Annotated in this window: 48 protein-coding genes and 3 pseudogenes; 31 read left to right on the top strand and 20 right to left on the bottom strand. The window is 73.3% G+C overall.

What is annotated here, in order from left to right:
• The 7 genes and pseudogenes from HN013_RS27425 to HN013_RS27395 form a co-directional block, all read left to right on the top strand.
• A pseudogene (locus HN013_RS27425) lies at positions 1–1,120 on the top strand (hypothetical protein); the annotation flags it as partial.
• A gap of 160 nt (positions 1,121–1,280) precedes the next feature.
• Complete coding sequence (locus tag HN013_RS27420; RefSeq protein ID WP_171170849.1) at positions 1,281–2,240, top strand: ABC transporter ATP-binding protein; 960 nt, start codon at positions 1,281–1,283, stop codon at positions 2,238–2,240.
• Positions 2,237–2,977 carry an ABC transporter permease gene (locus HN013_RS27415; RefSeq protein WP_171170847.1) on the top strand — a complete coding sequence of 247 codons (741 nt, stop codon included), beginning with the start codon at positions 2,237–2,239 and terminating at the stop codon, positions 2,975–2,977. The genes HN013_RS27420 and HN013_RS27415 overlap by 4 nt, the downstream gene beginning before the upstream one ends.
• A gap of 43 nt (positions 2,978–3,020) precedes the next feature.
• Positions 3,021–4,232: a sensor histidine kinase gene (locus HN013_RS27410; RefSeq protein WP_249375461.1), complete on the top strand. Its 1,212-nt coding sequence runs from the start codon at positions 3,021–3,023 to the stop codon at positions 4,230–4,232.
• Between the two features lie 83 nt (positions 4,233–4,315).
• On the top strand, positions 4,316–5,212 hold the full coding sequence (locus HN013_RS27405; protein ID WP_171170845.1) for an ATP-dependent Clp protease ATP-binding subunit: 897 nt from the start codon (positions 4,316–4,318) through the stop codon (positions 5,210–5,212).
• A gap of 127 nt (positions 5,213–5,339) precedes the next feature.
• Positions 5,340–6,659, top strand: coding sequence for a serine hydrolase (locus HN013_RS27400; protein ID WP_171170843.1), 1,320 nt, complete (start codon positions 5,340–5,342; stop codon positions 6,657–6,659).
• 242 nt (positions 6,660–6,901) lie between these two features.
• Entirely contained in the window at positions 6,902–7,540 is a 639-nt protein-coding gene (locus HN013_RS27395; RefSeq protein WP_171170841.1) for a response regulator transcription factor, read from the top strand.
• Positions 7,541–7,594: 54 nt separating this feature from the next.
• Here HN013_RS27395 and HN013_RS34240 read toward each other — a convergent pair.
• Both HN013_RS34240 and HN013_RS27385 read right to left on the bottom strand, forming a co-directional pair.
• Positions 7,595–8,576: pseudogene (locus HN013_RS34240) on the bottom strand (tetratricopeptide repeat protein).
• A 159-nt stretch (positions 8,577–8,735) separates the two neighbouring features.
• Positions 8,736–9,725: a GNAT family N-acetyltransferase gene (locus HN013_RS27385; RefSeq protein ID WP_171170837.1), complete on the bottom strand. Its 990-nt coding sequence runs from the start codon at positions 9,723–9,725 to the stop codon at positions 8,736–8,738.
• Positions 9,726–9,839: 114 nt separating this feature from the next.
• Between HN013_RS27385 and fdxA the strand changes: the two genes are divergently transcribed.
• A complete protein-coding gene (fdxA, locus tag HN013_RS27380) occupies positions 9,840–10,160 on the top strand; it encodes a ferredoxin (protein WP_030287193.1) in 321 nt (106 codons plus the stop codon).
• Positions 10,161–10,271: 111 nt separating this feature from the next.
• On the top strand, positions 10,272–11,369 hold the full coding sequence (dapC, locus tag HN013_RS27375) for a succinyldiaminopimelate transaminase (RefSeq protein ID WP_171170835.1): 1,098 nt from the start codon (positions 10,272–10,274) through the stop codon (positions 11,367–11,369).
• Positions 11,370–11,521: 152 nt separating this feature from the next.
• On the opposite strand, the gene HN013_RS27370 is transcribed toward dapC, so the two are convergent.
• Positions 11,522–11,974, bottom strand: a complete 453-nt coding sequence (locus tag HN013_RS27370) for an ATP-binding protein (RefSeq protein ID WP_171170833.1) — start codon at positions 11,972–11,974, stop codon at positions 11,522–11,524.
• Between the two features lie 350 nt (positions 11,975–12,324).
• Positions 12,325–13,242, bottom strand: a complete 918-nt coding sequence (locus HN013_RS27365; protein ID WP_171170831.1) for a hypothetical protein — start codon at positions 13,240–13,242, stop codon at positions 12,325–12,327.
• A gap of 110 nt (positions 13,243–13,352) precedes the next feature.
• On the opposite strand from HN013_RS27365, the gene dapE reads away from it, so the two are divergent.
• Together dapE and HN013_RS27355 are read left to right on the top strand one after the other, a co-directional pair.
• Positions 13,353–14,432, top strand: coding sequence for a succinyl-diaminopimelate desuccinylase (dapE, locus tag HN013_RS27360; protein ID WP_171170829.1), 1,080 nt, complete (start codon positions 13,353–13,355; stop codon positions 14,430–14,432).
• A 79-nt stretch (positions 14,433–14,511) separates the two neighbouring features.
• On the top strand, positions 14,512–15,261 hold the full coding sequence (locus HN013_RS27355; protein WP_171170828.1) for a TIGR00730 family Rossman fold protein: 750 nt from the start codon (positions 14,512–14,514) through the stop codon (positions 15,259–15,261).
• 57 nt (positions 15,262–15,318) lie between these two features.
• Here the strand turns inward: HN013_RS27355 and folP are convergent, their stop codons facing one another.
• Positions 15,319–16,179 (bottom strand): dihydropteroate synthase, encoded by an 861-nt coding sequence (gene folP, locus HN013_RS27350; protein WP_171170855.1) that lies wholly within the window; start codon positions 16,177–16,179, stop codon positions 15,319–15,321.
• 118 nt (positions 16,180–16,297) lie between these two features.
• Here folP and HN013_RS27345 point away from each other — a divergent pair, with 118 nt between their 5' ends.
• Both HN013_RS27345 and HN013_RS27340 read left to right on the top strand, forming a co-directional pair.
• Complete coding sequence (locus HN013_RS27345; RefSeq protein ID WP_312018727.1) at positions 16,298–16,678, top strand: DivIVA domain-containing protein; 381 nt, start codon at positions 16,298–16,300, stop codon at positions 16,676–16,678.
• Positions 16,671–17,258 carry a DNA-3-methyladenine glycosylase I gene (locus HN013_RS27340; RefSeq protein WP_171170826.1) on the top strand — a complete coding sequence of 196 codons (588 nt, stop codon included), beginning with the start codon at positions 16,671–16,673 and terminating at the stop codon, positions 17,256–17,258. Before HN013_RS27345 ends, HN013_RS27340 begins: the two co-directional genes overlap by 8 nt.
• A 206-nt stretch (positions 17,259–17,464) precedes the next feature.
• On the opposite strand, the gene HN013_RS27335 is transcribed toward HN013_RS27340, so the two are convergent.
• Positions 17,465–18,265: an enoyl-CoA hydratase-related protein gene (locus HN013_RS27335; protein WP_171170824.1), complete on the bottom strand. Its 801-nt coding sequence runs from the start codon at positions 18,263–18,265 to the stop codon at positions 17,465–17,467.
• 331 nt (positions 18,266–18,596) lie between these two features.
• Here HN013_RS27335 and HN013_RS27330 point away from each other — a divergent pair, with 331 nt between their 5' ends.
• Positions 18,597–18,764, top strand: coding sequence for a DUF3117 domain-containing protein (locus HN013_RS27330; protein WP_004950282.1), 168 nt, complete (start codon positions 18,597–18,599; stop codon positions 18,762–18,764).
• A 187-nt stretch (positions 18,765–18,951) separates the two neighbouring features.
• On the opposite strand, the gene HN013_RS27325 is transcribed toward HN013_RS27330, so the two are convergent.
• Positions 18,952–19,662: an O-methyltransferase gene (locus HN013_RS27325; protein ID WP_171170853.1), complete on the bottom strand. Its 711-nt coding sequence runs from the start codon at positions 19,660–19,662 to the stop codon at positions 18,952–18,954.
• 131 nt (positions 19,663–19,793) lie between these two features.
• On the opposite strand from HN013_RS27325, the gene sigE reads away from it, so the two are divergent.
• The 5 genes from sigE to HN013_RS27300 all read left to right on the top strand — a co-directional run bounded on the left by sigE (position 19,794) and on the right by HN013_RS27300 (position 25,714).
• Positions 19,794–20,567: an RNA polymerase sigma factor SigE gene (gene sigE, locus HN013_RS27320; RefSeq protein ID WP_171170820.1), complete on the top strand. Its 774-nt coding sequence runs from the start codon at positions 19,794–19,796 to the stop codon at positions 20,565–20,567.
• Entirely contained in the window at positions 20,564–21,361 is a 798-nt protein-coding gene (locus HN013_RS27315) for a zf-HC2 domain-containing protein (RefSeq protein ID WP_171170818.1), read from the top strand. Before sigE ends, HN013_RS27315 begins: the two co-directional genes overlap by 4 nt.
• A 952-nt stretch (positions 21,362–22,313) precedes the next feature.
• Entirely contained in the window at positions 22,314–24,281 is a 1,968-nt protein-coding gene (locus HN013_RS34025; RefSeq protein WP_171170851.1) for a trypsin-like peptidase domain-containing protein, read from the top strand.
• 106 nt (positions 24,282–24,387) lie between these two features.
• On the top strand, positions 24,388–24,831 hold the full coding sequence (locus HN013_RS27305; RefSeq protein WP_171170816.1) for a sec-independent translocase: 444 nt from the start codon (positions 24,388–24,390) through the stop codon (positions 24,829–24,831).
• A 115-nt stretch (positions 24,832–24,946) separates the two neighbouring features.
• A complete protein-coding gene (locus tag HN013_RS27300) occupies positions 24,947–25,714 on the top strand; it encodes a hypothetical protein (RefSeq protein ID WP_171170814.1) in 768 nt (255 codons plus the stop codon).
• 73 nt (positions 25,715–25,787) lie between these two features.
• On the opposite strand, the gene HN013_RS27295 is transcribed toward HN013_RS27300, so the two are convergent.
• The 3 genes from HN013_RS27295 to HN013_RS27285 are packed head-to-tail and all read right to left on the bottom strand — an operon-like array spanning position 25,788 to position 28,863.
• Positions 25,788–26,945: an Mrp/NBP35 family ATP-binding protein gene (locus HN013_RS27295; RefSeq protein WP_171170812.1), complete on the bottom strand. Its 1,158-nt coding sequence runs from the start codon at positions 26,943–26,945 to the stop codon at positions 25,788–25,790.
• Between the two features lie 42 nt (positions 26,946–26,987).
• Positions 26,988–27,563, bottom strand: coding sequence for a DUF1003 domain-containing protein (locus HN013_RS27290; protein ID WP_171170810.1), 576 nt, complete (start codon positions 27,561–27,563; stop codon positions 26,988–26,990).
• Positions 27,553–28,863: a magnesium transporter MgtE N-terminal domain-containing protein gene (locus HN013_RS27285; RefSeq protein WP_171170808.1), complete on the bottom strand. Its 1,311-nt coding sequence runs from the start codon at positions 28,861–28,863 to the stop codon at positions 27,553–27,555. The genes HN013_RS27290 and HN013_RS27285 overlap by 11 nt, the downstream gene beginning before the upstream one ends.
• 143 nt (positions 28,864–29,006) lie before the next feature.
• On the opposite strand from HN013_RS27285, the gene HN013_RS27280 reads away from it, so the two are divergent.
• Positions 29,007–29,798, top strand: a complete 792-nt coding sequence (locus HN013_RS27280; RefSeq protein ID WP_171170806.1) for a hypothetical protein — start codon at positions 29,007–29,009, stop codon at positions 29,796–29,798.
• 214 nt (positions 29,799–30,012) lie between these two features.
• Here the strand turns inward: HN013_RS27280 and HN013_RS27275 are convergent, their stop codons facing one another.
• The gene (locus HN013_RS27275) at positions 30,013–30,513 is read right to left on the bottom strand and encodes a hypothetical protein (protein WP_171170804.1); all 501 of its coding nucleotides are present in this window, start codon (positions 30,511–30,513) and stop codon (positions 30,013–30,015) included.
• Positions 30,514–30,685: 172 nt separating this feature from the next.
• On the opposite strand from HN013_RS27275, the gene HN013_RS27270 reads away from it, so the two are divergent.
• The gene (locus HN013_RS27270; RefSeq protein ID WP_312018728.1) at positions 30,686–31,573 is read left to right on the top strand and encodes a DMT family transporter; all 888 of its coding nucleotides are present in this window, start codon (positions 30,686–30,688) and stop codon (positions 31,571–31,573) included.
• Positions 31,574–31,588: 15 nt separating this feature from the next.
• On the opposite strand, the gene corA is transcribed toward HN013_RS27270, so the two are convergent.
• On the bottom strand, positions 31,589–32,695 hold the full coding sequence (gene corA / locus HN013_RS27265) for a magnesium/cobalt transporter CorA (RefSeq protein WP_171170800.1): 1,107 nt from the start codon (positions 32,693–32,695) through the stop codon (positions 31,589–31,591).
• 487 nt (positions 32,696–33,182) lie between these two features.
• On the opposite strand from corA, the gene HN013_RS27260 reads away from it, so the two are divergent.
• Both HN013_RS27260 and HN013_RS27255 read left to right on the top strand, forming a co-directional pair.
• Positions 33,183–33,800 (top strand): suppressor of fused domain protein, encoded by a 618-nt coding sequence (locus HN013_RS27260; protein ID WP_171170798.1) that lies wholly within the window; start codon positions 33,183–33,185, stop codon positions 33,798–33,800.
• Positions 33,801–33,916: 116 nt separating this feature from the next.
• The gene (locus HN013_RS27255) at positions 33,917–34,558 is read left to right on the top strand and encodes a DUF6758 family protein (RefSeq protein WP_171170796.1); all 642 of its coding nucleotides are present in this window, start codon (positions 33,917–33,919) and stop codon (positions 34,556–34,558) included.
• Between the two features lie 40 nt (positions 34,559–34,598).
• Here the strand turns inward: HN013_RS27255 and HN013_RS27250 are convergent, their stop codons facing one another.
• The gene (locus tag HN013_RS27250) at positions 34,599–34,934 is read right to left on the bottom strand and encodes a hypothetical protein (RefSeq protein ID WP_171170794.1); all 336 of its coding nucleotides are present in this window, start codon (positions 34,932–34,934) and stop codon (positions 34,599–34,601) included.
• Positions 34,935–35,485: 551 nt separating this feature from the next.
• Here HN013_RS27250 and HN013_RS27245 point away from each other — a divergent pair.
• Together HN013_RS27245 and HN013_RS27240 are read left to right on the top strand one after the other, a co-directional pair.
• On the top strand, positions 35,486–36,349 hold the full coding sequence (locus HN013_RS27245) for a PHP domain-containing protein (protein WP_171170792.1): 864 nt from the start codon (positions 35,486–35,488) through the stop codon (positions 36,347–36,349).
• A gap of 204 nt (positions 36,350–36,553) precedes the next feature.
• Positions 36,554–37,159 (top strand): MarC family protein, encoded by a 606-nt coding sequence (locus tag HN013_RS27240; RefSeq protein ID WP_171170790.1) that lies wholly within the window; start codon positions 36,554–36,556, stop codon positions 37,157–37,159.
• Positions 37,160–37,276: 117 nt separating this feature from the next.
• Here the strand turns inward: HN013_RS27240 and HN013_RS27235 are convergent, their stop codons facing one another.
• The gene (locus HN013_RS27235; RefSeq protein WP_171170788.1) at positions 37,277–37,429 is read right to left on the bottom strand and encodes a hypothetical protein; all 153 of its coding nucleotides are present in this window, start codon (positions 37,427–37,429) and stop codon (positions 37,277–37,279) included.
• 187 nt (positions 37,430–37,616) lie between these two features.
• Between HN013_RS27235 and HN013_RS27230 the strand changes: the two genes are divergently transcribed.
• Positions 37,617–38,561 carry an NYN domain-containing protein gene (locus HN013_RS27230; protein ID WP_171170787.1) on the top strand — a complete coding sequence of 315 codons (945 nt, stop codon included), beginning with the start codon at positions 37,617–37,619 and terminating at the stop codon, positions 38,559–38,561.
• 165 nt (positions 38,562–38,726) lie between these two features.
• Entirely contained in the window at positions 38,727–39,503 is a 777-nt protein-coding gene (locus HN013_RS27225; protein WP_171170785.1) for a VOC family protein, read from the top strand.
• A 21-nt stretch (positions 39,504–39,524) separates the two neighbouring features.
• On the opposite strand, the gene HN013_RS27220 is transcribed toward HN013_RS27225, so the two are convergent.
• On the bottom strand, positions 39,525–40,379 hold the full coding sequence (locus tag HN013_RS27220) for an alpha/beta fold hydrolase (protein WP_171170783.1): 855 nt from the start codon (positions 40,377–40,379) through the stop codon (positions 39,525–39,527).
• 68 nt (positions 40,380–40,447) lie between these two features.
• Here HN013_RS27220 and HN013_RS27215 point away from each other — a divergent pair, with 68 nt between their 5' ends.
• Positions 40,448–41,230 (top strand): SDR family oxidoreductase, encoded by a 783-nt coding sequence (locus tag HN013_RS27215; protein ID WP_171170782.1) that lies wholly within the window; start codon positions 40,448–40,450, stop codon positions 41,228–41,230.
• A 212-nt stretch (positions 41,231–41,442) separates the two neighbouring features.
• On the opposite strand, the gene HN013_RS27210 is transcribed toward HN013_RS27215, so the two are convergent.
• On the bottom strand, positions 41,443–44,175 hold the full coding sequence (locus HN013_RS27210; RefSeq protein WP_171170781.1) for a DEAD/DEAH box helicase: 2,733 nt from the start codon (positions 44,173–44,175) through the stop codon (positions 41,443–41,445).
• A gap of 557 nt (positions 44,176–44,732) precedes the next feature.
• Between HN013_RS27210 and HN013_RS27205 the strand changes: the two genes are divergently transcribed.
• The gene (locus HN013_RS27205; RefSeq protein ID WP_171170780.1) at positions 44,733–45,482 is read left to right on the top strand and encodes a ferritin-like fold-containing protein; all 750 of its coding nucleotides are present in this window, start codon (positions 44,733–44,735) and stop codon (positions 45,480–45,482) included.
• A gap of 72 nt (positions 45,483–45,554) precedes the next feature.
• Here the strand turns inward: HN013_RS27205 and HN013_RS27200 are convergent, their stop codons facing one another.
• The 4 genes from HN013_RS27200 to HN013_RS27185 form a co-directional block, all read right to left on the bottom strand.
• Positions 45,555–45,833, bottom strand: coding sequence for a hypothetical protein (locus tag HN013_RS27200; protein ID WP_171170779.1), 279 nt, complete (start codon positions 45,831–45,833; stop codon positions 45,555–45,557).
• A 230-nt stretch (positions 45,834–46,063) separates the two neighbouring features.
• Positions 46,064–46,291 carry a DUF3107 domain-containing protein gene (locus tag HN013_RS27195; RefSeq protein WP_171170778.1) on the bottom strand — a complete coding sequence of 76 codons (228 nt, stop codon included), beginning with the start codon at positions 46,289–46,291 and terminating at the stop codon, positions 46,064–46,066.
• 174 nt (positions 46,292–46,465) lie between these two features.
• Positions 46,466–47,101 (bottom strand): TetR/AcrR family transcriptional regulator, encoded by a 636-nt coding sequence (locus tag HN013_RS27190; RefSeq protein ID WP_171170777.1) that lies wholly within the window; start codon positions 47,099–47,101, stop codon positions 46,466–46,468.
• A gap of 175 nt (positions 47,102–47,276) precedes the next feature.
• Entirely contained in the window at positions 47,277–47,498 is a 222-nt protein-coding gene (locus HN013_RS27185) for a hypothetical protein (RefSeq protein ID WP_171170776.1), read from the bottom strand.
• 195 nt (positions 47,499–47,693) lie between these two features.
• Between HN013_RS27185 and HN013_RS27180 the strand changes: the two genes are divergently transcribed.
• Together HN013_RS27180 and HN013_RS32470 are read left to right on the top strand one after the other, a co-directional pair.
• Positions 47,694–48,692, top strand: coding sequence for an alpha/beta fold hydrolase (locus HN013_RS27180; protein WP_171170774.1), 999 nt, complete (start codon positions 47,694–47,696; stop codon positions 48,690–48,692).
• Positions 48,685–48,934 (top strand): annotated as a pseudogene (locus tag HN013_RS32470) (hypothetical protein); the annotation flags it as partial. The gene HN013_RS27180 and the pseudogene HN013_RS32470, both read left to right, overlap by 8 nt.

Below are 48,934 nucleotides of genomic sequence, written 5' to 3'. Positions count from 1 at the left end.
TGCCGCCGCGGCCCCGTCGGTGCCCAGGCCCGGCCCGGCGGGTGCCGCCGCGGGGCCGTCGGTCCCCAAGCCGGGCCCGGCCGTCCCCAAGCCGCCGGCCGCGGCGCAGAGCGCCCCGCCGAGCACCCCGAAGCCCCCGGCCAAGGGCGGAGCGAAGGGCGCGCCCAAGAAGAAGGGCCGCTCCAAGCTGGTCCTGCTGGCCGGCGGTGTGATCGCCCTCGCCGGTGTCGCCTACTGCACCGGGCTGGTCATGAACCACTCGGACGTGCCCCAGGGCACCACCGTGCTGGGCGTCGACATCGGCGGCAGCTCCAAGGAGCAGGCCGTGCAGAAGCTCGACGCCAAGGTCGGCAACCGGGCGACCGCGCCGCTGAAGGTGACCATCGGCGGCAAGACGGTCGACCTCAAGCCGTCCGTGGCCGGGCTGTCCATCGACACCCAGGAGACCGTGCGGTCGGTGTCGGGCCGGGACTACAACCCCGTCACCGTCGTCGGCTCGCTCGTCGGCAGTGGCCGCACGGCACAGCCGATGGTCAACGTGGACGAGGAGAAGGTCGCCGCCGCGCTCAGGACGCTGTCCGGCGAGGCCGGCGGCGCCAAGGACGGAACGATCCGTTTCACGCCGGGCAAGGCCGTTCCGGTGTACGGCAAGCCGTACCAGGGGCTCGACATCGACAAGGCCGTCGAGGCCGTCGAGACCGCGTACCGGCAGCGCGCCGAGACGGGCAAGGACGCGGCCGTGGCGCTGCCGAGCGCGAACCGGCAGCCCAAGGTGACCAACGCCGAGGTCGACCGGATGATGAAGGAGTTCGCCAATCCCGCCATGTCGGGCCTGGTGAAGATCCAGACGGATTCGGTCCACTTCGTCCAGTTCGGCCCGGCGCGCTCGCTGCCGAAGATCCTCTCCGTCAAGGAGGTGGGCGGCAAGCTGGTGGAGAGCTACAACCTCGAAGCGATCAAGACGCTGTACGGCAGGAGCTTCGACGGCGTGACGGTCATGCGCGGGAACGGCAGCAGGACGCCGGTGACCCCGCAGGACGTCGCGGGGGCGCTCGCCAAGGCACTGCGCGGCAAGACGCCGGCGGAGCGGGTGGTCGTCATCAAGACGAACGTCGCCTGACGCGGCTCGCCCAGGGGTCCCCGTGCCGGTACCGGCACGGGGACCCTTCCGTCTCCGCCCGGGGACCTTCCCGTCTCCGCCCGTGGGCATGACATCTGTCATGCCGAGCGCACGACGGCCGACACTGCCCCGCGCGGCGCCGTCCGGCGAGGATGGTCCCATGACCATCACCGCACGGACGTTCACGGGGGACAGCCGGCGCACGGGAGCCGCTCCCGCCGTCAGCTTCGCGAACGTCAACAAGAGCTTCGGCGCCGTGCGCGCCGTCGCCGATCTCAGCCTCCAGCTCCACCCGGGCGAGACCGTCGCCCTTCTCGGCCCCAACGGCGCCGGCAAGTCCACCACCCTCGACCTGCTCCTCGGCCTCAGCCGTCCGGACTCCGGCACGGTCGAGCTCTTCGGCACCACTCCGCAGCGCGCCATCGAGCAGGGCCGGGTCGGCGCCATGCTGCAGAGCGGCGGCCTGATGGAGGACGTCCGGGTCGAGGAACTGGTGCGGCTCGCCTGCGACCTGCACCCGAGGGCGTACCCGGCCGACCGGGTCATGGAGCAGGCGGGCATCACCGAGATCGCCGACCGGCTGGTCAACAAGCTCTCCGGCGGCCAGGAGCAGCGGGTGCGCTTCGCACTCGCGACGGCCGGCGCGAACGACCTGATCGTGCTCGACGAGCCGACCACGGGCATGGACGTGACCGCCCGCCAGGCCTTCTGGGGCGTGATGCGGCAGCAGGCCGACGAGGGCCGCTCCGTCCTCTTCGCCACCCACTACCTGGAGGAGGCCGACGCGATCGCCGACCGCGTCATCGTCCTCCACCGCGGCCGCGTGCTCGCCGACGGCTCCGCGGCCGAGATCAAGGCGAAGGCGGGCGCCCGCCGTATCGTCTTCGACCTCGACGGGGAGATCCCCGAGGCCGACCTGCGCGCCCTGCCGTACCTCGCCGCCCTGGAATTCTCCGGCCGCACCGTCCGCATCCAGTCGCACGACGCCGACGCCACCGTGTACGCCCTCTACGGTCTCGGGCTCTTCCCGCGCAACCTGGAGGTCGCGGGACTGGGCCTGGAGCAGGCGTTCCTCGCCATCACCGACGCCGCCACCGCCGGGGAGGCGGTCTCTTCATGAACACCCTGATCAGGCTGGAAATCTCGCGCACCCTGCGCAACAAGAAGTTCATGTTCTTCTCGATCCTCTACCCCTCCGCGCTCTTCCTGCTGATCGCGTCCGGGGCGAAGGGCGACGAGAAGCTCGGCGACAGCGGGCTGACCTTCCCGGTGCTGTACATGGTCTCCATGGCCACCTTCGGCGCCATCACCGCCGTCCTGATCGGCAACGCCGAGCGGATCGCCAAGGAGCGCGAGAAGGGCTGGGTGCGCCAGCTGCGGCTGACCGCGCTGCCGGGCCGCGCCTATGTGACGGCGAAGATCGCTTCGTCCGCCGTCGTCTCCCTGCCCTCCATCGTCATCGTCTTCGTCGTCGGCGCCGCGGCGAAGGGCATCCGCTTCGAAGCCTGGCAGTGGGCCTCGCTGACCGGTGCCATCTGGGCCGGCAGCTGCGTCTTCGCGGCACTCGGCGTGGCCATCGGCTACATGGCCACCGGCGACGCCGTCCGCCCCATCGTGATGATCGTCTACTTCGGCCTGGCCGCGCTCGGCGGCCTCTGGATGCCGTCGGCGACCTTCCCGGACTGGCTGCAGAAGATCGTCGAGTACGTGCCCACCCACGCCTACGCCGGACTCGGCCAGGCCATCGAGCGCGGTGAGGCACCGGGCATGAAGGACGTGCTCCTCCTCGTCGGCTACCTGGTGCTCTTCACCGGCGCCGCGGCCTGGCTCTACCGCAAGGACACGCACAAGGCCTGAGCCACCGGCCGCCCGCGGTGGCGGCGAAGGGAGACTCGTCGGTATGGACAGCAGCGGCAACACGACGGCGGACGGCGGCCACATGATGATCGGTGAGGCACCGCAGAACCGGCGCCAGACGCTGGCCAAGGCATGCCTGTCCGTCCTCTACCTGACCTACCTCGTCTTCGCCGTGCACGACCTCACCGGCGGCCGCCACTCGCCGGCCGCCACGGTCCTCGGCTGGTGCGGGCTCGCCGTCTTCGTGACGTTGTACCTGGTCATGCTGTTCGCCCCCCGGCCGCGTCCCGGGCCCGGCCGACGGCAGTTCGGTCTGCTGGCCGGGCTGTTCACGCTCTCCGTGATCATGGTGTTCACGCTCGGCGAGGCCTGGCTCACCCTGCTGGTGTACGTCTCCATCTCCAGCGCCGTGCTGCTGCCCATCCGGTGGGCATGGCGGGCCATTCCCGTGCTCGGCCTCCTCTCCCTCGGCCTCGGACTGCTCAAGGGAGCCGAGGGCAGCGGGCTGCTCCTCATCATCACCGCCACGCTGCTCGGCGGCGCGGCGATGGCGGCCGTCGTCCAGATGGGCCGCACCATGCACGAGCTGCGCGAGGCCCGGGCCACCGTCGCCCACCTCGCGGCCAACGAGGAACGACTGCGGCTCGCCCGGGACCTGCACGACCTGCTCGGCCACTCCCTCTCCCTCATCACCCTCAAGAGCGAGCTCGCCGGCCGGATGCTCCCGGACCACCCCGAGCAGGCCGCCCAGCAGGTCGCCGACATCGAACGCGTCGGCCGGCAGGCCCTCGTCGACGTCCGCGAGGCGGTCAGCGGCTTCCGCCGCCCCACCCTCGACGGTGAACTCGCCGGCGCCCGCACCGCCCTGGCCGCCGCCGGCGTCACCGCCGACCTCGGCCGCGCCTCCGGCCGCCACCCCGACCTCGCCCCCGACGCGGAGGGCGCCCTCGCCTGGGCCCTCCGCGAAGCCGTCACCAACGTCATCCGCCACAGCGGCGCCCGCCGCTGCGAGGTGACCCTCACCGAGTCCGGCGACCACCTCCGCCTCACCGTCACCGACGACGGCGAAGGCCCCCACCACCCCCACGGCAACGGCCTCACCGGCCTCTCCGAACGCCTCGCCCTCACCGACGGCCACCTCGAAACGGGCCGCGGCCCGAATGGGGGGGTCCGGCTGCGGGCGTACGTTCCGCTGGTCCGCCCGGCGGCGGAGCGAGGCCGGGCCGAGGCCGGGTACGCGCCGGAGACCGGCTGAGGCTTTATCTCCGCGCACTCGAAGCGCTGTTCGTCGACGACGCACCTCTAGGCAGCTAACCCCAATGGGGTTACCTTGGGGGCATGCCTAAGATCAACGTCTACTTGCCCGATGACCTGGCCGAGGCGGTCAAGGACGCCGGTGTGCCGGTGTCGGCTGTCTGCCAGCGGGCGCTGGAACAGGCCGTACGCCGGGTGATCGCCATCCGGGAGACGGTCCTGGCCGACCTCGGCGACGAACCGGCCGGAGCGCTCGCGCACTTCACCGCGAGGACGCGGGNCGCCGGTGTGCCGGTGTCGGCTGTCTGCCAGCGGGCGCTGGAACAGGCCGTACGCCGGGTGATCGCCATCCGGGAGACGGTCCTGGCCGACCTCGGCGACGAACCGGCCGGAGCGCTCGCGCACTTCACCGCGAGGACGCGGGGCGTGCTCACGCTGGCGGTGAAGCGCGCACGGGACGCGGGCGCGTCGAGCACAGGCACCGAGCACCTGCTGGGCGCCCTGCTGGACGAGGGCACCAACCTGGCGCTCCATGTGCTCCGCGCCATGGAGATCGAGCCGGACCACGTCGGACGCGACCTGACCCGCCGACAGCCCGGAGAGTCGGCGGCCCCCCAACCGGCCGGTGATCCGCGCCGACTCGACGGACCCGCGGCCACCGCCCTGGAACTGGCGGTGACCGAGGCATCCGCCCTCGGCCACAACTACGTCGGCTGCGAGCACCTGTTGTTCGGCCTGGCCGCCGAACCCGACGGCGTGGCCGGGCAGGTACTGCGGGCCCTGGGAGCCGATCCCAAGCTCGTCCGCCGCGCCGTCACCGCCGCACTGGCGGGCTACGTGCACTTGCGGGCCGAGAGCGGGCAGGGCCGGCCCGAGGCGCCGCGGCAGGAGCTTGTCGCGGCCATCCGTGCCGAACTGGAACCGTTGAGCCGGCGCATCGCACGGCTGGAGGAGCACCTTGGCCTGACCTCCGAAGGATGACCGCCATGGCCGGCCGCGGAAGCGGCAAGCGGCCCCCTGACGGGCGGTTCCGGAGCCTGGCCTGGCGGCGATTGCTCCTGCCGGCCGCCTTCGTCCTCATAGTGTTGGGAAGTCTGTGGTGAATCCTGTGAACCCTGCGCCGAACACCTTCAACGCCTCCCCCTCGAACCCCATCGGTGCCTTGGCCGCCGATCCGCAGACGGCGGCGGAGCGGTTGGCGGCGCTGCCGTCGGTGGCGGGCGTTCAGGTCGCCGGCGTCGTCGACGGCTCCCTGGCGGTCGGCGCGGCAGGCGTCACCGACACGGAGACCGGCGAGCCGGTGACCGCCGGTACCGGGTTCCGCGTCGGCTCGATCACCAAACTGCTCACCGCCCACCTGGTGATGCGCTGCGTCCTCGACGGCCGCCTCGGCCTGGACGACCCCCTGACCCGGTTCGTCCCCGGCCCCTGGGACGGCCTGCTCGTGCGTCACCTGCTCTCGCACTCCACCGGGTTGGACGCCGGCGACATCTTCGTCGACACCGGGAACGACGACGACGCCATCGCGCGCTACACCGCGATGCTGCAGGATGTGGGCTCACTGTTCCCGCCGGGCGCGACGTTCTCCTACTGCAACGGCGGCATCATCCTCGCCGGCCGACTCGTCGAGGTTGTGACGGGCCGGGCGTGGCGGGAGGCGCTGCGCGAGAAGGTGCTCGACGCGGTGGGCATGCGCGGGACGCGCTTCGTCACCGGTGTGGACGCCGAGCATGACCTCGGTACCGCCCGTGGTCACGTGGTCCGCGGCGGCGAACCGACCGCGCTGCCCCGGCGGATCGACAACCCGATGTGCACGCGCGGCCTCGACCCGGCCGGAGGCACCCTGGTGTCCACCGCTGCCGACCTCGGCCGCTTCACCCTGGCGCACCTGCGTACGCCCGGCACGGAGGTCATGCGAACGCTGCACGCTCCGGCCCCGGGAGGCGTGTCCACCATGCTCGGGGCCGGACTCGGCTGGATGATCTGGGCCAACGCCGCCCAGTCCAGTGTGCGCGTCGGCGGCGCCAACCCCGGCCAGTCCGGCCTGATCGCCGCCGACCCCACCACCCGGACCGCCGTCGTCGTGCTCACCAACTCCGATCAGGGGATCAACGCCGTCAACACACTGCTCGACGCGCCCGGCCCGACGCCCGGCCCCCAGCCCGAGCCCGCCCCGGCCGACCTGTCCCGCTACACCGGCCGGTACGTCTCCCACGCGGTCACCGCCGAGATCACCACAGCGGACGCCGGCCTGCTCGTCCGCGCCGAGGGATATCCCGACATCCCGCTCACCCCGCGCGACCGCCGGACCTTCGACTCGCCCGGCGGGCCGGTGGCGTTCCTCGACTTCGACGACCACGGCACGCCTGACAGGCTGCGCCTGCGGATGCGCGTCATGCGCAGGGACAGCACCGCGCAACCCCGGTGACGAATCCGTCTCGGGACGCAGGGGGCCGGGCCCAGCCACCCCGGCGTGCACAATCGGCACTCCCGGTCACCGATTCTGCCGGCGCCGTCGAGAAGGCCGGCTACGGGCAGCGGGCCGCGGAGTACCGCGATGCGTGGACCACGCACCGGAAGGTGGTTCTCCACAAGGAGGGGTAAGGGCCGCGAGGCCCCCGGCCACCCCGATGTGCGGAAGCGGAATGTGTGTCTGTCTACCCTGATCACATGAATGACGCCCCAGGTGAGCCGCCCGCAAGACGCACGAGAGTCCTCCTCGCGGAGGACCAGTCCATGGTCCGGGAGGCGCTGGCGGCGCTGCTGGGGCTTGAAGGGGACATGGAGGTTGTCGCGCAGGTGGCGCGGGGGGACGAGGTGGTGGAGGCGGCGCGGCGGGCGCGGCCGGATGTGGCGTTGCTGGATATTGAGATGCCGGGGCTGACGGGGCTGGACGCGGCGGGGCTGCTGGGGCGGGAGATGCCGAGGGTGAAGGTCGTGATTCTTACGACCTTCGGCCGGCCGGGGTACCTGCGGCGGGCGATGGAGGCGGGGGCGTCGGCGTTCCTGGTGAAGGACGCGCCGGCCGCCGTTCTGGCGGACGCGGTGCGCCGGGTGCTGCGGGGGGAGCGGGTCATCGATCCGACCCTCGCCGCGGCGGCGCTCGCGGAGGGGGCGAATCCGCTCACGGAGCGGGAGCGGTCGGTGCTGCGGGCGTCGGCGGACGGGTCGACCAACGCGGAGCTGGCGAAGGCGCTGCACCTGTCGCACGGGACGGTGCGCAACTACCTCTCGACGGCGATCCGGAAGACGGGGGCGAGGAACCGGGCCGAGGCGGTGCGGATCGCGCGGGACAAGGGGTGGCTCTGAGCCCGCGATGAACCCGCGACGAGCCCGCGATGAGCCCGCCGCACCGCCGGGCCGTCAGTTGAGCAGCGCCCGCGCCGCCAGCGCCTGGCGGCGGACGGTCTCCGCCGCCTCCGGCTCCAGCGGGGCGATGACCTCGGCGTACTCCTCCAGCTCCCGCGCCCCGCGGGCGAACTCGCCGCGTTCGACGAGGAGTTCGGCCCGCTCGTAGCGCAGCCGCGCCGGGTGGCTGGGGAGGAGGAGGGAGAGCTCGACGGCCCACAGCTGGACGCCGCTGCGCTCGGGACGGGCCGCGGCCCAGGCGCGGATGTTGTTGAGGACGCGGAGGACGATCTCCAGGGGCTCGGCGGGGGAGAATTCGGCGGCGGAGAGCGGGGCGCCCGTGGCCCCGGCCACCAGCAGGCCGGCCTCCTCCTCGGTGAGCGGCCGTCCGCTGTCGAAGGGGTCGGCGAGGGCGTGCGGCCCCTCGGGGGTGCCGAAGCCGACGATGAAGTGGCCGGGCAGGGCCACCCCGTAGACGGGCGCCCCGGCCCGTCGGGCCACCTCCAGCCACACCACGGACAGCAGGATCGGCAGACCCCGGCGCCGCTTGAGCACCTGGTCGAGGAGGGAGGACTCCAGCCGCCGGTAGTCGGCCGGGCCACCGCGGAAGTCGCAGCGTTCACCCAGCAGGTCGGCGAGGGCGGCGGCCCAGCGNCCACACCACGGACAGCAGGATCGGCAGACCCCGGCGCCGCTTGAGCACCTGGTCGAGGAGGGAGGACTCCAGCCGCCGGTAGTCGGCCGGGCCACCGCGGAAGTCGCAGCGTTCACCCAGCAGGTCGGCGAGGGCGGCGGCCCAGCGCTCCGGAGTGGCGTGCCGGCCGAGGGCGGGCAGCAGTCCGGCGAGGCGGTCGAGTTCCATCTGGGCGTCGTCGAAGTCCCGCTCGCCCAGCTCGGGGTCGGCCTCGGCGGAGATCAGCAGGCACAGCAGCGCCAGGTCGGGCCGCTCGTCGCGGGCGGCCTCGGCGAACCGTCGCCGGCCGGTGGTGTCGGTCATTCCGGCCTTCCGTGTGGCGGAAGCCTTCCGTGCGGCAGAAGTCTTCCGTGTGACCAGGGTCCCCCGTACGGGGAAAGCCTTCCATGTCCCATGGTGATCCCTCCGAGGCGGGGTCCGCACGCGCCCCCGGCACCCGCCCGGCGGTCAGCCGTTCAGCGCTCAGGCCCGCCCCGGCTCGCGACGGTAGTGGTACGCGTGGTGCGTCGTGAACCCGAGCCCGTCGTAGAGCGCCGCCGCCCCCGCGTTGTCCGTCTCGACCTGGAGGTACGCGGCCGAGGCGCCCTCGTCCAGCGCCTGCCGGGCCAGCCGCGCCATGACCAGCGTCGCGAGGCCGAGCCGCCGGTGGTCCGGGGCCACCTCCAGGGCGGCGAACCCCGCCCACCGGCCGTCGATCACACAGCGGCCTATGGCGGCGCCGGGGACGCTCGCGAACCACACGGACGGCCCCCCGGTCAGCACGGCCCGCGCCGCCCGGTCGTTCCCGGCGGTCCGGCCGTAGGCGTCGAGCCACGCCTCGTCCGGCTCCCGGCCCAGCAGCACCCGGCCGGTCTCCTCCACCGTGTCGGCCAGCGGCGCCAGCGCGGCCGTCCGCATCAGGGCGTGCCGCTCGGCGGTCCAGCCGCGCGCGGCCAGCTCCGCGTCCAGCCGCTCGTCCCCGGCCGGGTCCCCGGTGGTGACCTGGACGCGGGCGGGGAGTCCGCGCTCCGCGTACCAGGCGGTGACCCGGTCCAGCGTCTCGGGCAGCGGCAGCCCGGAACCGCCCAGGGGCAGCGCCGAGTTGGCGCGGGCGGTGAAGCCGCCGGCCGCGCGGAGGGTCCAGTCGCCCAGCCGCCCGGTCTCCGTCGCGGGCCAGCCGCGCGCCGCGGTCTCCTGGAGCTCGCGCGCGGACGCGGCGGGGCCGCGCCGCCGGGCGGGGGCGGCCGGGACGACCTTGCCGGCGACGAGCGCGTCCTCGGGGACCTCGACGGTCCGGCCGTCGCGGCGTGTGATCCGCAGCACACCGTCCGTCCAGGAATCGAGCGTTCCGACGGCGTCGGAGAACCGCTCGGGGGAGGTCCTCCGGTCGTTCAGTGCCCGTACCGACACCCTTTTTCCCACATCTTCGGAACTGATCCGGATTTCCAGCCGTCCGCCCGTGGTGAATTCCACAGCTCTCCCAGCCCCTCCTGTTCGTCATGTGCCCCGGAACGGAGATACTAGGTGTGGGCATCGACGACGCCGCGCTCCCGCGCGAGATGACCCCTACCGAGGAGGAACGACAGCGTGACCTACGTCATCGCGCAGCCTTGTGTCGACGTGAAGGACAAGGCGTGCATCGAGGAGTGCCCCGTCGACTGCATCTACGAGGGCTCCCGGTCCTTGTACATCCACCCGGACGAATGTGTCGACTGTGGCGCCTGTGAGCCGGTCTGCCCGGTGGAAGCGATCTTCTACGAGGACGACACCCCGGACGAGTGGAAGGACTACTACAAGGCGAACGTCGAGTTCTTCGACGAGCTCGGCTCGCCCGGTGGTGCTTCCAAGCTGGGGCTGATCGAGCGTGACCACGCGTTCATCGCCGCGCTGCCGCCGCAGAACCAGTGAGCTGCCCCTAGGCACCGCACCCCGGCCCCGTACAGCCCCGCCGCCGTACGGGGCCGCGGCATTCCCCGACCCCCCGGATCACCCGTAGCGCAAGAGAGCGAGCAGCCAAGCGTGAGCGCAGTCTCCTCCCGACTCCCCGTTTTCCCCTGGGACCGCCTGGAGCCCTACAAGGCCACGGCCGCCGCCCACCCCGACGGCATCGTGGACCTCTCGGTGGGTACCCCGGTCGACCCGGTACCCGCGGTGGTCCGGCAGGCGCTGGCCGACGCGGCCGACAGCCCCGGCTATCCGACGGTCTGGGGGACGGCCGCGCTGCGCGACGCGCTCACCGGCTGGGCGGAGCGCCGGCTGGGGGCCAAGGGTCTGGCGCACACCAATGTGCTGCCGGTCGTCGGCTCCAAGGAGCTGGTCGCCTGGCTGCCCACCCAGCTCGGCCTGGGGGCCGGCGACAAGGTCGCGTACCCGCGGCTCGCCTACCCGACGTACGAGGTCGGCGCACGGCTGGCGGGCGCCGAGCCGGTCGTCTACGACGACCCCACCGAGCTCGACCCGGCCGGCCTCAAGCTGCTCTGGCTGAACTCTCCCTCCAACCCCACCGGCCGCGTCCTGTCGGCGGAGGAGCTGCGGCGGACGGTCGCCTGGGCCCGCGAGCACGACGTCCTGCTGTTCAGCGACGAGTGCTACCTGGAGCTGGGCTGGGAGACCGAGCCGGTCTCGGTCCTGCACCCGGACGTCTGCGGCGGCTCGTACGAGGGGATCGTCGCCGTCCACTCGCTCTCCAAGCGCTCTAACCTGGCCGGCTACCGGGCCGCCTTCCTCGCCGGTGACGCGGCCGTCCTCGGCGAGCTGCTCCAGATCCGCAAGCACGGCGGCATGATGGTCGCCGCGCCCGTGCAGGCCGCCACCGTGGCCGCCCTCGGCGACACCGCGCACGTCACCGAGCAGCGCGCCCGCTACGCCCGCCGCCGGGCCGCCCTGCGGGCCGCCTTCGAGGGCGCCGGGTTCCGGATCGAGCACAGCGAGGCGTCGCTGTACCTGTGGGCCACGCGGGACGAGCCGTGCTGGGACACCGTCGGGGCGCTGTCCGAGCGGGGCATCCTCGTCGCGCCGGGGGACTTCTACGGCGCGGCGGGCGAGCGCTTCGTACGGATCGCGTTCACCGCCACCGACGAGCGGGTGGAGGCGGCCGTCCGCCGCCTGGCCGACTGACCGTACGCCCCGGCGGCGGGCACACGTACGCGCAGGGCCCGGGAGGGGATGTCCCGGGCCCTGCGCGTACCGCGTCCGCGGTCGGTGCGGTCGGCTGCCGTCCCGCGGTTCCGGCGGGTGCGGCAGGTCCGACGAGTTCGGCGTGTGCCGGTTCAGCCGCCCAGGGAGGGCAGGGTCTTGGTGACGTTGCCGCCGGCCAGACCGTCGGTGGGCAGGCCCTTGCCGGCCGCGCCACCCTTGGTCACGGTCTTCGCGGCGCCGCCGACCGCCGAACCGGCGGAGCCCGCCAGCTGGCCCGTGGTCCTCTGGCCGCTCTGGAGGGTGGACTTGCCGGTCGTGCCGGCGGTGCCGAGCGCCTTGCCGGCGGCGGGCAGGGCGGTGCGCACGACCTTGTTCCCGGCGTCCGTCGTCACCGCACCGGCCTGGCGGGAGACCGAGTCGACGTGGTTGCCCAGCTGCGCGCCGTCCACCGCGCTCAGCGTGCCCAGGTCGGGGGCCTTGAGGGCGTCCGCGCTCGCCGTGCCGGCCGCGCCGACGGCGGGGGCGGCGGCCGCCGCGACGAGCAGGGCGGCCTGGGCGATCCGACGCGTGAGGGGGAGGGACATGTTGCTCCTTCGACGGGTGTGACTTCGACGGGTGGAACTGCTGTCGTTCGCTGTCCGGCGTGCGGACGCAGTGACTACCGCCCGAGCCCTCCGAAGGTTGCGGTGGCCTTGAGTAAAGAGTTGGTAATGCGTCGCATAATCAGTTCTATGAACAATCGGGCAAACCAGTCGGTCCGCCGGGGTGTGTAAAAAGCCGACCATCCTTTGTTCACCAGCGGCGCGACCGGATTTCGCCGGATGCGGCCACCGCGTGTACCCCGGTGTCCGGCACGGCAACCTTCCGTTCCGGCGGATGCCCCCGGCGGGGGCACGGTCGTACTACTGAGCGGTCGTACTACTGAGAGGTCGTGCTACTGAGCGGTCGTGATGCGGACGGCGGCCGGGCCCTCGCCCGTCCGGCCCGTGTCGTGCCGCCAGCCCGCCCGGGACTCGTCCGCGGTCCACACCCGCCCGTCGAAGGACACCCGCGTGATGCGCAGCTCGGCCGCGTGCGCCACCGCCCAGGACGCCAGCTCCCAGCCGCGCCGCCGCGGCCCGTCGTCCACCGCCGTGGTCCGTACCGGCCGGGCCGGGACGGTCACCGTGCGGGGAGCGGCGGCCCCCTGCCGCCCGGCGGCCTCCGCGGCCGGCAGCGCCGACGCGCCGAAGTCCCGCCGCAGCTTCGCCCGGACCGCCGCCGGGTCGCCCGGCTTCCCGTCGCTCGGGCTGGTCGCACAGCTGAACGTGGCCGGGGTGCGGCCGGTCAGCGCCGCCGCGAGCAGCGACGCGCCCGGCTCGTGCTTCGCGTACGCCTGGGGGAAGCCGCTGCGCTGCACCCGCTGCGCCGCCACCGTCAGCGGCAGCCGCGAATAGCCCGGCACCTGGACCAGGTGCGTGTAGAACGCGTCCGCCGCGTAGACCGGATCGGTGATCTGCCGGGCCGTGCCCCAGCCCTGCGTCGGCCGCTGCTGGAAGAGGCCCTGCGAATCCCGGTCGCCGTGGTGGATGTTGCGCAGCCCCGACTCCTGCATCGCGGTGGCCAGGGCGATCGTCACGGCCCGCTCCGGCAGCCCGCGCGAGGTGCCCACGGCGGTGATGGCCGCGGCGTTCACCGCCTGCTCGGGGGCGAGCGAGTACGACTCCCCGTCCGCGCGCACGATGCAGCGCGGCGCGCCCGGACCGGCCGTCAGGTAGTGCGCCACCAGGTAGCCGGCCAGCGCCAGCAGCACTCCGCAGGCGGTCCCGGCGCGCAGCAGTCGTCCGCGTCGGACAGCGAAGATCGGGGGCATGCGGCCCACGTTACTTGACGGACCGTGCGACGAGCCGCTTCGTCCGGGGCGTGTGCCCGGGGCCGGTTCGGGCCGGTCCCCGGCGCCGGACACGGGTTAGAGTCGCCTGTATGGAGCATGCCGCACTCGACCTGTCCCTCGACGCCGCCGCCCTCACCGCGCGGCTCGTCGACTTCCCGTCGGTCAGCGGTGAGGAACGGCCGCTCGCCGACGCCATCGAGCACGCCCTGCGCGGAGTCCCGCACCTGACGGTCGACCGGCACGGCAACAACGTCGTCGCCCGCACCCGGCTCGGCAGGGCCGAGCGCGTGATCCTCGCCGGGCACATCGACACCGTGCCCATCGCCGACAACGTCCCCTCGCGCCTGGACGACGACGGCGTGCTGTGGGGCTGCGGCACCAGCGACATGAAGTCCGGCGTCGCCGTCCAGCTGCGCATCGCCGCGACCGTCCCCGCGCCCAACCGCGACCTGACCTTCGTCTTCTACGACAACGAGGAGGTCTCCGCCCACCTCAACGGCCTCGGGCACATCGCCGAGGCCCACCCCGACTGGCTGGCGGGCGACTTCGCGGTCCTCCTCGAACCCTCCGACGCCCAGGTCGAGGGCGGTTGCCAGGGCACGCTGCGGGTGATCCTGCGCACCGAGGGCGAGCGCGCCCACTCCGCGCGGAGCTGGATGGGCAGCAACGCCATCCACGCCGCCGCGCCGATCCTGGCCCGGCTGGCCTCCTACGAGCCCCGCCGGCCGGTCATCGACGGGCTGGAGTACCACGAGGGGCTGAACGCCGTACGCATCGGCGGCGGGGTGGCCAACAACGTGCTGCCCGACGAGTGCGCCGTGACGGTGAACTTCCGCTACGCGCCGGACCGCACGGAGGAGGAGGCGCTCGCGCATGTGCGCGAGGTGTTCGAGGGCTGCGGCGTCGCCGAGCTGATCGTCGACGACCATTCGGGCGGCGCCCTGCCCGGCCTCTCGCACCCGGCCGCGGCGGCCTTCATGGCGGCGGTCGGCGGCAGCGCGAAGCCCAAGTTCGGCTGGACGGACGTCTCCCGGTTCTCCGCCCTCGGGGTGCCCGCGGTGAACTACGGACCCGGCGACCCCCTGTACGCGCACAAGCGGGACGAGCACGTGGCCGTGGCACGCGTCCTGCACTGCGAGGAGCGGCTGCGGACCTGGCTGACGGCCTGAATCCCCCCGCCCGGGGACGTCGCTCCGCGCCCGGTGGGCCTACGCTGAACTGCACCAACCGCAGCGGAGGGAGCACGGAATGGTCAATTCCGACGGGGCGCGCACAGGACGGGAGCAGCGCCGGGGGCCGGTGCTGCGACGCCACGGCCAGATGCAGCAGGGCACCACGGACCAGCACCTGCTGGACACCCGGGGGACCGCGGACTGGGTGCACGAGGATCCGTTCCGGGTGCTGCGCATCCAGTCGGAGTTCGTCGAGGGCTTCGGTGCCCTGGCCGAACTCCCCCCGGCCATCAGCGTGTTCGGCTCCGCCCGGACCCCGCTCGGCTCCCCGGAGTACGCGGCCGCGACGGCCATCGGCCGGGGCCTGGTCGAGGCGGGCTTCGCCGTCATCACCGGCGGCGGGCCCGGCGCGATGGAGGCGGCGAACAAGGGTGCGATGGAGGCGGGCGGCGTCTCGGTCGGCCTCGGCATCGAGCTGCCCTTCGAACAGGGCATCAACCCCTATGTGAACCTCGGTGTCGATTTCCGCTATTTCTTCGTCCGCAAGACGATGTTCGTCAAGTACGCGAGCGGCTTCGTGGTGCTGCCGGGCGGACTGGGGACGCTGGACGAGCTGTTCGAGGCGCTCACCCTGGTGCAGACGAAGAAGGTGACACGGTTCCCGATCGTGCTCTTCGGGTCGGACTACTGGCGGGGCCTGGTGCGGTGGATCGAGGAGACGCTCGTCGCCGAGGGCAAGGTGGGGGCGCACGACCTCCAGCTGTTCCATGTGACGGACGACGTGGAAGAGGCCATCACGCTGGTGACCAAGGAGGCCGGGCCCTGAGGCGCCCGCCGGACGGGCCGGGTCCCCGGACCGTCCGGCGCCCCTTTCCTGCGTTTTCTACGCCAGCCCCCGCCGCGCCACCGCCGGCTCCCGGTGGCCCGCGATGGACGCCACCATGTCCAGCACCTGCTTCGTCTCGGCCACCTCGTGCACCCGGTACACCCGGGCCCCCAGCCACGCCGACACCGCGGTCGTCGCGAGCGTCCCGATCACCCGCTCCTTGACCGGACGGTCCAGCGTCTCGCCCACGAAGTCCTTGTTCGACAGCGAGACCAGCACCGGCCACCCGGTCTCCGTCATCTCGCCCAGGCGCCGCGTCGCCTCCAGCGAGTGCCGTGTGTTCTTCCCGAAGTCGTGGCCCGGGTCGATCATGATGCCGTCGCGCCGCACCCCGAGGGCGACGGCGCGTTCGGCCAGGCCCACCGTGACCCGCAGGATGTCCGCCATCACATCGTCGTACTCCGTCCGGTGCGGACGGGTGCGCGGCTCGACGCCGCCCGCGTGGGTGCACACCAGGCCGGCGCCGTGCCGGGCGGCCACCTCGGCCAGCCGGGGGTCGACCCCGCCCCACGCGTCGTTGAGCAGGTCCGCCCCGGCCTCGCAGACCACCTCGCCGACCTCGTGCCGCCAGGTGTCCACGCTGATGACGACGTCCGGGTGGCGGCGGCGCACCTCGGCGACGAAGCCGGCGGTCCGCCGGACCTCCTCCTCGGCCGTCACCTCCTCGCCGGGGCCCGCCTTCACCCCGCCGATGTCGATGATCGCGGCGCCCTCCGCCACGGCCTGCTCCACCCGGGCCAGCGCGGGCTCGTCCTGGAAGGTGGCGCCCCGGTCGTAGAACGAGTCCGGCGTCCGGTTCACGATCGCCATGATCACCGGCTCGTGAGCGTCGAACTCGCGTCGTCCCAGCCGCAGCATTTCCCGCACTCCCTCTCCGTGGTCCGCCAGCGACCTTAACCGTCGGTGGGTCATGGCACGATCGGGGAGGACGGATCGACTGACGGAATCCGTCCGCCGGCACTCCGGGGAGATGGTCGTGTTCTGGTTCCTGCTCTTCGCGTTGGTCGTGGTGGTCGCCGCGGTCACGCTCGCCGTGCTGAGCGGCCGCGACGGCGTGCTGCCCGAGGCGGAGCCGGACCGGACCGCCTGGTCGCTGCCCCCCGGCCGCCCGCTGGCCCGGTCCGACATCGACGGTCTGCGGCTGCCGGTCGCCCTCCGCGGCTACCGCATGGCCGACGCCGACGATGTCCTCGACCGGCTCGCCGCCGAGCTCGCCGAACGCGACGCCCGCATCGCCGAACTGGAAGCCGCCCTCGCCGGCGCCCGCGCCGAGGCCGCGACCGTCCGCCCGGACGGTCCGCGGGACGCGCCGCCGTCGCCGTCGTCGGCCGAGGACGAAGGGAACAGTCATGAGTGACGGAGTGGTCCTGGGACCGGACGGGCTGCCGCGCTGCCCATGGGGCCTGGAAGCGGAGTCGATGGCCGACTACCGGCTCTACCACGACACCGAATGGGGCGTCCCCGTGCGCGGCGACGACGCCCTCTTCGAGCGCATATGCCTCGAAGCCTTCCAGTCCGGCCTCTCCTGGATCACCATCCTCCGCCGCCGCGAGGGCTTCCGCGCCGCCTTCGCCGGCTTCTCCATCGAGAAGGTCGCCGCCTTCACGGACGATGACGCCGCCCGTCTTCTCGCCGATCCCGGCATCATCCGCAACCGGGCGAAGATCGCCGCCGCCCTCTCCAACGCGAGGGTCGCCGCCGCTTGGGCTCCCGGTGAGCTCACCGAGCTCGTGTGGTCCTTCGCGCCCGAGGGGTCGGCGCGGGCTGTGCCGCGGTCGGCGGCGGAGGTGCCGGCGATTACGGCGGAGTCGACGGCGTTGTCGAAGGAGTTGAAGGGGCGGGGGTTTCGGTTTGTGGGGCCGACTACGGCTTATGCGTTGATGCAGGCTTGTGGGCTGGTGAATGATCACTTGGCCGGGTGCCATGTGAGGGGGTGAGGGGGGTTTTGCCCCGGGCCCGCCCTTTCACCGTTTCTTGCAGGGGCTGCGCCCCCGCCCCCCCGAGCGCACCTGCGGTGCGCGTCCTCAAACTCCCCCAGAGGGGGCACCCCCAACGGGCTGAAGTCAGCCCGTCCGGCGTTTGAGGACGACCGCGCGAAGCGCGGTTTCGGGGGCACGGGGGCTTGCCCCCCCGCAAGATGCCCTCACCGCCCCACGAACCGTGGCTTCTCCTTCTTCAGAAACGCCTCCACCGCGATCCGGTGATCCTCCGATCCCCCGGCCCGCCCCTGAAGCTCCTCCTCCAGCCCCAACGTCTCACCCAGCGAGTGATCCGCCCCAAAAGCCAGCGCCCGCTTGATCGCGGCATACGTGAGCGTCGGCCCCTCCGCGAGCCGCCGGGCGACGGCGGCCGCCTCGGCGGCCAGGTCGGTGGCGGGCACGATCTTGTTGGCGATGCCGAGCTCGTACGCCTCCTGCGCGGGGATGGAGCGGGGGAAGAGCATGAGGTCCATGGCCCGGCTGTGCCCGACGACGCGGGGCAGCGTCCAGGAGACGCCGGAGTCGCCGGCGAGGGCGACACCGGCGAAGGCGGTGTTGAAGGAGGCGGTGTCGGCGACGACGCGGTAGTCGGCGGCGAGGGCGAAGCCGGCGCCGGCGCCGGCGGCGACGCCGTTCACGCCGGCGACGACGGGCTTGGGCATCTCGGCGAGGGCGAGGGTGATGGGGGTGTAGTGGTCCCGGACCGTGTTCCAGGTGAGGTTCGTGCCGTTCTCGCGGTCGGCGGCGAGGGAGCCGATGTGCTCCTTGAGGTCCTGGCCCACACAGAAGGCGCGCCCGGTGCCGGTGAGGAGAACGGCGCGGACGGCGGCGTCCTCCGCGGCCCGGCGGACGCTCCCGAGGAGGGCGACCTTGGTGGCCGTGTCGAGCGCGTTCATGGCGTCGGGCCGGTTCAGGGTGATCGTCGCGAGCCCGTCGGCCACCTCGTACAGCACGGTGTCTGCCATGGAGCGGTCCCTCCCTCGAAAAGACAGCGGTCAGCGGTCAGCTTGCCGCAGCTCGCGGTGAATGACAGCCGGCCGGCATGTGACCTGCGTCAAAGAAGTCGGGGAATCGGTCCTGTGTACGGGTGCGTCGTTGGTGAGCAAGTACGGAGCAATCGCCGAATTGGGTGGTTTTGCGGGAGCGTGTTGCCGAAGGGATGCCGACCGATGTTGGTCATTGGGTCGCGCGATGCGGGATAATGGCCTGGAAGCAATGTGTTCGATGCCGGTGACACGTGCCCTTCGATGGGGTCGCTCGGCAGACGATGAGCTGGTTTCAGGAAGGGGAACGAGCATGGCGGCCATGAAGCCGCGGACGGGCGACGGCCCGCTCGAGGTGACCAAGGAGGGGCGGGGCATCGTCATGCGGGTTCCGCTCGAAGGCGGCGGTCGTCTCGTCGTCGAGCTGACCCCGGATGAGGCGGCGGCTCTTGCCGACGCCCTGAAGAACGTCGTCGTCTGACGCACGGACCACGGTCTTCCTCTGACTTCTCCTGCCCCGGCAGCCGGTTCGCCCGGCTGCCGGGGCAGGGGCATTTCCGGGTCCGGGGACGGTTCCCCGGCCGTTCCGGCCGATGGCTGAAATGTGATGGTCACCACGCGAGGGTCACCACGCGAGGGTCGCCCCGGCTGCCTCGCCCGCGGCCCGGTCAGCCCCGGCGGGCGGCGCACAGCAGCCCGTCGCCCACGGGCAGCAGTGACGGCAGCAGGACCGTCGACTCCCGTACCACGCGCAGCAGTTCGCGCAGGCGCAGCACCTCGGCGGGCTGGGCGGCGGAGTCCACGGTGCGGCCGTCCGCGAACACGCCCTCGAAGCAGACGACCCCGCCCGGCCGCAGCAGGCGCAACGATTCCGCTAGGTAGTCGAGGTACTCCAGCCGGTCACCGTCGCAGAAGACGAGGTCGTACCCGCCGTCCGCCAGCCGCGGCAGCACCTCCAGCGCGCGGCCCGGGATGAAGCGGGCGCGGTTGCCGGCGAAGCCCGCGGCGCGGAACGCCTGCCGGGCGAACTGCTGGCACTCCGGGTCGCTGTCCACGGTGGTGAGCACGCCGTCGGGGCGCATGCCGTGCAGGAGGTGCAGGCCGGAGACGCCGGTGCCGGTGCCGATCTCCGCGACGGCCTTGGCGTCCACGGCGGCGGCGAGCAGGCGCAGCGCGGAGCCCGTGCCGGACGACACCGAGCGGAGCCCCGCCTCGTGGGCCCGGTCGCGTGCCCAGAGCAGTGCCGGGTCCTCGATGTGCTCGACGCCGTACGCATCGGCGAACGCCCAGCTCGTCTGCCGGTTGCCGGTAATGGCCCTCTCCTGTCCCCATGTGTCGACGCAACGGTGACTGTATCCGCTGCGGTCGGGAACCCGCAGATGGGACCAGGCGTTGACGGGGTGTGAGGGAGGGCGCGGGGCCGGTGGAGGGCGACCGGAGGATCCGGGGAGCGGATCAAAACCAAAAGCAGGTCAAAATTACTTATCCGGAGCTAACGGGCGAGGTGGATATGGTAGGGGCTCCACTGGACACCACCAGAGCCGACAGGGGAGGTGCGGCTACGAGCTGTGACCGCAGGGGAGTGCTGAGGCGCTTCCGCCGGTCCGCCGTCGAGCCGAAATCCGTGACCGACACCGCTGACCGTTCCGCCGACCGCAAGACCGCGACCGCGACGTTCGCCACCGACGCGGACGCGCAGGCGTGGACCCCTCCCACCTGGGAGGAGATCGTCAGCACCCACAGCGCACGGGTCTACCGCCTGGCCTACCGCCTGACCGGGAACCAGCACGACGCCGAGGACCTCACCCAGGAGGTCTTCGTCCGGGTCTTCCGCTCGCTGTCCACGTACACCCCGGGGACGTTCGAGGGGTGGCTGCACCGCATCACCACCAACCTCTTCCTCGACATGGTCCGCCGCCGCCAGCGCATCCGCTTCGACGCGCTGGGCGACGACGCCGCCGAGCGGCTCCCGAGCCGCGAGCCGTCCCCCCAGCAGCACTTCAACGACACGCACTTCGACGCGGACGTGCAGCAGGCGCTCGACACCCTCGCCCCGGAGTTCCGGGCCGCGGTGGTCCTCTGCGACATCGAGGGCCTCTCGTACGAGGAGATCGCGGCGACGCTCGGCGTGAAGCTGGGCACCGTCCGCAGCCGCATCCACCGCGGCCGTTCCCATCTGCGCAAGGCGCTGCGGCACCGCTCGCCCTCCGCCCGGGCCGAGCAGCGCGCCATGGCGGGGGTGGCCCCCGGCGTCCGGCTGAGTGGGGAGGTCGGGATCGCGTGACCGGTTCAGGCGGTCAGTCCCCCGCCGAGCAGCATCTCGGCGACCGCCTCGCGGCCCTGGTCGACGGGGAATTGGGACACGATGCCCGGGAGCGGGTGCTCGCGCACCTCGCCACCTGCTGGACCTGTAAAGCGGAAGCCGACGCGCAGCGCCGGCTCAAGAGCATGTTCGCGGAGGCTCCGCCCCCGCCGCTCTCCGACGCCCTGCTCGCCCGGCTCCAGAGCCTGCCCGCCATGGGCCTCGACGGCCCCGCCGGGCCGGGCGCGCCCACGGCGGACGGTGAGGAGCGGGCCGGTGAGCCCGGTGGTCCCGGCGGTCCCGGCCGGGACGACGGCTTCGGGCCGCACGGCGACGCCTTCGCCCTGCTGCCGATGCCCGCCCTCGCCGCACGCGACCGCGGTTTCCGCGTCCACGACGTGGGCCGCAACCCCTCGCGCGGCCGGAGATTCGCCTTCGCCGCGGCCGGCGCCGTGACGATAGCGGCCTTCGCCCTGGTCGGGGCGGAGCCGCTGCGGACGGCCGTGGAGGCCCCCAGAGCCCGCTCCGAGAACCCGCGGACGAGCACGGCGACGGCGCTCGCGCTGTCCGCGCAGGGGAACGGCGGCGGCGTTCGGAGCGGCGGCAACGGGGAGAGCCGCCGGCCGAACCGGAACCGTCCCGTCGGCACCGGGGCCCCCGCGGACGCCGGGCGGTCGCCGCGGCAGCCCATGTCGCGGGCCGCGCTGGTCATACCGCCCGCGCTGCCCGTCGCCGTCCCGTACCGGATGCCCCAGCAGGCACCCCTGGCCCGCTGATGCGCACCTGACAGTACGGGTACTCTGCTCGCGCCCACCGGCACCTGGTTGAATCGCCGGTGGGCGGCCGGTATCCAGGGATGCCACGGCTTGTGAGACCCACGTGGGGGGAGCAGAGATGGACGAGGGCAACGCGCCGGTTTCCGCGACCGGACCGCAGTGGTGGAGCCGCTCGCGCCCGGCCGACGACGGCTCCCCGGCGGACGCCGGGTCCCTGGCCGGTGGCGGCTCCCCGGAGGACGTCGGCGGCCTTCCGGCCGCATCCGCCGCGTACCCGTCCACCCCGGACGGCACCGTGCCGCCGGGTCCCGCGCCGCTCCACGACCCCGACCCGTACGGCACACCCCCCTACGGCCGCCCCGGCCCCTGGGCCCCCGCCCCGCCGGTACAGCGCCCCACGGCCACCCCGGCGGGCGGCACCGCCCTGCCGCCGTCCGGCGGGACGCCCTCGCCCTTCGCCCCGCCCCGGGACCCGGGCACGGGCACGCCCTGGCCGTACACCGACCCGACCCCGCCGGCTTCCGGCGGCCCGGTTTCCGGTGGCATCCCGCACCAGCCGTACCCTGCCTCCCCGCCACAGGACGCCACCCCCACACCCGCCGCCACCCCCGGGGCATCACAGCCCTCCTCGGCCGCACCCGCCCCGAGCGAGGACGCCTCCCGCCCGCCGGTGGACGCTCCCGCGACCGGCGTTCCGGTCGTGGACGGCGTGCCGGCGCCCGGCCGGGGTGAGGACGCCCCCCGCCCGCAGGTGGAGGCTCCCGTGGCCGATGTCCCGGTCGCGGACGGTATGTCGACGCCCGGCCGGGGTGAGGATGTCTTCCGTCCGCCGGTGGGGGCTCCCGCGGCTGATGTTCCGGTCGTGGACGGCCTGTCGGCGTCCGACCGGGACGGGAATGTCTTCCGTCCGCCGGTGGACGCTCCCGCAGCCGGTGTTCCGGTCGCGGACGGTATGTCGGCGCCCGGTCGGGGTGAGGATGCCTTCCGTCCGCCGGTGGACGCTTTCACGACCGCCGAGCCGGTCAGGGACGCCGTCCCGCCGCCCACCGCCGCCGCACCCGATCTCCGGAAGGCCGAAGTGGCCGCCGCCCCCGACCCGCAGGAGGCCCCGGGCGGTTCCGTTCCCGCCGCCGGAACGCAGTTCGCCTCCGCCGCCACGCCCGAACCACCGGCGTCCGAGGACACACCCACCCCGGGCCCGGCGGCTCCCGCCGGTGCGCCGTATCAGCACGCCTCGCAGCAGCCCGTTGCCCCGGGTGCCCCGGGTGCACAGAGCCAGGGTGGTGAGCACCCCGCTGCGTCCGCGCAGCCCCTGCCCGCCCCTGGCACCTCGGAGCGGCCCGCCGCCCCCGGGTCCCGGAGCCCGGGTGAGCACCCTGCGGCGTCCGCCCAACCCCCGTCCGTCCCGGGCGCCCCCGCGCCCGCGGCACCGAACCCGTACGCCGCGCAACAGGCCGCCGCCCAGGGCGCGCAAGGCCAGCGCGTGCCCACGACCGCGCCGCACCCGTACGCCCCCGAGCTGCCCGCCACCCCGGGCCCCCAGGCCCCGGCCGGGCAGCACCCCGGCGCGACCGGGCAGTTCCCGGCAGCCCCGGCCGTCCCTGGCGCCCCCGGCGCCCAGGGGTACCCGGGCGCCCCCGCGCCGTACCCGCCCACGCCCGGCGCCCCCGGCGCACAGTCCCCGTACGCCCCGCCCGCCGTGCCGGGCGGGTTCGGGCAGGGGCCGGGTGTGCCGCCGGGCGCGGGGCCGTGGCAGTACGACCCGTGGGCGGCGGACCGGCGGCCTCCGAAGGAGGAGAAGGGGAAGCCGGTCACGCGATCCCGGATCGTGACGGGGGCGCTGATCGTGGCGCTGGTCGCGGGTGGGATCGGTGGCGGGATCGGGGCGTGGCTGGAGCGGGACGGGGGGCCGGGGCACCGGGTGACGCTGCCGCAGGCGCCCGCCGAGAAGAGCGACCGCGAACCCGGCAGCATCGCAGGGATCGCGGCCCGCGCCCTGCCCGGCGTGGTGACGCTGCATGTGCGCGGCAGCGGCGGCCAGGGCACCGGCACCGGGTTCGTCCTGGACAAGACGGGCCACATCCTCACCAACAACCACGTCGTCGAGGCGGCCGGCGACGGCGGCAGCGGCGAGATACAGGTGACCTTCAACGGCGGGCAGACCGCCAAGGCCACCGTCGTCGGCCGGGACAGCGGCTACGACCTCGCCGTCGTCAAGGTCTCGGGCGTCTCGGGGCTCACCCCGCTGCCGCTGGGCAACTCCGACTCGGTGCACGTCGGCGACTCGGTCGTCGCCATCGGCGCGCCCTTCGACCTGGCGGGCACGGTCACCACGGGCATCATCAGCGCCAAGGAGCGCCCGATCACGGCCGGCGGCAAGAAGCAGGACGGGAGTGACGTGAGTTACGTCGACGCCCTCCAGACGGACGCCCCGATCAACCCGGGCAACTCGGGCGGCCCGCTGGTGGACTCCCGGGGCCGGGTCATCGGCATCAACAGCGCGATCCGCTCGGCCGGCGGCTCGTCGGAGTCGGGCGGCCAGGGCGGGAGCATAGGCCTCGGCTTCGCCATACCGATCAACCAGGCCAAACGCGTCGCCGAGGAGCTGATCAACACCGGCCGGGCCACTCACCCGGTGATAGGTGTCTCACTCGACATGGAGTACCAGGGCGCCGGTGCCCGGGTGAACCCCAAGGGCGGCGGCGGCACCCCGGTGAGCCCCGGAGGGCCGGCGGACAAGGCGGGCATCGCCCCGGGCGACGTGATCAAAAAGGTGGACGACGTCCCCATTCGCAGTGGTCAGGAGCTCATCGTCAAGATCCGCAGCCATCGGCCGGGCGACCGGCTGACCCTCACGGTGGAGCGCGACGGCAAGGAGCGGACGGTCCAAATGACCTTGGGGACGGCGAGCTCGCGCTGACCCTTGGCCCGATGTTGGCCCGGCCGTCTCCCGCACCGCCCACCGGGCCAGGTACCGTGATAGGCGGCCTGAACCCCTGGGCCGTTCACGCATCAAGGAGCTGCAGGTGCTCGACATAGGACTTCCCGAGCTGATCGCGCTCGTCGTCCTCGCTCTGCTCATTTTCGGCCCGGACAAGCTGCCGAAGATGATCCAGGACGTGTCCCGCACCCTGCGGAAGCTGCGGCAGTTCTCCGAGAGCGCCAAGGAGGACATCCGTTCGGAGCTGGGCCCGGAGTTCAAGGACTTCGAGTTCGAGGACCTCAACCCCAAGACCTTCGTCCGCAAGCACGTCCTGGACAAGGACGAGCTGGGGCTGAAGGAGATCCGCAACGGCTTCGACCTCAAGGCGGAGATGGCCGAGGTCACCGACGCGGTGAACGGCAGGGACCCGGAGCCGCACACCTCGGGCGGCCCCGACCTGCTCAAGAAGAGCGGACCCGACCTGCTCAAGAAGCAGGGGCCCGTCCAGCCGGGAGAGCGACCTCCGTTCGACTCCGACGCCACCTGAGCCACGCCTGCCGTGCCCCATTGACGCGGGTGGCTATTCTCCCCTTGTCCGGGTTGACGGCCCCCGCCGGAGCGGGCGGGCCGGGACGACGGGGCAACGAGGAGGCGCCGCGCAGATGGAGACCACGAGTCGGGCAGTGACGGCGGGAACGTCCGCCGGGGAGGCCGTCTCCGGGGACCGGGGAGGACCCGCGGAGACACCCGGCGACCGGCGGCCGCTCGACGGTTACCTGCAGGCGTCGTTCCCCTGGTACGGCCTGGACGAGGCGTTCACCGGACGGCGCTGGCTGATGCAGGTGGGCACGGCGGCCGACGGCACGGTGGAGCACGGCTCGACGGGCCATGGCGCGGAGCCCACGCTGGGCCGCCCCGGACAGCCCGCCAAACCCGACCGGTTCGACAAGGCCGGCACACTCTCGGCCGGGCACCGCTTCTCCGTCGTCGTGACGGTCGCCAGCCGCCCGGTGCGCCGCAGCGCCGACGGCACCGGAGTGCTGGAGGCCACCTCGGTCTCCTCGGCCGCCTGGCTCGCCGGCGCGGGTCTGCTCTCGTACACCTGGCCCGTCCGGATGGAGCGGGCCCTGCGGCAGAACTGGCTCGACCAGCAGACCGCCCTCGCCTGGGAGCTGGCGGACCACCTGGACGAGGCCCCCTGGACCACGCTCTCCCTGCCGGTGGACGGTGTGTCGGCCGACTTCCGCTACCGCGAGTCCGAGTACGGCTGGGTCCTCGCCGGCTCCGCCCCGCACGCCTGCGGCGACAGCGGCTCCTGCGGGGCAGGTGGCTGCCCGGGCGGGGTGCACATCGGGGCGTACGGGCGCGGCATGAGCGCCTACGGCATGGGCTTCTCGGCGATCGGGGACATCGCGGCGTACGCGGCCTGAGCCCGTACGCGCACGGACCGCGATACGTACGCGGGCCGACGGCTGGGCGCCCGCCCGCGCACCGGGACCGGGGTCAGAACTTGTTGCGCGGCGTGATCCCGAGCGAGAGCCCCGACAGCCCCCGCTGCCGCCCGCCCAGCTTGCCGGCGATGGCGCGCAGCGCGCTGCCCGCCGGGGAGTCCGGGTCGGTCAGGACGACCGGCCGGCCCTCGTCGCCGCCCTCGCGCAGCCGGACGTCGATCGGGATCGAGCCCAGGACGGGGACGGTGGCGCCCGTGGTGCGGGTGAGGCCGTCGGCGACGACCTGGCCGCCGCCCGTGCCGAAGACGTCGACCATCTCGTCGCAGTGCGGGCAGGGCAGCCCGGACATGTTCTCCACGACGCCGACGATCTTCTGGTGGGTCTGCACGGCGATCGAGCCGGCCCGCTCGGCGACCTCCGCGGCGGCCTGCTGAGGGGTCGTCACCACCAGGATCTCGGCGTTGGGCACCAGCTGGGCGACCGAGATGGCGATGTCACCGGTGCCCGGCGGCAGGTCCAGCAGGAGGACGTCGAGGTCGCCCCAGTAGACGTCCGCGAGGAACTGCTGGAGCGCCCGGTGGAGCATCGGGCCGCGCCAGACGACCGGGGCGTTGCCCGGGGTGAACATGCCGATGGAGATGACCTTCACGCCGTTCGCCGACGGCGGCATGATCATGTTCTCGACCTGGGTGGGCCGGCCGTCGGCGCCCAGCATGCGCGGGACCGAGTGGCCGTAGATGTCCGCGTCCACGACGCCGACCTTCAGCCCGTCGGCCGCCATCGCCGCCGCCAGGTTGACCGTCACGGAGGACTTGCCGACGCCGCCCTTGCCGGACGCCACCGCGTAGACGCGGGTCAGCGAGCCGGGCTTGGCGAACGGCACCTCGCGCTCGGCGACCCCGCCGCGCAGCGAGGCTGCCAGCTCGCGCCGCTGCTCGTCGCTCATCACGTCGAGCTCGACCGTCACACCGGTGACACCCGCCACACCCGCGACCGCCGTGCGGACGTTCTCGGTGATCGTCTCCCGCATCGGGCAGCCGGAGACCGTCAGGTAGACCGCCACCGCGACCGAGCCGTCACCCGCGACGTCAACGGATTTCACCATGCCCAGTTCGGTGATGGGCCGGTGGATCTCGGGGTCGTTCACCGTCGCGAGCGCGGCGCGCACCGCCTCTTCGGCGGGGACGGTGTCAGGGGTCTGGGTAGCCATGTCCTGATGGTACGGCGGACCGGCGACACCGGGGTAAGGCCGTCAGCGGTCGCGTTCCTCACTCTCCTCGGGGAATACCCGGCGCTGTTCGAGCTCCTTGATCAGGTCCTGGAACTCGGAGCGGATCCAGTCCCGCGTCGCGACCTCGCCGAGCCCCATCCGCAGCGCGGCGATCTCCCGCGTCAGGTACTCGGTGTCGGCGATGGACCGCTCGTTCTGCTCCCGGTCCTGCTCCAGGTTGACGCGGTCCCGGTCGTCCTGCCGGTTCTGCGCCAGCAGGATCAGCGGGGCGGCGTAGGACGCCTGGAGGGAGAGCATCAGGGTGAGGAAGATAAACGGGTAGCGGTCGAAGCGCAGATGGCCGGGGGCGGTGGTGTTCCACACCACCCACAGCACGACGACGACCGTCATCCAGACGATGAACCGCCCGGTGCCCAGGAAGCGGGCGATCTCCTCCGAGGTCCGGCCGAACGCCTCCGGGTCGTACTCCGGCAGCCAGCGCCGCCGCTTGAGCTGCGGCTGGTCCAGCCGGACGCGCGGGGCCGCGGGAACGGCGGCGGATCGTTCCTTCGCACGCTCACGCGGTACGGCCTGCTCACGGCCGCGGTCACTGCCCATCACTCGCCTCCCCCGGCCCGTCCGTCGCCGCCATCCCGCTCATACCCAGGGCACCCTCATGCAGTTCCGTCTCCCGCCAGTCCTCCGGCAGCAGATGGTCCAGCACGTCGTCCACGGTGACCGCCCCCAGCAGCGCGCCGCCGGCGTCCACCACGGGCGCCGCGACCATGTTGTACGTCGCCAGGTAGCTGGTCACGGCGGGCAGCGGGGTGTCCGGGGGCAGCGGGCGCAGGTCCGTGTCGGTGATCGAGCCGACGAGGGTGAACGGCGGGTCGCGCAGCAGCCGCTGGAAGTGCACGGTCCCCAGGTACTTCCCGGTGGGCGTCTCGTCCGGCGGCCGGCAGACGTACACCTGGGCGGCGAGCGCGGGGGAGAGGTCGGGGTTGCGGACCCGGGCGAGGGCGTCGGCGACGGTGGCGTCGGGCCGCAGCACGATCGGCTCGGTCGTCATCAGACCGCCCGCGGTCCGTTCCTCGTACGCCAGCAGCCGGCGCACGTCGGCCGCGTCGCCCGGCTGCATCAGGGTGAGCAGCCGCTCCTTGTCCTCCTCGGGCAGCTCGGAGAGCAGGTCGGCGGCGTCGTCGGGGTCCATCGCCTCCAGTACGTCGGCCGCGCGCTCCTCCTTGAGCTTGCCCAGGATCTCGATCTGGTCGTCCTCCGGCAGCTCCTCCAGGACGTCCGCGAGCCGGTCGTCGTCGAGGGCGGCGGCCACCTCGGCGCGCCGCTTGGGGGACAGGTGGTGCAGCACGCTGGCGAGGTCCGCCGGGCGCAGCTGTTCGAAGGTGGCCAGCAGGCTGGCGGCGCCCTGACCGTGCTCCTCCAGGGAGAAACCGGTCACCGCCGACCACTCGACGGTCAGCGCCTCCCCCTTGCGGCGCAGCGCCCCGCCCTTTCCGCGGCGGACGAAGACCTTGTCGATCTCCCACTCGCGGCGGGCGTGGAGCTGGGTGATCGACACGTCGAGGACGGTGGCCTCGTCGCCCGTGGCGACCAGCCGCACCCGGCGGTCCAGCAGTTCGCCGAGGACGAGGGTCTCGGTGGGGCGCTGTTCGAAACGCCGCATGTTGATGACGCCGGTGGTGATGACCTGGCCGGACTCCACGCCCGTCACCCGGGTCATCGGCAGGAAGATGATGCGCCGGCTGACGACCTCGACGACCAGGCCCAGCACGCGCGGCGGGCGGGCGCCGACCCGCAGCATCGCCACCACATCGCGGACCCGGCCGACCCGGTCGCCGTTCGGGTCGAAGACGGCCACTCCGGACAGGTGCGACACGAACACGCGGACGCTCGCCGCCATGCCGCGCACCTCCTCCCCGGACCTTCCCGTCCGTCGTCCGGTTCAGGCTAACGTGACCGGCCGTGTGCCGCCGGGGGAGGGCCGCCGGGCGGAGGGTGCGCGAGTACGCTGCCGTATCCAGTGGTGACAGGAGGCAGGAGCAGGTGCGAACCCGGAACGCGGCTCTCGTGGGGGCCCTGTGCGTGGGGCTGTCCACGGCCCTCACGGCCTGCGGCGGCAAGGAGGACCCCGACGCGGGGACCAACGGCGTGGGCAGACTCCGCGCCGCGGCGATCCAGGACAAGGCACGGGACGCCGCCCGCGGCGCCGACGCCGTCCATCTCTCCGGCAGCGTCGTCAGCCAGGGCCGTACCTACCGCATCGACGTACGGCTGAAGAAGGACGGCGGCACCGGGCGGGTCACCTCCGACCAGGTCTCCTTCGAGCTGCTGCGCGTCGGCGACGACCTCTTCGTCAAGGCCGACGCCGCCTTCTGGTCCCGCGGCGGCGCCGGCGGCCGCCCCGGCGGCCCCAATCCCGTGCCCGCCCCGGCCGCCGGCAAGAAGGGCAAGGGCGACCTCGCCACAGCGGCCCAGAAGCTCAACGGGAAGTACGTCAAGGTGCCCTCCGGTGACCCCTCCTACCAGCAGCTGCGGGGCTTCACCGACAAGAACGTCCTGCTGGACGGGCTGCTCGGCCTGCACGGCACGCTGATCCGCGGCGATCACGGGACGGTCGGCGGGACGCCGTCCATCCGCCTCAACGCGGGCGACGAGAAGGGGTCCGGTGGGACGTTGGACGTGTCCCTGATGGGGACGCCCTATCCGCTGCGGGTGCAACGGGCGGGTGGGGCGGGGCAGTTGGACTTCGCGGAGTGGGGGAAGCCGTTCGCTCTGCGGGTGCCGGGGAAGGGGCAGACGTTGGACTACGGGAAGCGGATTCCTGCCGGGGGCTGATGGGGGGGTGTGCCCCGGGCCCGCCCTTTCACCGTTTCTGCAGGGCTGTGCCCCCCGCCCCCCCCCCGTGAGCGCGCCTGCGGCGCGCGTCCTCAATCGCCGGACGGGCTGAATAGCCCGTCCGGCGATTGAGGACAACCGCGCGGAGCGCGGTTTCAAGGGGGTTGCGGGGCACTCGCCCGCAGAAACGGTAAAAGGGCGGGCCCGGGGCACCTCAACGCCGCCCGCGCCTCAACAGCTTCGGGAGCCCCGCAGGCATCGCCCGCCGCGTCGTAGCCACCGTCGGCAGCGGCACCGCCGCCAGCGCCCCGTCCGGCAGCGGCATCGTCGCGCCCGTCGGCGCCAGCCGCAGCACGCGGCACTCCCGCGCCCACCGCTCGGTGATCGTCTCCGCGTCGGGCGCGTTGAGGCGCTTGCCCTTGAGTTCGGTGACGGCCGCGGTCCAGGCGTCGCCGCCGGGGGCGAGTTCGGTCACCGCGGCGGTCCAGGTGATGAGGCGGCCGCCCTTGTCCTTGCTGCGGACGGTCACTGTGGCGGTGCCGCCGTCGGCCAGGCCGAGGTCGTCGAGGGGCTGCTCGCCGGGGCCGCCGACGAGGTGGGCGGCGCCCTCGTGCCAGATGTGCCACAGGGCGCGGCTGGGTCCGGTGGGGCCCTGGACCCAGATGAGGCCCGACTTCTTGGCAGCCTCTTCGATGAGCGCCGGCGTCTCCGTCATGGCGCCAACTCTATGACGTGCGCCGGGTTCGCCCGCTCGTGCGCCAAAGATTCCTGTTACCTGCAGCGAAGCTGCGGCCTAGGCTTGCCGCGTGAGCGATTCATGCACCGATCAGTCCCAGGCCGCCACGACACCTTCTGCATCCTCCGCCACGAACACGGCCACGGCCCCCGTGAGGTCGGCCGTCACGGTTGACCTCGTCCTGCTGCTGATCGCCGTCACGGCTCTCGCTCTCTCCGCACCGCTGATCGCGCACATCACGGCTGTTCCCGCGCTCGCCATCGCGTTCTGGCGGAACGCGATGGCGGTGGGCGTGCTCACCCCGTTCGCTCTGCTGCGGCATCGCGCCGAGCTCCGCTCGATGGGCCGCCGGGCCCTGCTGCTGGCGGTCGCGAGCGGCGCGCTGCTGGCGCTGCACTTCGCGGTGTGGCTGCCGAGTCTCGCCATGACCTCGGTGGCGTCCTCGACCGCGCTGGTCACCACCACCCCGATCTGGACGATGCTCCTGCTGCGGCTGCGCGGGGAGCGGCAGCACGGTCTCATCTGGGCGGGCACGGCGCTGGCGTTCCTCGGTGTGGTGATCCTGACCGGCGTGGACCTCTCCAGCTCGCCGCGGGCCCTGGCCGGGGACGGCCTCGCGCTGGCCGGCGGCATGGCGGCGGCGGGGTACGTCCTGCTGGGGGCGGAGGTCAGGCGGACGGTGAGCACCGTCCCGTACACCTACGTCTGCTACGCGACCACCACCGTGCTGCTGCTGGCGGCGTGCCTGGTGTCGGGGGCCTCGCTCGGCCCGTACGACGGCGGGGCGTGGGGGCAGCTGGTGCTGCTGACGGTCACCGCGCAGCTGCTCGGGCACTCGCTCGTCAACCGGGTGGTGAAGGGCCTCGGCCCGTCGGTCACCTCGACCGCCATCCTGCTGGAGACACCGGGTGCGGCGCTGATCGCGGCGCTCTGGCTGGGGCAGCTGCCGTCGGTCGCCGCCTGTGCGGCGCTCGCGGTGATCCTGGCGGGGCTGGCCGTGGTGATCAGCGCGGACCGTCGGCGGCGGCCGCCCGCCTGAACAGGCGCGCGGCCGCTACAGCCAGCCGTTCCGCTTGAAGCCGCGGTGGATGGTCACACAGATCGTGACCGTGACGACCATCACCGCCGGATAGCCGTACTTCCAGTGCAGTTCGGGCATGTAGTCGAAGTTCATGCCGTAGATGCCCGCGATCATCGTCGGCACCGCGAAGATCGCCGCCCAGGACGTGATCTTCCGCATGTCCTCGTTCTGGGCGACGGACGCCTGCGCGAGGTTGGCCTGGAGGATCGAGTTGAGCAGGTCGTCGAAGGCGACCACCTGCTCGTGCACCCGGGCGAGGTGGTCGGCGACGTCCCGGAAATACTTCTGGATGTCCGGGTCGACCAGCCGCATCGGCCGCTCGCTCAGCAGCTGCATCGGCCGCATCAGCGGGGTGACGGCCCGCTTGAACTCCAGCACCTCCCGCTTGAGCTGGTAGATGCGGCCCGCGTCGCCGCCCCGCGAGGAGCCCTTGCTGGGCGCGGAGAAGACGTCGATCTCGACCTCGTCGATGTCGTCCTGCACCGCGTCGGCGACCGCTATGTAACCGTCCACGACCTGGTCGGCGATGGCGTGCAGCACCGCCGAAGGACCCTTGGCGAGCAGCTGCGGGTCCTCCTCCAGCCGGTGCCGCAGGGCGCGCAGCGAGCCCTGGCCGCCGTGCCGGACGGTGATGACGAAGTCCTCGCCGGTGAAGCACATCACCTCACCGGTCTCCACCACCTCGCTGGTGGCGGTCAGTTCGGCGTGCTCCACGTAGTGGATGGTCTTGAAGACGGTGAACAGCGTGTCGTCGTACCGCTCCAGCTTGGGCCGCTGGTGGGCGTGGACCGCGTCCTCCACGGCGAGCGGGTGCAGGCTGAACTCCCGTGCGATGCCCGCGAACTCCTGCTCGGTCGGCTCGTGCAGGCCGATCCAGACGAAGCCGCCCTCGGCCCGCACCCGCCGCATGGCCTCCGCCGGGCTGCACGGGGCGCTCGCCCGCATGCCCTCGCGGTAGACGGCGCAGTCGACCACGGCGCTGTTGGCGGACGCGTCGCGGGTGGTGTCGTACTCGTAGGGGGCCCCGGACCGCCGCAGGGCGGGGCGGACCGCGGCGCGCAGGTCACGGATCATCGACATGGCTGGCTCCATTCACGGGCCGGCCGCCGGCCGGGAGCGCGGGGCAACACGGCCCGGAACGGGGACGTCGGGCCTGTGGGGCACATGACTCGGGACACAGGCGTACGTCCACGAAGCGGGCCGCGCTTCGTGCGCTGCGCAAGGACGGCGGCAGTTCGCGGAGAACTTCGCTGAAGGCTTGCAGGAGGGCGTAAGGGCAGCGCTCTCCCGCCAGGAGCCGCGGGCGCGAAAGGACTTCCGGGAGCCGGATGTGACCGGCCCGGGGAAGGCTTCAGATCACTCGGATCACAGGACGCGCGTCCGGAGCGGAGGGACGGGAGAACTGTCGGTACTGCACGGTCGACTAGGATCCACCGCAGCCCCACCTCCTCCGGCCGGTCCCCGCTGAGGGACGGACGTAACTCCCTGACCAGAGGCCAAGGCTAGCAGCCGCCGGGACGTCAAGCCCCCGCTTTGCCTGTTCGATACGCGTTCTATGCTCGGCACCATGTCAGACGTTCTCGCGTCGGTCGAGGCCAAAATGCGCTCCGTGTTCGGGGAACCGGACGCCCGCGCCGCCGTGACCTTCCTCGGCACCGACCGCATCGAAGTCCTCCGCTTCCCGGTGTCCGAGCCGGGGAACGCCCCGGGGTCCGATGGCGGGGCCGCTGTGCGTTACGTCACTCTCGGCATGTCGGACCGGCCCATGACCGACCCCACGGCCGCCCTGGCCGACCCGGTGCGCGGCCCCCGCGCCGAACTGATCCTCACCGTCCGCGCGGGCCGCGCCGACACGGACAAGGTCCTCCGCCCGCTGGCCGTGCTCGCCTCCTCGCCCCAGGTGGAGGGCGTGATCGTGGCGCCCGGCGCGTCCCTGGACACGGGCGGGCCGCTCTGGCCGGGAGCGCCGTTCACGGCCGTCCTCGTCGGTGAGCCGGGAGGACTGGTCGAGGACCTGGAGCTCGACGAGCCCATGGACCCCGTCCGCTTCCTCCCGTTGCTGCCGATGACCCCCAACGAGGCCGCGTGGAAGCGCGTCCAGGGCGCGGCCGCCCTGGAGGAGCGCTGGCTGCGGCACGGCACCGATCTGCGGGACCCGCTGCGGCAGGGCGTCCCGCTCGGGTGACGCGAACGGGGCCGCGGGGACGGGTGGGACGGGCCCTAACCGCCCATGCGGGCGCGGCACTCCGGAAGGGTGATCGTCCTTGACGCGACGGCGCCCTGGGAGGACCGTTGGAACCTATGAGGGGCGAACCCAGTTGCCCGAAGTGCGGTGGCCGGGTGCGAGCGCCCGGTCTCTTCGCCGACTCGTGGCAGTGCGCCGTGCACGGAAGCGTGCACCCTCTGCAGCCCGTGGTCCCGCCGAGCGTCGAGGCGCTTGCCGTCGTCGTCAACCGGGCCCGGGTCCCCGTCTGGATGCCCTGGCCGCTGCCGGTGGGCTGGCTGTTCACCGGCGTCGTCTGCGCCGGTGACGACCGCGGCGGCGGCCGGGCCACCGCGGTCGCCTGCTCGGGCCCGGGGCCGCTCGGCGGTCCCGGCGAGCTGCTGCTGGTCGCCGAGGAGCTGGGGGTCGGGCTGGGCTCCCGGTACGCCGGCATCGACGGCCCCGACCCCGGCCCCCATCTGAGCGTCGACCGCGCCCCCCACGCCAAGGTCCTCGCCGCGGGCCGGCCCACCCCCCTCTGGCATGTGTCCGGCGTCCCCGGCGACCGGGCCGTCTTCGCGGGCGAGGCACGCGGGCTCTGGCTGTGGGCGATCGTCTGGCCCGAGCAGTCGGGACTGCTGATGTACGACGAGCTGGTCCTCACCGATCTGCGCGACGCGGGCGCCGAGGTGGACCTGCTGCCCTGCGGGGCGCTCTCGCCCTGGATCGTCTCGCCCTGAACGGGACCTCCTGAACGGGACCCCTCCGGAAGCCGGTTCGTCAGGGCGGTTGACCGCGCGCCTGCCGGGGGGAAGGATCCGCCCCCGGCGCGAACGCGCGTTCGCGGTGTTCCGCGCGGGAGCTGTCCCCAGGGGTGCGGAGCACGCGGATGTCAGCTTTCCGGAACAGGTCGAGGCGGCTGGTGCTGCGGTCCGCGACCCATGCCGAGGAGCAGGTCGCGGGGTACGCGGCCGCCTTCGGCTGGGCCGTGGCCGACGAGACCGAGGACGACCCCGAGGCCGGCACGCTGCGCGAGGTCACCTGGGCCATCGCGTCGGGCGTCGGCCTCACCTGCTGCCTCGACGACGCCACGTGCTGCTCGTTCGTCTTCGTCACCGCGGACGTTCCGGCCCAGTGCCGGGCCTTCCTCGCCCATGCCGAGCAGCACCTCGACGTGTTCGCGCACGAAGAGCTCATGTCCCTCCACGACGGGGCCGGAAGCGTGGAGGAGCGCGCCGGGGCGCTGCTGATGCTGGCCCTGGGGTCCCCGTACGAGCCCGACGAGGCCGCTTGCACCCGTGTAGCGAAGGCGCTGCGCGATCCGGCGGACGACCTGCGCGAAGCGGCCGTTTACGCGACGAGCTACGCGCCGGCGGGGCGGTACGTCCCGCTGCTGAGGGACATCGCGGCCGGCGACCCGGTCCCCGGGCTCAGGGCGGACGCGCGGGACATGCTCGCCGCGTACGAGGAGGCGGGGATCGCGGGGGAGTGGTCCACCGGTCCCCGCCGGGTCGCCGCCCTGTACACGTCGCCGCCCTGTACAAACTGTCGTGTCCGGTCCGCCCGGGGCTCCGGATCGGACCGGCCGGGACGGCCATGGCCGACGGTTATCCTGATCCGGTTCCGTTCGTTCACCTTTTCGCCCGTGGCGCTGGGAGGCCCGAGTCGTGCGCATCGACCTGCACACCCACTCGACGGCCTCCGACGGTACGGACACCCCGGCCGAGCTGGTCCGCAACGCGGCCGCGGCGGGTCTCGACGTGGTGGCGCTGACCGACCACGACGGCGTCGGCGGACACGCGGAGGCCATCGCGGCGCTGCCGCCGGGCCTGACGCTGGTCACCGGCGCGGAGCTCTCCTGCCGCCTCGGCGGCGGGCACGGCATCGGGGTGCACCTGCTCGCCTACCTCTTCGACCCGGCCGAGCCCGAGTTCGCCCGCGCGCGCGAGCTCGTCCACGGCGGCCGCGAGCCCCGGGCCCGGGCGATGGTGGCCCGGCTGCGCGAACTCGGTGTGCCGGTCACCTGGGAGCGGGTGGCGGAGCTGGCCGCGGGCGGGGCCGTCGGCCGGCCGCACGTGGCCAGGGCCATGGTCGAGCTCGGGGTGGTCGACACCGTCTCGGACGCCTTCGCCCCGCAGTGGCTCGGCAACGGCGGCCGCGCGTACGCGGAGAAGCACGAGCTGGACCCCTTCGAGGCCGTCCGCCTGGTCAAGGCCGCCGGCGGCGTCTCCGTCCTCGCCCACCCGATGGCCGTCAAGCGGGGCGTGTGCGTCCCCGAGGGCGCGATAGCCGAGCTGGCCGCGGCCGGGCTCGACGGCGTCGAGGTCGATCACATGGACCACGACGCGCCCACCCGCGCCCGGCTGCGCGGCCTCGCCGCCGACCTCGGCCTGCTGACCACGGGTTCCAGCGACTACCACGGCCGCAACAAGACCTGTGGACTCGGCGAGTTCACCACCGATCCCGAGATCTACGGCGAGATCACGCGCCGCGCGACGGGCGCGTTCCCCGTCCCGGGCGCGGGCGGCTGATCCCGCACCACCCCGGAAGGCACCCAGCGCGGGCCGGGCACTCCTGACGGTGTCCGGGCTTCCGCGCGCATCCGTGCGCCGTACGGAAACGGCGCGCTTCCGTTCGGCACGGCTCCCCGCTTCTGCCCTTCCCGTCCGACGACCTTCCGCGTCGCCCTCGTCTCCCACGTCCTCCTCCCAGCACCGCACCGCAAGGCCCTCACTGTGTTCGACTTCGCCGTCTTCGGCTCCCTCTTCCTCACCCTGTTCGTGATCATGGACCCGCCCGGGATCACGCCGATCTTCCTCGCCCTGTCCTCGGGCCGGCCCGCCAAGGTCCAGCGGCGCATGGCCTGGCAGGCGGCGGCCGTCGCCTTCGGCGTCATCACCGTCTTCGGGATCTGCGGCCAGCAGATCCTCGACTACCTGCACATCACCACCCCGGCCCTGATGATCGCGGGCGGACTGCTCCTGCTGCTGATCGCGCTGGACCTGCTCACCGGCAAGTCGGAGGAGCCGACGCAGACGAAGGACGTCAACGCCGCGCTCGTACCGCTGGGCATGCCCCTGCTCGCCGGGCCCGGTGCGATCGTCTCGGTGATCCTCGCGGTGCAGCACGCGGACTCGTTCGCCTCGCAGGTCTCGGTGTGGTGCGCGATCGCCGCGATGCACGTCGTGCTGTGGCTGGTGATGCGCTACTCGCTGCTGATCATCAAGGTGATCAAGGACGGCGGTGTGGTGCTGGTCACCCGGCTCGCGGGCATGATGCTCTCCGCGCTCGCCGTCCAGCAGATCATCAACGGCATCACGCAGGTGATCCACAACTGGTGAACGGCCGCTCCGGCGGCCGGTGACCGGCCCCCGGAACGCGAGGCGCCCCCGTACGGACGGTCCGTGCGGGGGCGTTCCGCGTCCGGTGAGGACCGGACGTGCGTACTCTTTAGCGCGTCACCGTGTCGCGGTGTCGGCCGGGCGGATGTAGATGCGCTGGCCGACAGAGGCGGCCTGCTGCACGATCCGGTTGACGGAGGCGGCGTCCACGACGGTGCTGTCGAGGGCGGTGCCGTCGACGTCGTCCAGTCGCATGATCTCGAAGCGCACAGGCTTCTCCCTTCGTCTGATCCTCCTGAGGAGAACTTCGTCAAGAACAGGGACACGCGCCGCCACGTCGCGGCGCGTTCCCATACGTGTCCAACGAGGTGCTGTCTGCAAACATTCCCTACGCTAAAGAAATTTTTATCATGACTAATTACCGACCGGTAGTGTTTTGAGCGAGCGAGCCCCCCACATGACCAGCGAGCCCCCCACATTGACCGAAGAACTCCCCGAAGCGCCCGACCTCGCCGCGGTCGTCGCCGGCATCGAGCGCACCAACGAGCTGCTGACCCGCGTCCTCGCCGAGGTCGCCACCACCCCCGCCACCCACGCGGTCTTCGTGGACGCGGGCTACGCCTACGCCGCGGCGGGCCGCCTCGTCGTCGGCACCGAGGACCGACGGGCCATCGAACTCGACGCCGAGGGACTGATCGAGGCGTTCATCGACAAGGCCCGCAAGATCTTCCCCGACAGCCGGCTGCTGCGCCTCTACTGGTACGACGGCGCCCGCCGCCGCATCCACACGGCCGAGCAGCAGGGCATCGCCGAGCTCCCCGACGTCAAGGTCCGGCTCGGCAACCTCAACGCCAACAACCAGCAGAAGGGCGTGGACTCCCTCATCCGCACCGACCTGGAGACCCTGGCCCGGCACCGGGCCATCAGCGACGCGGTGCTCGTCGGCGGCGACGAGGACCTGGTCTCCGCCGTCGAGGCGGCACAGGGCTACGGCGCCCGCGTCCACCTCTGGGGCATCGAGGCCCCGGGCGGGCGCAACCAGGCGGACCCGCTGCTGTGGGAGGTGGACAGCCGGCGCACCTTCGACCGCGACTTCTGCGGGCCCTACGTCGCCCGGCGCGCCGCCCCGGAGCCGCCCGGCGAGACCGCCCCGCGCGGGCCCGTCCCCGACCGGGAGGGCGTACGGTTCGTCGGCGCCCAGGTCGCCTCGCAGTGGCTGGGGACGCGCGGCCGGGACGCCCTGGCCGAACTGCTCCCCGGCCATCCCTACCTCCCCGGCGCCGTCGACCAGGAACTGCTGGTCGAGGCGGAGGCGCTGCTCGGCCTGTCCCTGCGCGGCCACGCGGACCTGCGCCGGGCGCTGCGCGACGGGTTCTGGGACCACGTACGCATGCAGTTCTGAGACGAGGGCATACGCCAGGGGCGGAGAACTGCGCGCGGGACGCGCGTGCCGGAATGCGCACCGGAGGAGCGAGTGGAACCCTGGCTACGGGTGGGCCGCGGCCCGATGCGCGCCGGCCACCCGTCACCGCTGGAGAACCGGACAACAGAAACGAGGCGATCGGCCATGTCGGCTTCCGACCGTGCGGGGCCGGGAACGCCCTGCTGGGTGAGCCTGCTGACCGGCGACCTCGGTGCGGCGCAGCGGTTCTACGGCGCGGCGCTCGGCTGGACCTTCCGTAAGGGCTCGCTCGGGGAGGACTTCTGCGTGGCCCTCTCCGGCGGCCGGCCCGTCGCGGGACTCGGCAACGTCGCCCGGCGGATGGGCGTGCCGGTCTCCTGGACCAGCTACTTCTCCGTGGACGACGCCGACGCGGCCGCCGCCCGGGTGCGTGAGCGCGGCGGCACCGTCGCGGTCGGCCCGCTCGCCTTCGGCGGTGGCCGCGCCGTACTGGCCGCCGACCCGGACGGGGCGGTCTTCGGCTTCTGGGAGGGCCGGGTGCTGCGCGACTGGAGCATCGGCACGGGCGCCGCCCCCGCCTGGCTGGAGCTGCGCACCCGCGACTGCTTCGACGCCGCCCTCTTCTACGGCGGGGTCTTCCAGTGGGACGGCCAGGAGACGGACGTCCGCTACGAGGACGACGTGGTGATGGTGCGGGTGGGCGGGCACACGGTGGCCTGTCTGCGCGGCGGCGCGGTCGAGGCGGCCCCGGACCCCAAGGTCAGGCCGCGCTGGCACGTCTACTTCCATGTCGACAACGTGGAGAAGGCCGTCGAGGCGGCCCTCGCGGCCGGCGGCTCGGTCGCCGCCGAGCCGGGCGTCTCCCGGGTCGGCCACGAGGCGACCCTCTGCGACTCCGAGGGCGGCATCTTCACCGTCACCGAGGACGCGCGGGGCTGCTGACCGCCTCCCCGGAGGGGTGCCTCAGGAGGCCCAGAAGGAGCGGAGCGCGTCGGCCGTGACGGCCGGCTGCTCGGCGTTGGGGGAGTGCCCCGCGCCCGCGACCAGCACGCGCCGCGCGGACAGCTCCTCCGCCATCGCGTCCAGCTCGGGCACCGGCCAGGCGTAGTCCTCCTCGCCCGAGACGACGCACAGCGGGAGCGGCACCCGCGCCAGCTCCGCCACACGGTCCGGCTCCGTCATCAACTGCCGTGCGGTGGCGACGAGTTGGGCGGGCCGCGTGGCCAGCCAGCGTTGGTGCAGGAACGCGCTGTGCTCCGTCGGCAGGACGCTCTCCTCCGGCTCGCCGTCCAGCCGCCGCATCTCCTGCCAGACGCTCTCCATGTCCATCTTCAGCTCGCCCAGGGCGTGGATCAGCATCCCGGTGCGCTCCTGCTGCCCGGCGGAGATCGGCCCGCGGCCGCTGCTCATCAGGGTCAGCGAGCGGAACGGGCGCGGGTCGCGGAGGACGGCCGCCCGCGTGACCAGACCGCCCAGGGAGTGGCCGAGCAGATGCACCGGGCCGTCGCCGAGCGCGGCCGCCTGCGCCAGGACGTCGAGCGCCAACTCCTCCTGCGCGTACGCGGATTCGTCGTCCGGGCCCGGGGTCTCGTACTGTCCCCGCCCGTCCACGGCGACGGCCCGGAAGCCGCCCGCGGCGAGGGGTTCCAGCAGGGCGATGAAGTCCTCCTTGCTGCCCGTGAAACCCGGTACCAGCAGCGCGGTGCCGCGGTGCGGGCCGGCCGGCCGGGCGTCGTGGACGGCGAACTCCCCGCGCGCGGTGGCGAGACGGTACGCGCGGGCGCACGGGGGCACGGTGAGGAAGGGCGGCCTGCTCATGTCCCGAGGCTAACGCCACGTCCGATCGCCGCCAGCCCCGGGAGCCCTCGCGGCAGAGGATCTCAGGCATGCAGAACGCAGCGAACAGCACGGTGAACAGCCCGGCGGTCCCCCTCGACTTCGACGGGAAGGCCGCCCTTGTGACCGGCGGCAGCCGGGGCATCGGCAGGGCCGTCGTCCTCCGCCTGGCGGCGGGCGGGGCGGACGTCGCCTTCACCTATCAGTCGAACGAGCGGGCCGCCGAGGACGTCGTTGCCGAGGTGAAGGCGCTCGGCCGGCGCGTCCTGGCCGTACGGGCCGACGCGGCGGACGCCGCGGCCGCGGACGGCGTGGTGGAGGCGGCCGTCGCGGAGTTCGGGCGGCTCGACATCCTCGTCAACAACGCGGGCGCGGGCGTGCTCGGGCCGATCGGTGAGCTGTCCCTGGAGGACATCGACCGCGTCCTGGCGGTGAACATCCGCGGCGTCTACCTGACGACCCGGGCGGCGATCGCCCACCTCGGCGAGGGCGGACGCATCATCATGATCGGCAGCTGTATGACGGAGCGCGTGCCGTTCCCCGGGGGCACGCTCTACACCACCAGCAAGACGGCTCTGACCGGCCTGACCAAGGCCCTGGCCCGTGAGCTGGGACCCAGTGGCGTCACCGCCAACATCGTCCACCCCGGTCCCGTCGACACCGAGATGAATCCCGCGGACGGGCCGTACGCGGAGGCCCAGGCGGCGCTCACGGCCGTGGGGCGCTACGGGCGTCCGGCGGAGGTGGCCGAGATGGTGGCGCATCTGGTGGCGCCGTCGGCGGGGTATGTGACGGGGGCGTCGGTGTCGGTGGACGGTGGGCACGCGGCGTAGGGGTGGGGGGTGGGTTTGCCCCGGACCCGCCCCTTCTCCGATTCCTGGGGGCGAGCCCCCAGCCCCCCGAAGCGCGCTGCGCGCGCTGTCCTCAAACGCCGGACGGGCTGAATAGCCCGTCCGGCGTTTGAGGACAAGCGGCGAAGCCGCTTTCAGGGGGTCCGGGGCCCTGCCCGGGAAACGGTGAAAGGGTGGGACCGGGGCTCAACCCCTCAGGCCACGACCTCCGCCTTGGCCACCGGGGCGGCAGCCGCCTTCTTGGTGGTGCGGGTCCGCTTCGGCTTCACCGGCTCCTCGGTGGGAGCCGTTCGCTCCGCCTCGGCGGCCGCCGCGGTGGCCTTCACGGCGCGCTTGCGCGTCCGCTTCACCGGCGCGGCGGCCTCGGCCGTCTCACCGGCCTCGTCGGCCGCGGGCGCCTCGGCCACCGGGGCGGCGGCCTTCTTGGCCGTCCGCGTGCGCTTCGGCTTCACCTCGGCCTCGCCCTCGGCGACGGCCTTCTTGGCGGTGCGGGTGCGCTTCGGCTTGGCCTCGGGCTCGGGCTCGCCGTCCGTCGCCACGGGGGCGGCGGCCGCCTTTTTGGTGGTGCGGGTGCGCTTCGGCTTCACGGGCTCGTCCGCCGGGGCGGCGGGCTCGGTGGCCGGCTCGGTCTCCGTGCCCAGGGTGGTGACGGCGCGCTTGGCCACGCGACGGGTCCGCTTGGCCGGCTCGGCGGCGGGCTCGGCGGCCGGGACCGCTTCGGCGGTCGGCTCGGTGACCGGGGTGGTCTCCGCGCCGAGGGTGGTGACGGCGCGCTTGGCCACGCGGCGGGTGCGCTTGACGGGCTCGGCGGTGGGCTCGGGGGCCGTGACCGCTTCGGTGGGCTGCTCGGTGACCGTTGTGGTCTCCGCGCGCCTGGCCACGCGGCGGGTGCGCTTGGCCGGCTCGGCGGTCACCTCGGCCGCCGGTGCCTCGGTCGCCTCCGCGGTCCGACGGGTGGCACCCGCCGTCGCGCGGGAGCGCTTCGGGCGCTCGGCCGCGGCCGGAGCGGTGACCTCGGCGGTCGCCTCGGGGGAAGCGGCCGTGGTCCGGGCCTCGGCAGCGGCCTTCGCGGCGGCCTCGGCGGCGGCCTGGACCCGCAGCAGGGCGGTCTCGACCGTCTCGAACTCCGCCTCCGCGGCGGCCGGGGCCGGGGCCGCGTACCGCGGGCGCGTCCGGCCGGACGGCGCCTGCGTCGGCACGGTCTCCTGCCGGACCGCGGCGGTCCGCGCACGGCGGCGCGGCCTGGCGGGAGCCTCCGGCGCGGGGGCCGTCGCCGGAGCCTTGACGGCGGTGTCCTTGCCTGCGGTGTCCTTGACGGCCGCGGTCTTGATGACCGGGGCCATGACGGCCGGAGCGGCCTCGGCCGCCGGTGCCGCCGGTGCCTCCGGGGCGGAAGCGACGGGAGCGGCGGTCGCGGCCGGTGCAGCCGACGTTCCGGTGCCGCGCGTGCGACGGCGGCGACGCGGACGGGCCGGCGTCTCGGGAGCCGTCGTACCGGCGGCCACGGCGGCCACGGCGGGACCGGCCGTCACCGTCTCCACGGCCTCCGTCACGGCCGTCACGTCGGCCACGTCGGCCGCCTGCGCCGCGGCGGGCACGGAGGCGTCGAGCGGCGTGCCGTTGCGCGTCCGGCGGCGCTGGCGCGGTGTGCGGGTGCGCTCGGGGCGTTCCTCGACGGCCTCCCGGCCGGCCTTGGCGTCCTTGGGACCGCGGCCCCGGCCGGCCCCGCGGCCGCCCGTCTCGCCGAGGTCCTCGATCTCCTCCGCGGCGAGCCCGGCCCGGGTCCGCTCGGAGCGCGGCAGGATGCCCTTGGTCCCGGCGGGGATGCCCAGCGCCTCGTAGAGGTGCGCGGACGTGGAGTACGTCTCCTCCGGGTCGTCGAAGGGCAGTTCCAGCGCCTTGTTGATGAGCTTCCAGCGCGGGATGTCGTCCCAGTCGACCAGCGTGACGGCCGTGCCCGACTTGCCCGCGCGGCCGGTGCGGCCGATGCGGTGCAGGTACGTCTTCTCGTCCTCGGGCGTCTGGTAGTTGACGACGTGGGTGACGTTGTCGACGTCGATGCCGCGCGCGGCGACGTCGGTGCAGACCAGCACGTCGACCTTGCCGTTGCGGAAGGCGCGCAGCGCCTGCTCGCGGGCGCCCTGGCCGAGGTCGCCGTGGACCGCGCCGGCGGCGAAGCCGCGGCGGGTCAGCTGGTCGGAGATGTCGGCGGCGGTCCGCTTCGTCCGGCAGAAGATCATCGCGCGGTCGCGGCCCTCGGCCTGGAGGATGCGGGAGACCATCTCCGGCTTGTCCATGGAGTGGGCGCGGAAGACGTGCTGGGCGATGTTGGCGTGGGTCTGGCCCTCGTCGTCCGGCGAGGTGGCGCGGATGTGCGTCGGCCGCGACATGTAGCGACGGGCCAGCGAGATGACCGCGCCGGGCATGGTCGCCGAGAAGAGCATGGTCTGCCGCTTGGCCGGGAGCATCGTGATGATGCGCTCGACGTCGGGCAGGAAGCCCAGGTCGAGCATCTCGTCGGCCTCGTCCAGGACCAGCGCCTTGACGTGCGCGAGGCTCAGCTTCTTCTGGCCGGCGAGGTCGAGCAGCCGGCCGGGGGTGCCGACGACGACGTCGCAGCCGGCGCGGAGCGCCTCGACCTGCGGCTCGTACGCCCGGCCGCCGTAGATCGCCTGGACGCGCACATTGCGCACCTTGCCGGCGGTCAGCAGGTCGTTGGTGACCTGCTGGCAGAGCTCACGGGTGGGGACGACGACGAGCGCCTGCGGGGCGTCGGTCAGCTGCTCGGGCTTGACCCGGCCCGCCTCGACGTCGGCGGGGACGACGACGCGCTCCAGGAGCGGGAGGCCGAAGCCGAGGGTCTTGCCGGTGCCGGTCTTGGCCTGGCCGATGACGTCGGAGCCCGAGAGGGCGACCGGGAGTGTCATCTCCTGGATCGGGAAGGGGTGGAGGATGCCGACGGCGTCGAGGGCCTCGGCGGTCTCGGGGAGGATCCCGAGATCTCGGAAGGTGGACCGGGTCTGCTGGGTGTCCGGGGTATTCAGGGTGCTGCCTCTTCTGTGAGACGCGGCACGGGGCGGCGAAGGGGGTCGTACGAGGAGTCCGTACGTACCGCGCCGTCGTACTCGTCCGGCCCGGGGGCCGGATGGCGCGGGACCACTGCCTTCGCGCGAGCACACGTGCTGCGAGCGGATCCCTCCTGGTCTGCGGACGACTCGTCCGCACCGCGGGGAGGGCGGTCGGTTGGGTGGAAGCCGATCGGGCCACCGACCGGGCATCCGCTGGCGCTCCGGGGACTCGCTCCCGGAGGAACCTGCATGGAGACGGCCAGTCGAATGCGCGACATGCTCGGCGTACTCGGCGGGCCGTATAGCACTGTACCCCGGAACGGCGCATCCGCGCCCGGGCCATTCGTCCCGAAGCCCGTGGACGCCTGGCTGACCAGGGCCTTCCCTCTCCGGCGGAGCGGGCTAAGGTTCCGTCCATGGAATCGTCCGACAAGGCCGCAGCGGCCACAGAAGGTCCTGCCGAGGAACTGACCGGAATCGCCGCCCAGGACTGGGCGCGGGCATCCGCCGACCCCCGCTACCGCGCCGCGGTCGTCGATCTGCTCGGTGCCCTCGCCTACGGCGAGCTGGCCGCCTTCGAGCGGCTGGCGGAGGACGCCAAGCTGGCGCCGACCCTGGGCGACAAGGCCGAGCTGGCGAAGATGGCCGCCGCGGAGTTCCACCACTTCCAGCGGCTGCGCGACCGGCTCGCGGCGATCGACGTGGAGCCGACCGCGGCGATGGAGCCCTTCGCCGCCGCGCTGGACGAGTTCCACGGCCAGACCGCCCCGTCGGACTGGCTGGAGGGCCTGGTCAAGGCCTATGTGGGCGACTCGATCGCCAGTGACTTCTACCGGGAGGTCGCGGCCCGGCTGGACTCCGACACCCGGGCCCTGGTGCTGGCCGTCCTCGACGACACCGGGCACGCCACGTTCGCCGTCGAGAAGGTACGGGCCGCGATCGAGGCCGAGCCGCGGGTCGGCGGGCGGCTGGCGCTGTGGGCCCGGCGGCTGATGGGCGAGGCGCTGTCGCAGGCGCAGCGGGTCGTCGCCGACCGTGACGCCCTGTCCACGATGCTGGTGGGCGGGGTGGCCGACGGCTTCGACCTCGCGGAGGTCGGGAAGATGTTCTCCCGGATCACCGAGGCGCACACCAAGCGGATGGCCGCGCTGGGGCTGTCCGCGTGACCCGGATGACCGGCAGGACCGGCGCACGACCCACCACCCCGTAACACCGGCTCCCCTTCCCGCGGGTCCGTCTCAGGCCGTCGCTGACCGCCGGGGCGGGCCCGAGGGGCGGAGCAGGAGCGACAGCAGGGCGGCGGCCAGCACGAGCGAGGCCGCCAGGGTGGCGATCACATGACCGGGACCGAGGACCGAGTGGGCGAGCAGCGCGCCGAAGAGGCCGGCCACCGGTCCGGTGCCCAGCGTCAGGGTGCGGGAGCGGAACTGCCCGAAACGGGCGGGCAGCCAGCGCAGGGCTCCGAAGGAGACGGCGAGGCCGATGAGGACCGAGCCGAGCGCTTCCCAGAGGATCATGGTCATTTCCCTCCCGTGCCACGGACGGCAGCAGGTGCAAATCGGTCGTAGCGGTCCTACCCCGGGGCCTCCCGCGGCAACCCTCGGAGCGGCCCCTCCCATGGTGGTTCGCGGGGGCGCCCGGAAGCGTTCCCGACACGCTCCGCCCGGCGGCCCGTCCACCCGTTACGACAACGGCGGGGCCCCGGCGCATTCCGCGCCGGGGCCCCGCCGTTGTCCTGCCGACGTGCTCAGATCGTGCTGAAGCCGACCCGCCGGACGGCGGGCTGGCCGATCTCCACATAGGCCAGCCGGTCGGACGGGACCAGGACCTTGCGGCCGTGCTCGTCCGTCAGGCTGAGCAGCTGTGCCTTTCCGGCCAGCGCGTCGGCCACCGCGCGCTCGACCTCCTCGGCGGACTGACCGCTCTCCAGAACGATCTCGCGGGGCGCGTGCTGCACGCCGATCTTGACCTCCACGGCTACTGTCCCTCCGAAGGTGTGCGTCCCCCACGGCGTAGCCCCAGGGGAGGGGTGCGCGGACGCGCCGCGCCGTACGGACCACACATTAGCCCGGTACGGGGGCGAGCCGGGCCCGGCCTCGCACGCTCGCAGCGAACAGACGGCCGGGGACGCCCCGGCCGTGCGGTCGGCTCAGTGCTCGGGGCCGTTCTTCGGGAAACCGGCGATGCCGCGCCAGGCCAGCGAGGTGAGGAGCTGGACCGCGGTGCCGCGGGGGACCGTGCTCCCGCTGGAGAGCCAGTAGCGGGCGACCACCTGGGAGACGCCGCCGAGGCCGACGGCGAGCAGCATGGCCTCCTCCTTGGCGAGGCCGGTGTCCTCGGCGATGACCTGGCTGATCGCCTCGGCGCAGGCCAGCGAGACCCGGTCGACGCGCTCGCGCACCGCGGGCTCGTTGGTGAGGTCGGACTCGAAGACCAGCCGGAAGGCGCCGCCCTCGTCCTCGACGTAGGCGAAGTAGGCGTCCATCGTGGCCGCCACCCGCTGCTTGTTGTCGGACGTCGAGGCCAGCGCCGTGCGGACCGCCTGGAGCAGGTTGTCGCAGTGCTGGTCCAGCAGGGCGAGGTAGAGGTCCAGCTTGCCCGGGAAGTGCTGGTAGAGCACCGGCTTGCTGACGCCCGCGCGCTCCGCGATGTCGTCCATGGCCGCGGCGTGGTAGCCCTGGGCCACGAAGACTTCCTGGGCCGCGCCCAGGAGCTGGTTGCGTCGGGCTCGGCGCGGCAGGCGCGTGCCCCGCGGGCGCGCCTCGGTCTGCTCGATGGCTGTCACGCCGCCTCCCATGATTGTTCCTGCACGGTGTGCACCGCGCCCGCCATCGTACTTTTGGGTAACCGCGCCGTGCGTGGCCGGAGGGGAGAATTTCACCTGGCGGACGCTGTGGGAAGCCCACAAAAATCCGACAAATCCCGCAGATCGCCGCCCCCGGTACCCGCGGCGCCGCGGCTCACCTGTAGTCGTCCTCGTCCAGTTCCACGACCCGGGCCTGCTCCGCGACGTCCGCCGCGTTCGCCGCGTCCGGATCGAAGTCCTCGGGAGACTCGTCGCGCGCGGGCGCCACGTCGGCGTGCTGCTCGGCGGCGTCCGCCTCGGGGTCCTCGACGCCGATCTCGGTGACGTCCACGTCCTCGTCCTCGAAGGTGTCCGGGTCGGTCGGGTCGACAGGCATGCGAAAGATCCCCTTCGTCCTTGTCGCTGTTCGCCGGCGTCCGGGGCCGGCGTCGCTGCGTCGTTCCGCCTTCCCCGGGCCGGTGCCCTCGTACTCCCTGCCTCCGAGCGTAGGAGACGCGGCTTCCCACCGCCAGGCGATCTGTGACGCCTGCCACAGGGGTTTACGGCGTGATCGTCTCGTAACATTGCCCGCATGTCCGAGACCGAGTCGTCGGTGGCACTGGGTGCCCACGCCGTTCCCGTGGTGCCGCCCACGCGTTTCTCGCAGCTCAGCGCGGGGGAGCGGTTGCGCACGGTGACCCTGTCCGGAGCCACGCTGACGGTGCGGTCCCGGCCGCCCGCGGTGTCGGACGGCCCGGCCCCGCCGGCCGCGCTCTTCGTGCACGGCCTCGGCGGGTCCTCGCAGAACTGGTCGCCGCTGCTGGAAGTGCTCGCGAACGATGTCGACGGCGAGGCGCTGGACCTCCCCGGCTACGGAGACTCCCCGCCGCCCGACGACGGCGACTACTCCATCACGGCGTACGCCCGGGTGGTCATCCGGTATCTGGACGCGAGCGACCGCGGGCCCGTGCACCTGTTCGGCAACTCGATGGGCGGCGCGATCGTCACCCGGGTCGCGGCGGTCCGCCCCGACCTCGTCCGCACCCTCACCCTCGTCTCGCCGGCCCTGCCGGAGCTGCGCCCGCAGCGCAGCGCACTGCCCACCGGGCTGCTGGCGGTGCCCGGCATCGTCCCCCTCTTCGCCCGGGTGACGCGGGACTGGACGCCGGAGCGGCGCACACGTGAACTGCTCGCCCTCTGCTACGGGGACCCCGGACGGGTGACACCGGAGGGATTCGCCCTCGCCGTCGCGGAGTACGAGCGGCGGCTGGAGCTCCCCTACTTCTGGGATGTGATGGCGCGGTCGGCCCGCGGCATCGTCGACGCGTACACCCTCGGCGGCCAGCATTCGCTGTGGCGTCAGGCCGAGCGCGTGCTTGCCCCTACTCTGCTGGTGTACGGAACGCGCGATCAGCTCGTCTCGTACCGCATGGCCCGCCGGGCGAGCGCGGCGTTCCGCGAGTCGCGGCTGCTGACGCTGCTGGGCACCGGCCATGTCGCGATGATGGAGGATCCGGACGCGGTGGCCCGTGCCTTCCGCGAACTCCTCGCGGACACGACGTCGGAACGGAGCGCCACGCCCCGTGGGTAAACACAGTGCACGCGCCCCCCAGGCCCCCCGAGGGCGGGCGGGGGAGGCGCCGACGGTTCCCGGTGCCAGGGAGTCCGTCCGGACCGCGGAGCGGCCCGCCTTCCCGCAGGAGGAGCCCGTCGTCCGGTCCGCCCCCCGGGGCCCGGCCATCGGCTGGGGCGTCATCGGGCGGCAGGCGGGACCGTCCGCCGGCGCGCCGCCGGCGGCCCCGCGGGTCCCGGAGCCGCGCCGCGGGGGCGGCG

Source organism: Streptomyces sp. I05A-00742, from assembly GCF_013055795.1.
Taxonomy (GTDB): domain Bacteria; phylum Actinomycetota; class Actinomycetes; order Streptomycetales; family Streptomycetaceae; genus Streptomyces.
This window is presented reverse-complemented; position numbering and strand designations above follow the sequence as displayed.

Bases quoted from the DNA above. Each gene is read 5' to 3' on its own strand.
- HN013_RS27420 (WP_171170849.1), top strand. From the start codon at position 1,281: ATGACCATCACCGCACGGACGTTCACGGGGGACAGCCGGCGCACGGGA.
- HN013_RS27415 (WP_171170847.1), top strand. From the start codon at position 2,237: ATGAACACCCTGATCAGGCTGGAAATCTCGCGCACCCTGCGCAACAAG.
- HN013_RS27410 (WP_249375461.1), top strand. From the start codon at position 3,021: ATGGACAGCAGCGGCAACACGACGGCGGACGGCGGCCACATGATGATC.
- HN013_RS27395 (WP_171170841.1), top strand. From the start codon at position 6,902: ATGAATGACGCCCCAGGTGAGCCGCCCGCAAGACGCACGAGAGTCCTC.
- HN013_RS27370 (WP_171170833.1), bottom strand. From the start codon at position 11,974: ATGTCCCTCCCCCTCACGCGTCGGATCGCCCAGGCCGCCCTGCTCGTC.
- HN013_RS27365 (WP_171170831.1), bottom strand. From the start codon at position 13,242: ATGCCCCCGATCTTCGCTGTCCGACGCGGACGACTGCTGCGCGCCGGG.
- dapE (WP_171170829.1), top strand. From the start codon at position 13,353: ATGGAGCATGCCGCACTCGACCTGTCCCTCGACGCCGCCGCCCTCACC.
- HN013_RS27355 (WP_171170828.1), top strand. From the start codon at position 14,512: ATGGTCAATTCCGACGGGGCGCGCACAGGACGGGAGCAGCGCCGGGGG.
- folP (WP_171170855.1), bottom strand. From the start codon at position 16,179: ATGCTGCGGCTGGGACGACGCGAGTTCGACGCTCACGAGCCGGTGATC.
- HN013_RS27340 (WP_171170826.1), top strand. From the start codon at position 16,671: ATGAGTGACGGAGTGGTCCTGGGACCGGACGGGCTGCCGCGCTGCCCA.
- HN013_RS27335 (WP_171170824.1), bottom strand. From the start codon at position 18,265: ATGGCAGACACCGTGCTGTACGAGGTGGCCGACGGGCTCGCGACGATC.
- HN013_RS27330 (WP_004950282.1), top strand. From the start codon at position 18,597: ATGGCGGCCATGAAGCCGCGGACGGGCGACGGCCCGCTCGAGGTGACC.
- sigE (WP_171170820.1), top strand. From the start codon at position 19,794: ATGGTAGGGGCTCCACTGGACACCACCAGAGCCGACAGGGGAGGTGCG.
- HN013_RS34025 (WP_171170851.1), top strand. From the start codon at position 22,314: ATGTCGGCGCCCGGTCGGGGTGAGGATGCCTTCCGTCCGCCGGTGGAC.
- HN013_RS27300 (WP_171170814.1), top strand. From the start codon at position 24,947: ATGGAGACCACGAGTCGGGCAGTGACGGCGGGAACGTCCGCCGGGGAG.
- HN013_RS27295 (WP_171170812.1), bottom strand. From the start codon at position 26,945: ATGGCTACCCAGACCCCTGACACCGTCCCCGCCGAAGAGGCGGTGCGC.
- HN013_RS27290 (WP_171170810.1), bottom strand. From the start codon at position 27,563: ATGGGCAGTGACCGCGGCCGTGAGCAGGCCGTACCGCGTGAGCGTGCG.
- HN013_RS27285 (WP_171170808.1), bottom strand. From the start codon at position 28,863: ATGGCGGCGAGCGTCCGCGTGTTCGTGTCGCACCTGTCCGGAGTGGCC.
- HN013_RS27275 (WP_171170804.1), bottom strand. From the start codon at position 30,513: ATGACGGAGACGCCGGCGCTCATCGAAGAGGCTGCCAAGAAGTCGGGC.
- corA (WP_171170800.1), bottom strand. From the start codon at position 32,695: ATGTCGATGATCCGTGACCTGCGCGCCGCGGTCCGCCCCGCCCTGCGG.
- HN013_RS27260 (WP_171170798.1), top strand. From the start codon at position 33,183: ATGTCAGACGTTCTCGCGTCGGTCGAGGCCAAAATGCGCTCCGTGTTC.
- HN013_RS27255 (WP_171170796.1), top strand. From the start codon at position 33,917: ATGAGGGGCGAACCCAGTTGCCCGAAGTGCGGTGGCCGGGTGCGAGCG.
- HN013_RS27230 (WP_171170787.1), top strand. From the start codon at position 37,617: ATGACCAGCGAGCCCCCCACATTGACCGAAGAACTCCCCGAAGCGCCC.
- HN013_RS27225 (WP_171170785.1), top strand. From the start codon at position 38,727: ATGTCGGCTTCCGACCGTGCGGGGCCGGGAACGCCCTGCTGGGTGAGC.
- HN013_RS27220 (WP_171170783.1), bottom strand. From the start codon at position 40,379: ATGAGCAGGCCGCCCTTCCTCACCGTGCCCCCGTGCGCCCGCGCGTAC.
- HN013_RS27215 (WP_171170782.1), top strand. From the start codon at position 40,448: ATGCAGAACGCAGCGAACAGCACGGTGAACAGCCCGGCGGTCCCCCTC.
- HN013_RS27210 (WP_171170781.1), bottom strand. From the start codon at position 44,175: ATGACACTCCCGGTCGCCCTCTCGGGCTCCGACGTCATCGGCCAGGCC.
- HN013_RS27205 (WP_171170780.1), top strand. From the start codon at position 44,733: ATGGAATCGTCCGACAAGGCCGCAGCGGCCACAGAAGGTCCTGCCGAG.
- HN013_RS27200 (WP_171170779.1), bottom strand. From the start codon at position 45,833: ATGATCCTCTGGGAAGCGCTCGGCTCGGTCCTCATCGGCCTCGCCGTC.
- HN013_RS27185 (WP_171170776.1), bottom strand. From the start codon at position 47,498: ATGCCTGTCGACCCGACCGACCCGGACACCTTCGAGGACGAGGACGTG.
- HN013_RS27180 (WP_171170774.1), top strand. From the start codon at position 47,694: ATGTCCGAGACCGAGTCGTCGGTGGCACTGGGTGCCCACGCCGTTCCC.